Genomic DNA, 57,671 nt, shown 5'->3' on the forward strand with positions numbered 1-57,671 from the left:
TTAGGCACGCCGCCAGCGTTCGTCCTGAGCCAGGATCAAACTCTCCATAAAAGTGGTAAGCCCGAAGGCTTGGCCATTTTTAAGAATTCGCTTGTTAGCTCATTCAAAAAAACTAGCTTTGCGAAACGTTAATTTCGCGTTTTATGACCATTTGACTGGTCGCTCATTGTTCAGTTTTCAAAGAACAAATACTTCTTATTTTGATCGCCCATGTCTCAGCGGCGACTTGATTAATATATCACATTCGTTCATTTAATTGCAAGCACTTTTTTTAATTTGTTTTTGCAACTCATGTTCCGTCGTGTGACGCGAGAACTAATTTAACACATACGCGAGGCCCCGGTCAAGTGTTCTTCAAAATTTAGTACATACTAATGTTATCCACTTAAAACAAGGTCATTTGCAGACCTAGTATTAACGCGATACCCGGAATACCGAGCAGCACCGTAGTGCCGATCGTTACTGGATTCAGCGGCACTTCCATCCCCGAGATCAATCCCGAATAATTCAGAAGGTACAAGGTCAAAGCTGCAGCAATGAGGTGCAAAGCAAATCGCCTTACCCACTGCAGCGGCAAACGATGCCTCAGCATAACAGCAATTAAGAGTAAGGAAGATACAATTAGACTAACCAGCCAAATGATTTTCATCCACTCACACCTCCCTTTAAGCTTGACCATTCCACAGGCAACCGTTTCGCTTTCCTAATCAGCATTTCGTATCGCTTCTCCGCCGCACCTATTGCAAATATGGCGTAGTCGATTTGATCTTTACCGAGCGCATTGTCAAAGTACCGATACGCATTATCCCATTCTTGTTTCGCTGTCTTAATCTCTGTATAAAGCTCCACTTGCTCATCCTGCTCACTCTTCTTTTGCTTCAATGCGGCAGCTTGTTTCTTCGTACGCAGCCATTTAGCCCACATCGCATTCACTCCTCACTCGATCCTGTTTCCCTTACAGCTCGCAGACGACACGGCATATAGTTGAAATGTATGAGAGAGAAAGAGAATTAGAACAAGCTTCCCGCGTTTCAGAAAGCAGCTAAAAACAAAAAGCTCCGTGAGAGCGATCTCTCACGGAGCTTGTCTGACAAAACGATTATCCTAATTCTCTGCGACCTTCAAGCGCCTTGGACAAGGTAACCTCATCCGCATATTCCAGATCGCCCCCGACAGGGAGACCATGCGCAATACGGGTTACTTTGATGCCAAACGGTTTGACGAGCCGCGATAAGTACATAGCTGTCGCTTCACCTTCAATATTGGGATTCGTGGCGAGAATCATCTCTTGCACACGTTCATCGCTCAGCCTTCTCAATAATTCAGCAATACGAATCTCGTCAGGGCCAATCCCCTCCATCGGCGAAATCGCTCCCTGGAGGACATGATACTGTCCCTGAAACTCCTTCGTGCGCTCCATCGCAACCAAATCCCGCGACTCCTGAACGACGCAGATAATGGAATTGTCTCTGCTCTTATCCTGGCAAATCCGGCAAGGATCGGTATCGGTAATGTTGCAGCATACGGAGCAATAATGCAGGTTACGCTTGACGCTGACCAGCGCCTTCGCGAAATCTATAACGTCGTCTTCCTTCATTTTCAAAATATGAAAAGCCAGCCTGGCCGCGGTCTTCGGACCGATGCCCGGCAATCGGCTGAAGGCATCAATAAGTTTGGCTATCGGTTCGGGATAATACAAGGCGCAGCTCCTCTACTTGTTTGGAACGGTCTAGAATAGGCCCGGGATCTTCATGCCGCCCGTAAATTTGCCCATATCTTTGTTTGCCAGCTCATCTGCTTTAGTCAGTGCATCGTTAACCGCCGTCAAGATAAGGTCTTGAAGCATTTCGATGTCGTCTGGATCTACAGCCTCTGGCTTGATGATGATGCTTTGTACATTCTTATGGCCGTTCACTTGTACTGTAACGACACCGCCGCCTGCAGAACCTTCGATAAGCTTAGTTCCCAGTTCTTCTTGTGCTTTAAGCATTTGCTCCTGCATTTTCTTAACTTGCTTCATCATCTGGTTCATGTTGTTCATCGTAAAAGTCACTCCTCAATTATAGTAGGGTTCATACACTCATTGCGTAGCCTTACATCAGTTGTCTTCAATAACGACAAGGTCTTCGCCAAACAGCTTAACAGCCTCTTCAACCCACTCCGGTTCCGGCGGCGCCCCACCTACTTCGTCTTGCTGAAGCATGAGCAGCTCCCCTGCAGGTGCAGGTCCGTTCTCGGTCGCCGTCTGCCATTCTTTCAGCATGACGGTGGCTAGACGAATCGGTCGGTTAAACGCCTCCTGAAGAGCCTTCTCAATGACCTCGCGGTTGGCAGGCTTCTCTGTTGTTTCTCGGTGGATGGAGTTCTTGAACGCAACAAGGATCGTATTGTCAGCGGCCGAGACCGGATCGCCATTCACAAACCAAGCATGTGTCGAAATATTATTCCCTTTCACACGCTGCAAAATGTCGCTCCATCTCATGCGCACCTGCCCAGTCGCCTGACTCTCCGCCGCGGCAAGGAATGGATCCAGCTTGACGCGGGCTATCGAGCTAGAGGCCCCTCCGGCTGCGCCGCCCTTGGCTCCGAAATTCGAAGAACCTCGCGCACTGCGCTGCGTCGCTCCAGCTTGATCGCCGCTTGGCACCGCGCCAGCATCCGTGCGCACGCCACTGGCGACAAGTTGTTCAATCTTGCGTTCCAATGCATCGATGCGCTGCTGCAGACGCTGTACCTCTCCGGAAGAAGCGCTGCCTGCTGCGGAGTCACCTGTGGCAGCAGACGCCGAAGCGGCAGCCTGTGCACCGCCGGCCTCTTGCATGGTGCAGATTTTCATAAGTGCGATCTCGAAAATCGTTTGCGGCAGCGCAGCATGCTTAATCTCCAGCTGATAGCCGTTAAGTACATCTATCATACGGAACAGCAGCTCGGCGCTAAACGCTTCGGCCACCTCACGGTACTTAGCCTGATCAACGATCCGCTCTGTCGCGGCTTTTCCTTGTGGAGCAAGCTTCAACACAAGAAGGTCCCTGAAATAGTATATTAAGTTCTCCAGACACTTATCTGCGCTTTTGCCGGCTTGCATCAGCCCTTCCACCAAAGGCATTACAGCCCCGGCATCACGAGCTCTGATCGCATCCGCCAACTGTTCGAATTGCTCCGCAGCTAGTCCACCCGTTACGTCGACGGCATCGTTCAGCGTAATTCGTTCACCGCTGTAAGCCGACACCTGCTCGAGCAAGCTGATCGCATCCCGCATCCCGCCATCTGACAGCCTTGCAATATACGCAAGTGCATCATCTTCCGCTTGAATGCCTTCTTCGGTACAAATCTGACGGAGACGCTCTGTCTGCTCCGGCAAAGAGACTTGACGGAAATCAAACCGCTGACAGCGTGAAATAATCGTAGCCGGCAGCTTATGAGGTTCCGTCGTCGCCAAGATGAAGATGACATGAGCCGGCGGCTCTTCGAGCGTCTTCAACAGGGCGTTGAATGCTTCGGTCGTCAGCATGTGCACTTCATCGATAATATACACTTTATAGCGTACTTCAGAAGGCGCATAGCGAACCTTGTCCCGAATATCCCTTATTTCGTCTATACCGCGGTTAGATGCCGCATCGATCTCCACAACATCCATAATCGTTCCGGCTGTAATTCCCCGGCATGCGTCACAGACGTTGCAGGGCTCAGTTGTCGGTCCGCGTTCACAGTTGATTGCTTTGGCCAGTACTTTAGCCGCGGTTGTTTTTCCCGTTCCTCTTGGACCGTTAAATAAATAGGCATGGGATACACGATCTTCGCGTATCGCATTTTGCAAAGTTTGAATGATATGCTGCTGGCCGACCATATCCTGGAACGTCTGCGGACGCCAGGCACGATATAAGGCGATATGTGACATACGTTCCGTTCCTTTCGGCTGCTTTTGTTCGCGGGGCTGAAATGCCCGGTCCTTCTATTATACACGATGCCGCCAGCCAAAAAAACCGTTCTCCTGCACGTTTCTTCCTTACCTTTAGTAGAAGACGTTCAAAATGAGGTTTAGCAAGGGAGCACGACCTGCAGAAGTGCCCCTGTCTGTCTGGCCACCGCTGTGACACTGCCGCCAAAGTCATGCAAAATTCGCTGACAAACAGAAAGACCAAGTCCGGTTCCATTCTGCTTCGTCGTAACGAACGGGTCAAATATTTTGTCAATGAGATCCGCCGGTATACCCGGACCCGTATCTTCGATTTCAATAAGCAGCTGCGATTTCTTGCCCGCTCTTATAACGGAGCCCCGTACGGTGAGCGTACCGCCCACAGACATCGCTTCAATGCCGTTCTTGCATAAATTCAGAAACACCTGCTTCAGCATTTCAGCGTCAGCCAGTACCCTTGGCAGCTCCAGCGCCTCATCCCAAACTACATTTACGTTATGAAGAAGCGCCTCACTCGCAACAACAGGCATAATGTCACGCAGCACGGACCCGACTTGAATCGAGCTTGTCATGACTTCCTTCGGCTTACTTAACAGGAGAAATTCGCCGACAAGATGATTGATTCGATCCAATTCGCCTAGCATAATGTCTGTGTATTCCTTTTCTTTGTTCATCTCGCGATCGATCATGGTTTTGCGGAACATTTGCAAGAAGCCCCGAATCGCCGTCAGCGGATTGCGGATCTCGTGCGCCGCCCCCGCCGCGATTTGGCCGATCATGGCGAGTCGATCACTTCGCTGCACTTGCGTCTCAAGCGAGCGCAAATTGGAAACATCCTTAAATATGATGTAGGCACCTTCTCGGCCTTCTCCACTACTGCGCAGCAAGCCAACATCCATGAGGAGTTCGCTTCGCTTCTCGTCATGAATCCATGTGATCGGATAGTTCCGAACCGGCTCCCCACTCTCCAGCGCCTGACAAATAAGTACATATTCCTTCTCCGCGCTCGCGAAAAATGACGACAGTTGTTCATTAACGAGAGCTGACTTTGCAACGCCAAGCAACTGACACGCAAGAGGACTGATGTCGAAAATTTGCAGCGTCTCCGGATGAAGCAATATTACGCCGATATGCTCATCTTGCAGCATGGATTCCCCGAAACGCTCAATGAGACTGCCGCCTTGCCGGGCTTCTTGATTATATAAAAAGAGCAGACAGCGAATTCCCTGCTCCGTTTGTGCGATAATGGGCGCGGTTGTGGTGTGCATAACAACACCGCCGGCTTTTCGAATATGTATCGAAATGGATTCTCGAGAAGGAAGAAGCAGATGTTTCGCGATTGCTTCTATAGATTGTTCAGGCTCAGCACGAAAGAGCTTGCTCTCCGCAATGCCGAAGAAAGTGGTATGAAGTAAATCCGATTCCGTATAGCCCGTTTCCTTCAGAAACTGCATATTTACATGGACCATGCGAGCGGACTCGTCCAACACTACAATCATCGTACCCGCGAACTGAGCACAATAATTTTCAAGCGCCTGAAGACTTAAGTGAACCAAGGAAGCAGAAGGTATTTCGTACATGCGTTATCCCCTTTACGTAGATCCAATCCGTCTCTATTCCTTTCGTCCACAAAAGTAGATAATCCTGCCAGAAAATAAAAAAACACCCTCATTCGACTCTAAAGAGTCTATTAAGGATGTCGTTTGTTGTTGTTAGTACCGTGCACCTAACTTTGATAGATGTGACATGGGCGGCACTTCCACTCCCAGCTCTGGTCAAGCACTCCTCCGGCACATGAGCGTACCTGCTTATGGCTGCTTCCTTCCGGACCTGACCCGTTCACAAGCGCCCATTGCGGAGGACCCAACCGTCAACACTGTTCATGAACACCAGCCCCACATCAACATAACCTCAGAAAAGGGATTCAACCTCGCTACAGCGGATTGCGAGCTACAGGGCACCGCTACCTCCCCGTCTAGCACGGCAAAAATAAGTATAGCTTGTTCTATCTCAAAGTGCAACCGCCTATTGGCTGGAAGTTGTCACTGGGTTGTTATGAGGTCATACGATTGCTACCCCGACATTCTGACATGTACCTTATACCGCGGGAAGTTATCCCGCAAAACGGCAAGTGCTTTTACCCGCAGTTTCTCTTTGTCTACACCAGGTTTGGCTTTGACGTTTACGTACATCTCGGGTCCTTGAAACATAATATTGGTCTTTTCAATTCCACTGACCTTTTTCAGCTGCCGTTGCGCGAAATCTCCGTCTGAATCATAATTAAGGAATGAACCATTGCGGTTGGGCAAATGTGGATTGCTGTTGGAGAGCCCCATATAGCCGTCATGACCATACGAGTTCGAATTATAATTATTGGTGGCGTCTTTATTGCCTCCGCATGCGGATAACGAAATCGCAGTCATGAGTGTCAGTACGCTAAGCAGAACATGTTTCTTTCGCATAAAAAAACCTCCCTTTAACCAATAGGATGGCTGAGGGAGGTTCTTGTATTCTGCTAATTTCTGGAAATCCCGGCCAATAAGGCTTAGATACCGTATTTCTTTTTGAATTTGTCGACGCGACCGCCGGCATCCAGGAACTTCTGCTTACCCGTGAAGAATGGGTGACAAGCGGAGCAAATCTCTACGCGCAGGTTCTGTTTGATCGAACCAGACTCGAAGCTGTTACCGCAAGCGCAAGTTACCGTCGTGACGTGGTATGTCGGATGAATACCTTGTTTCATCTCGTTCACCTCTTTCTGCCCTGAATCAACATGCGGATCCAGAGTTTGATGCATACATAAGTAGAGTATAGCATGGACGACCTAACGAAAGCAATGCTTTTGTAGGCGGCCAAATGCTTACCGAGGAAGCTCTATATTGGCTGCTTCACTGGCGCCGGAGGCACGTGGGTGTAGGATCCGACCACAACATCGGGCAGTTCATCCGCGAAGATTTCCAACATTTGTTTCATGCCGTAGATCTCTCCTTGCGGCTTCGGAATAAGCTCCAGATAGCTCTCCGGATCAATATTCAAATTCCGCATTTGGATGAGCTTCAAGCCTGTACGCTTGACGAAACCGAGCATTGCTTCGATTTCTTCCTCACGATCCGTAACGCCAGGGAAAATGAGATAATTGATGGAGGTGTACACACCTTTATCCGTTGCGTAGCGAAGCGATTTCTCGACATTCGCCAGATTGTAGCCACGCGGCTTGTAGTACGCATTATAGTGATCATCGAGCGCACTAATCGTACTGACACGCATCAGATTAAGGCCGGCATCGACGATGCCGCGGATGTGATCCGTCAGCCCTGCATTGGTGTTGATATTGATATAGCCCATCGAGGTCCGTTGGCGGACCTCGCGCATAGCATCAATGATGATTCTGGCTTGCGTCGAAGGCTCGCCTTCACAGCCTTGTCCGAAGCTGATGATGGACTCCGGTGTAATCAGATGCTCCATCATAACATCAACGATTTCTTCTACTGTCGGCTTAAAGTTCATGCGTGTTTGCGGTGCCACGAAGCCGCTGTCGTCGGGTTGCTCCGATATGCAGCCATAACAGCCGGCATTGCAGGAGAAGGAAACAGGTACTGCACCTTCCCAGCGTTGCAGAAACGTATTGGATGCGGTTAAGCATTCATACCCGAGCGCGCAATTCGACAGATGCTTATAGAGACGGTTTTCCGGATATTTGGCAAGCAATCGCTCGACACCGACGTTCAGTTCATTCGTGTCGCAATTGAGCGGATTCCAGCGTTCCGGATCGTCGCATTTCTGCGCCGTCACATAGAAGCCGTCTTCCTTCCAAACGACAGCTGAATAGCCAAAGAGCGGCAGCTTCTGCGTCTTGTCGCTTTTCATATAACCCGGGATGCAAAGACGAGTATAACCTTGCGGCAAAAGGGCTCCAACTGCCTGCACGTTGCCTGGCAGCGGACGCATCTCACCGGACGCATTATGAATGCCGATCGGCCGCGTATGCGGCAGACCGACCATCGTTGCGCCTTCAGGAAGAGGAATGAGCTCATCTTCCATCAATTCGACGATCATATCGCCGCTGCGGCCAAGCCCCGTCCAATCGGGATGATCGAACAAATTACCGTGTTCGTCTGCATAAACGAGATTCATGATGTACCTCCTAAAAGTTTTGCTGCATGCGCGCGAAATGCTGCGTGAGCAAAACGACTTCCGATCTATGTTACAGGTGTCGTACGTGTTGATGGTCTTCTCGAAGCGCTGGTGGCGCTGCTGCTCGAGCCGGAGCCCGGTCTACTGCTGCCCCCGCTTGTGCTCGGTCTGTTTCTCGGCGCCGGTGGCGGCGTTACAGCAGACGTGTCCAGCGAGGCCAAGAACTCCTCGTTGTCCTTCGTATCCGCGAGCTTCTTCAAGAAGCCATCCACAAACTCCATGGAATCGTTCATGTTCTTACGAATCGCCCATACTTTATCCAGCTGCTCTTTGGTTAAGAGCATCTCTTCGCGGCGCGTTCCCGAGCGGCGAATATCCAGTGCAGGGAAAATACGGCGTTCCGCAAGTTTGCGGTCCAAGTGAAGCTCCATATTGCCCGTACCTTTAAACTCTTCATAAATAATATCATCCATACGCGAGCCGGTCTCGATTAGCGCAGTTGCCAGAATTGTCAAACTGCCGCCTTCCTCCACATTACGCGCCGATCCAAAAAACCGCTTCGGACGGTGAAAAGCTGCCGGGTCAATACCGCCGCTTAGCGTACGCCCTGACGCTGGTACAACCAAGTTGTACGCACGAGCAAGACGCGTGATGCTATCGAGCAAAATAACGACATCTTTCTTATGCTCCACAAGTCGCAAAGCACGCTCCAGCACTAGTTCTGCTACTTTAATATGATTTTCCGGCAATTCATCGAACGTGGAAGCGACAACCTCGCCTTTTACCGAACGAGACATATCCGTCACTTCCTCCGGACGCTCGTCAATGAGCAGTACAAACAATTCGATTTCCGGATTATTCGTGGAAATGCTGTTGGCAATTTCTTTAAGCAGCAATGTTTTCCCCGCTTTAGGCGGTGCTACGATAAGTCCGCGTTGGCCTAGGCCGACTGGTGCAAGTAAATCCATAATCCGAGTAGATAATTTAGGCTGGGCGGTTTCGAGAACTAATTTCTTTTCGGGATAGAGAGGAGTAAGGGCTGGAAAATGAAGGCGTTCAGCAGCATGTTCGGGGCTTTCTCCATTAACGGCATTTACTTGAAGTAATCCAAAAAAGCGTTCGTTTTCTTTGGGAGCTCGGCATTTGCCTGAAACTAAATCGCCTGTGCGAAGGTCAAACTTGCGGATTTGCGAGGCTGAGATGTAGATGTCCTCTGTACTTGGCAAGTAGTTGATCGGTCGTAGAAATCCGAAACCTTCCGATAAAATTTCGAGTACACCCTGCATAAACATAAGTCCGCTCTGCTCCGCTTGCGCGCGCAGTATAGCAAAAATCAATTCTCTCTTCTTCAGCTGGCCATAGCCCTGAATTTGATGCTGTTTGGCCAGTTTATAAAGCTCTGTGAGCTTCATCACTTCAAGATCCGCGATCTGAAGTTCAGACATAGTATCACCACTTTTATCAAGGTTCAAGGTGAAACGGTAATCGCCGACCTTATAGCGGCGCAGCGCGTTTCACTCCGGTGAAATATAAGCTTAGTATAAGGTGAAACTTATACTGTCTTATATTTCATGAAGAAACAGCCTCCCAAGGCCGTCTAATCCAAATAATTCCAAGCCTCATCCATCATTGCCGGAATCGGCCCACTCTATTCCAGAGGCCGATTCCTCTAGCGAAATAGCTGCTTGCTATCCGCCTCTTCCAGCTACTCGCGCCAAACGTCTGCGCCGAGCATCCGTAAATTCTCGACCAAATTGTCATAACCTCGGTCAATATATTCCACACCGGTTATCTCCGTAACGCCTTCACTCACGGTCAATGCAGCCACCACAAGCGCCGCGCCTGCTCGCAAGTCAGCCGCACGTACTTTCGCGGCATTCAGCGCACCGCCTTCGACAATAGCCGAACGGCCTTCTACCCGAATGTTAGCGCCCATGCGCGTTAATTCCGGAACATGCTTGAATCGATTGCTATAAACATAGTCGCTTAGGATGCTTACTCCTGACGTCTGTGTCAGCAGGCTGGTCATGGGGGATTGCAAATCTGTGGCGAAGCCGGGGTACACAAGGGCTTTCACATCAATTGCCTCATACTTCGGTTGTCCTACAATGCGAATAGACTCGTCCATTTCATACACATGAACGCCCATCTCTTGCAGCTTAGCCGTTACTGCTTCCATATGCTTCGGAATGACATTATCAATTAATACGTCACCGCGCGTTGCCGCTGCGGCAATCATGTACGTACCTGCTTGAATTCGGTCAGGTATGATGGAGTGTCTGCAACCATGCAGCCGCTCAACACCTTCGATACGAATCGTTTCTGTTCCGGCACCTTTAATCTTGGCGCCCATTGCGCTTAGAAGCGTAGCTACATCTATGATTTCAGGCTCTTTTGCCGCGTTTTCGATAATGGTAGAGCCTTTGGCCCGGGAGGCCGCAAGCATAATATTAATCGTCGCCCCGACACTTACGACATCGAGGTAAATCTTCGCGCCGCGCAGTTCCTTCGCCACAATCCGTACGGAGCCGTGGTCGTTGGTAACTTGTGCGCCAAGCGCTTCAAACCCTTTAATATGTTGATCGATTGGGCGAGGCTCAAAATTACAGCCGCCCGGCAAACCGATTGTTGCTTCGCCAAATCGGCCAAGCAGCGCACCCATCAAGTAATACGATGCACGAAGCAGTTTTACTTTTCCGTTGGGCATCGGAATGGATTGCATGGCTGATGGATCAATGACGATGGAGTCCCCGCTCCAATGGACATGTCCGCCAAGCTCTTCTAATATTTCACTGTATACGGCCACATCGCTAAGGTGAGGCAAATTATCAAGCGTGACCGTTGATTCTGCCAATATTGCCGCAGGAAGTAATGCAACTGCACTGTTCTTCGCGCCGCTGATTTGAACGGTGCCGCGCAGCGGACGTCCGCCGCGGATCATTAATTTATCCATCAGTTCTTATTATCCTCCCATCCGGAAGAGAGCAACGAAACGAGCAGCCGCAGTCCAGAGCAGCATAACATAAACCCTATATGCCACAAAGCAAGCGCTCCTTCTATCAAGAGATTTCTTGACGGATGGGAGCGCCTGCTTCTAATTCGCGCTAAACGCGGCTGTTCGATTCTATAGCCTTCGGAAGTTAAGCCTGGTTGCTGCTGCCGAACAACCGGATTTTCTCTTGAACGACTGCTTTCATTGCGGAACGAGCTGGTACCAAGTATTTACGTGGATCGTAAACCGATGCACTTGCGCCAAGCACTTCGCGGATCGCGTTCGTGCAAGCCACTTGGTTCTCTGTATTTACGTTGATTTTGCCTACGCCTGCTGCGATGGACAAACGAATTGCTTCGTCTGGCACGCCGGAACCGCCATGCAATACAACGGGTACCGGAATAGCATCCGATACTTTTTGAATGATATCATAATGAATTTTTGGATCGCCTTTATACATACCGTGAGCTGTACCTACAGCAATCGCCAAGCAGTCAACGCCGGTTTCTTCGTAGAAACGGATTGCTTCAGCTGGCTTAGCAAGCGATGCATCTTCTTCGTCAACGCTGATATCATCCTCAACGCCGCCGATTGTGCCAAGCTCACCTTCAACGGATACGCCCATAGCGCGAGCCGCTTTAACAACTTGTTTCGTCAATTCGATATTTTCTTCTAGTCCGTAGTGGGAACCGTCAAACATAACGGAGGAGAATCCTGCACGGATACATTTCATCGCAACTTCAAAGCTGCTGCCGTGATCCAGGTGAAGTGCGATTGGCAAACCGGATTTCTTCGCTGCTGCTTCAGCAATAGCAACTGTGTACTCAATACCCATATATTTAAGGGCACCTTCAGATACACCAAAAATAAATGGCGAGTTTTCTTCCATCGCGGCTTCTGTGATCGCTTGCGCGAACTCCAGGTTGTTCATGTTGAACTGGCCTACCGCGAATTTGTTTGCTTTTGCCTTTGGCAGGAATTCATTCATCGAAACGAGTGGCATGGTTCTCTACTCCTCCTAGTGTTTTATGAAGCTTAGCGCTTCATAAATTTGTCTTTGATATGCGACGCTTCGCAAAACCGCCTCAGCACGGATGCTGACAACCGGCATTGAAGACATGCGCTTAAATAACGAAAACACGCTTCAAATATCGCACCAAATGATTATAACACAATCATGAATCGTTTGGTACAAGTCTTGGAAATCGAACCCTCGTGCACCTGTGATTCGACAAAAAAAAAGCAGCAGGACCCTTGTGCTTAGGATCCTACTGCATACCAGCCGCCGGCTTCTTCGCTGCGCAGCTGTAAGTTAACCGCCATTCGCATCTCGTCAATATCGAACGGTTTGGTGAAATGCATAAGCGCGCCGTGATCAGTCGCTTCTTTAATCATGTCAAGCTCGCCATAAGCCGTCATCATAATGACTTTAATGTCTTTGTTGATCGCTTTGACATGCTTCAATATTTCCAATCCGTCCATACCCGGAATCTTCATATCAAGCAAAACGAGATCTGGTGCTTCGTTTCTCACGATCTCCAGTGCCAGTTTGCCGTTCGGCGCTTGGAAAGTAGTATAGCCTTCACTGCTAAACACTTCCATAAGCAAAATACGAATGCCATTCTGATCATCGACAATTAAGACTTTCTTGTTTTCCAACTTGAAACCCTCCTATGAATGTACGACAATCATCGTCACGATTGGATTTGAATTCCATATTCGTTAATGATTTCGCGCCATGGCACTCATATTCCTGCTTTCGCTGGAAAAAAACTTCAAAGTGATTTATTTCTCCGCTTTCTCAAGCGCCGCTCTAACGAAACCGCGGAACAACGGCTGCGGTCTGTTCGGACGGGACGTGAACTCCGGATGGAATTGAACTGCAAGGAACCACGGGTGTCCAGGAAGCTCGACCATCTCAACAAGGCGGCCATCCGGGGATGTACCCGTAATGCGCAGACCTGCGGATTCGATCGTTTCACGGTACTCATTGTTAAACTCATAACGGTGACGGTGGCGCTCATATACAAGTTCATCATCGTACTCACGTGCGGACAGAGAGCCCGGCGTCAGCTTACAAGGATATAGTCCAAGGCGCATTGTGCCGCCCATATCTTCAATGTCCTTCTGCTCCGGCAGCAGGTCGATAACCGGATATTGCGTAAGCGGGTTGATTTCGGAGCTGTTTGCATCCTTCAATCCCGTAACATGACGTGCATATTCAATAACCGCTACTTGCATGCCCAAGCAAATACCGAAGAACGGTACTGCATTCTCACGCGCGTAACGAATCGCAATGATTTTACCTTCGATACCGCGATCGCCGAAGCCGCCCGGTACCAACACACCGTGCACACCGTGCAATTTATCTGCAACGTTCTGATCCGTTAATTCTTCTGCATTTACCCAGCGCACCTTCACATCCGCATCCGCGTCGAAGCCTGCGTGGCTTAGCGATTCCACGATACTCAAGTACGCATCGTGAAGCGCAACGTACTTACCGACAATCGCAATTTCAGTTGTGCGGCTAAGCTGCTGCACACGGCGAACTAGCGCTTCCCACTCCGTCATATCCGGAGGAGTAGTTGTCAGCTTCAAGTGATTGACAACGATATCGTCGAGGCCTTGCTCACGTAGATTCAGCGGCACTTCATAGAGTGTCGACGCATCGCGGCATTCCACAACGGCATTCGCATCAATATCACAGAACAGCGCAATTTTGCGTTTCAAATCATCAGCCAACTCATGCTCCGTACGACAAACGATCACATTAGGCTGAATCCCGATGCTTCTCAGTTCCTTCACGCTATGCTGTGTCGGTTTTGTCTTCACTTCGCCTGCCGCTTTAATGAACGGAATCAGTGTAACGTGAATGTACATCACGTTATCTCGGCCGATGTCGCTCTTAATTTGACGAATTGCTTCTAGGAACGGAAGGCTCTCGATATCGCCTACTGTACCGCCGATCTCCGTAATAACTACATCCGCACCTGTTTCTTTGCCTGCACGGAATACGCGATCCTTGATCTCGTTGGTGATGTGGGGAATAACTTGAACCGTTCCGCCCAAATATTCTCCGCGACGTTCTTTCGAAATAACGGTGGAATAGATTTTGCCCGTTGTCACGTTGCTGTTCTTCGACAAATTGATGTCAATGAAACGCTCGTAGTGACCCAAATCCAAATCCGTCTCGGCACCATCGTCCGTTACGAAAACTTCACCGTGCTGGTATGGACTCATCGTTCCCGGGTCCACGTTGATGTACGGGTCGAACTTCTGGATCGTCACTTTAAGACCGCGATTCTTGAGCAAACGCCCGAGCGATGCGGCTGTGATCCCTTTGCCCAGCGATGATACGACACCGCCTGTTACAAAAATGTACTTAGTCACTGATGATACCCTCCACGCCTGTATGTTAAGTATAGGTTCTCCAATTTCCGAAGAAAAATGGTCGATAAAAAAGAAAAAAGTGACACCCGTATAAACGGGGCACTTTCTGTTTTTGGCTTATTGCCTGCATGTCCGAACTTGAAGCCCATGCAATAGTTTACTCTGCGCAGATACCCCATGTCAAGAGACACTGGGTCCCGCAGAATCGAATCTATTTGTCTTCGTCTTCCTCATCGTCGAAGTCTTCATCAGCATCTTCTTCATCAGCCACGCCTTCGGCGCCTTCAGCGTCTTCAATGCCGTCTTCTTCAATTTCTTCGTCGTCGATGACAACTTCTTCGTCTACTTCGGCTTCTTCCTCAGCTTCGTCGAAGAGTTCTGTATCCTCGTCATAAGAATCGAAGTCATCCTCTTCAGCTGCGTAGGTTTCCTCTTCCTCGTCCGGATAGAGATCATCGTCGTCCTCTTCATCATTGATGATGCGTGAACGTTTCGCATTACCGACCGGATCCTCATTCTTCTCAACCGGATACCAGCGCTTCAATCCCCACATATTGCTGCCGACGCACGCGAATCGTCCGTCGATATTAATTTCTGTATATACTTGCGCAATCACTTGGTTGATTTGATCTTGGGAAAAGCCCCGAACTTTTGCAATTTCCATCATTAAATCGCGATAGTAGAACGGCGTATTGGCCGCTTTCAGCAATTCAAATGCCAAATCAACCATCGGCATTTCCTTTATACGTTCAGGATCGATTTTCAAGACAATCTCGCTGCTCATTTCGGACACTTCCTCTCATCTCAAACTGCTAGTACGCCGCAAGAACGACTTCTCTATCCTAAGCAGGTGAGATCGTTAAGTGCGTAAGCAATCCATTATCAAATTATAGTAAAACCTATTTCTTTGGAAAAAGCAAGCCGTCCACGCTTACGAGGGCAAAAAGAAAAAGCGAAGGAGGCGCCTTCGCTTTGACTGTATCCTTCCGGATGAGGCGTTGCCGCTGTTTCCGGTTATAAGAGCCCGTTAATGACTCTTGGTCTATACTATGTGCCCGTACGGCGAATGACACGGTTTGCAGCCTAATTATGTGAAAAAAGGCAAGTTGCTCATACAGCTTGTTGCGCTCGTTCATACAATACTGCAGCATGATTCGCCATGGAGGGGAAGCCAACTTGGACAGATCCGCAGTTCTCCGCCTGCTGCACAGCGCATTATCTCTTACCACATCAGCTGCCAAGCGACGAATTGTCCGCTTCCGGCAAAAGAGCGACTATGAGCGCTTCCTTCAAGAATGGTCGCATATCGACAAAACCGTGGCGACTGCAGCCGATGCCATCCGTCATTTGCCATTCATCCAAGGCTTCTCTTTGCGCGTACCGAATGATGTGCTTCGCTCTCTTACCCATGACGGAATTTGGATCGAGAATGATCCACTCCTTTCGGTTCATTCCTCCTCCATATATAAACCGGTGATCCGTGAGAAAGGTATCCCTTGGGGCGTGCAGGAAATTAAAGCGCCGCTTGCTTGGAGTACAACCACCGGCCACCGCGTGAAAGTCGGCGTCATTGATACCGGCGTTGACTTCAGCCATCCGGATTTGAAGCAATCACTTGGCCGGGGCATCAACCTGCTTAATCGCGGGTCGCTTCCACACGACGACAACGGACACGGCACCCATATTGCCGGCACCATCGCTGCTGCCAATCAGGTGCATGGCATGATCGGCGTCGCCCCTCGTGCGACGGTCTATCCCGTGAAAGCGTTCGATCAGAATGGAAGCGCCTTTGTCTCTGATATCGTACTCGGCATCGACTGGTGCGTGCGCAATAATATGGACATCGTGAATATGAGCTTCGGCATGAAAACACGGAGCAAGTCGCTGTTGACCGCAGTAACCAATGCTTACAACGCAGGCGTTATTATCGTCGCTTCATCCGGAAACGACGGCAAACGGAAGTCGATCGACTATCCGGCGCGGTATCCGCAAACCATTGCCGTCGGCGCAACGAACCGGCTGCGGCGAATCGCCCCGTTCAGCAACCGCGGCATGCATATCGACGTATACGCGCCGGGTGACAAGATACTTTCCTCTTGGCTGCGAGGCAAGTATAACGAAATGAGCGGCACCTCCATGGCCACCTCACATGTGAGCGGAGCCATCGCTTTGCTTCTTGCTCATCGACCCGGACTGTCTCCTACCGACATTAAGGCTGTCGTCAAACGTTCCATGCTGCCTTTAAGAGGCACAAAAGCTCCCCGGATCACCGGAGAGCTCGATGTAATGCGAATGCTGCAGGCCGGGGACCGATAAGGTTCGCGGCCTTGATTGTTGATAGGGCTACATGCGTTCCGGCGCGGAAACTCCGACGAGACGCAGCACATTAGCGATAGCTGTACGAGCCGCGCCAAGCAGCGCGAAGCGCGCTTGCGTTTGAGCCGCGTCTTCGGTAATGACGCGATCTGCGCGATAGTAGCTGTGGAACAACGCCGCCAGCTCGTAGACGTAACGAATCAGGCGATGCGGTGCATATTGCGATGCAGCTTCCGCGATTTCCTGCGGCAGCTCGCCGATTTTGCGAAGAAGATCAAATTCATGTTCAGTCGTCAGTTGGCTCAAATCCACTTCCGCGAGTGGCAAGATCGCGATGCCCTGCTCTTCAGCCTGACGGAAAATGCTGCAGATCCGCGCATGTGCGTATTGCACATAGAATACCGGGTTCTCGTTCGAAGTCGAGATCGCGAGATCCATATCAAAATCAAGATGAGAGTCCATAGAGCGCATCGTGAAGAAGTAACGAATGGCGTCGATGCCGACTTCTTCGCGCAGATCCTCCATCGTAACGGCTTTACCTGTCCGCTTGGACATCTTGACCTTCTCGCCATTCTGGAACAAGCTCACCATCTGTGCGATCAGAACGATCAGCTTCTGCGGATCGTTGCCCAGTGCTTCCATTGCTGCTTTTACACGCGGAATGTAGCCGTGGTGGTCAGCGCCCCAGATGTTAATCATTTTGTCGAATCCGCGGCCGAATTTGTCGCGGTGGTAAGCGATGTCCGGCGTCAAATAGGTGTATGAGCCGTCATTTTTCACAAGCACGCGATTCTTGTCGTCTCCGTATGCCATCGTGTTCAGCCACGTTGCGCCGCCCTCTTCGAATACTTGGCCGCGCTCGCGAAGCGCTGCCAGCGCCTGCTCAACTTGACCGGTTTGGTAGAGAGAAGTCTCGCTGAACCATTCGTCGAATTCCACGCGGAAGTCGCCGAGGTCGCGTTTGATCTTATTCAGTTCACGCTCCAAACCATAGTCGCGGAAGAAGGTGAAGCGTTCTTCGTCTGACAACGATAGCAACCGGTCGCCCTCAGATGCTGCCAGCTCCTTGGCGAAACCGATAATGTCTTCGCCGTGGTAGCCGTCTTCCGGCATTGCCGCATCTTGGCCAAGGGCTTGTTTGTAGCGTGCCTCAATCGAAAGCGCCAGGTTAGCAACCTGATTGCCTGCATCATTAATGTAATACTCTCTCGTTACCTTGTAACCTGCAAAATCAAGCACATTACATAGAGCATCACCAACTGCTGCTCCACGAGCATGACCCAAATGCAGACTGCCTGTCGGATTGGCACTGACGAACTCTACTTGTACGCTTGCTCCCGCTCCGGTATCAATACGGCCGTAGTCGGCACCTTGCTCGAGCACTTGACCAATCACCGGATACAAGTAGCTGCGGTCCATCCGGAAGTTAATAAAACCGGGACCGGCAATCTCTGCGCCTTGAATAGAAGCCTTCTTCCTATCAAGATTCGCAATGATCGCTTCCGCGATTTGACGCGGATTCTTCTTCGCAAGCTTCGTCAATTGCATAGCAGCGTTGGTTGCAAGATCACCGTGCGCCTTCTCCTTCGGTACTTCAAGTACAAATACCGGAAGTTCTTCACGGGCTGCAAGCCCTGCCGCTACGACCGCATCCGCGATCGCTTCCTTCACCTGCTCATGCAGTTGTACAATCACATTCGTTTTCATGTAATTCTTCAATCCCCCTGATTATCTTATCAATCTGTAAATGAAAGCATGGCCGTTCGTTATCGGTATTCCCTAGGTCAACTGCTCTTCCGCCTGCAGCCGAAGTTGGAACTCCCCAGTCGGTTCATCGTTAACAAGCAGTGTATAATGCCATTCCAACAGCATAGGCAGCTCTGGTTTCAATACGTCTTCGCTCGATCCCGACTTAGTCATATCGCCAAACTGTACCCAAAGCAGCTTCGTCTCAGTCTCCAAATGAAAGGCTGCATGCCCCGATTCATAATGACCGGTGCGCTTGGCGCCTGCCACAAACGTCTGCAGCGACTCCACATCGCCGCGGCGCGTCACACTAAGCTCGCCGTCGCGCCAGCGAATAATCGTCCGTACGACGCTGCCGTCTTCACCTTCACTGGTTTCCTCGTAACGGACAAATACAGATGAGCCTTTTCGAAACCACTCACCGCTAAACGTATTCTGTTCCACTTCCCCATCGATGTCGCTTCTCAGCGATATCGTTACATTCGCTCTGTCTGCCATGATCACGGTCTCCCGTCGCCTGAAATGCTTATGTCCTCACTATATACAGGAGCACCTCTAATTTCAATGCCTGCACATTTGGACGCTCTCCTAGATTTGTGCCGGTGTCCGCAGTCCAAGCAGTGCCAGCCCTGAACGCAGCACGCCGGCAACCGCCGCAGTCAGCAGCAGCTTCGCTTCGGTCTCCGCTGGATTCTCCGTCAGAATGCGTTCCTGATGATAGAAACGATTGAAGCGTTTGGCTGCATCCAGCAGGAAACGTGCCACAACCGCCGGTTCATTCTGACGCAGTGCGCCGGCAATCGCTTCGGGATAAGCAGCCAGCAGTTTCAAACACTCCCATGCCGCAACCCCCGAGAGATAGCTGCCCAGCTCCCTGCCGTTCACGGCACCGGATAAGCTGCGCGCTTCGGTTTCCGCCAGCGTCAGCTCCCCTTTGGCCAACAGCTTGAACGCTCTGGCAGCCGTGTACTGCACGTAGGGACCCGTCTCCCCCTCGAAGCGAAGCGCCTCATCCAGCGAGAAGTCCACCTCCAGCATACGATGATGAAGCAAATCGCCGAACACAATCGCACCAATCCCGACTGCCTCGGCGGTTTCCTGCGCATCCTCCAGATCAGGATTCTTCTCTGCAATAATGGCTGCAGCCTTGGCTACCGCCTCGTCCAGCACCTCATCCAAGAAGATGACCTGCCCTCTGCGCGTGGACATTTTGCGGCCTTCGAATTTCATTAGCCCGAAGGAAAGGTGACGGCACTGGTCTGCCACTTCTTCTCCCATACGCTTCAAGACCGCGAACACTTGTTGAAAATGCAGCTTCTGTTCCGCGCCTACCACATACAGCAGCAAATCCCCGCCCATCTCATTCTTTCGATAGAGCGCCGTAGCGAGATCGCGCGTAGGATAAATGGTCGTGCCGTCCGACTTCAGGATGAGGCATGGCGGCAATCCTTCCTCTTCCAAACGAACAACCTGCGCACCGTTACTTTCTTCAAGCAGGTTCAGCTCTTGCAGTCGCGAGACGACGGCAGACATTTTGTCATTATAGAAACTCTCGCCGAGCGTATAGTCGAACTGCACGCCAAGACGTGTATACACACGGTCAAATTCCTCCATGCTGAAGGATACAAAATAACGCCACAACTTGAGCGCTTCCTCGTCACCGTTCTCAAGCTTCCAGAACCAGTGACGCGCTTTGTCTTCCAAGGATGGGTCCTGCTCAGCTTCCTCATGGAACTGGACATACAGGCGCAAACTTTCGCGAATCGGTTCTTCCTTAAGCTTCGCTTCATCGCCCCAGCGCATATACGCTTCCATCAGTTTGCCGAATTGCGTGCCCCAGTCACCGATATGATTGACGGTTACAACCTCATAGCCGGAGCTGCGGTACATTTGAGCAAGCGCATTGCCGATCATCGTAGAACGCAGGTGACCGACGCCGAAAGGTTTGGCGATATTCGGAGAGGACATATCCAAGATGACGCGCTGTCCGGTACCGACCTGCGATTGCCCGAAATCAGCAAGCAGCAGCGGAGCGAGCAGCTTCGGTGCCCACTCTTCCCTTACGAGGAAGAGATTCAAGTACGGCCCCTTCGCTTCGGCGCGGATGATAGGTGTCCCTTCGGAGCCAATCTGCTCCGCGAGCTCTGCGGCGATTACCGCAGGCGCACGTTTCAGCTCACGCGCTAGTAGAAAGCAAGGAAATGCGACATCGCCAAGCTCCGGGTTTGGCGGGAGCTCCAGCAGCGCTACGATGTCTTCATACTTCATATTAGAGGGCACATGCGGTTGCAGCTGTGCGGCTGCCCACTGCAATAACAGATTCATCTCGTTCATCCTCCCCGAAATGTGGTTACAGTTTTCTGAAAACAAATAAAACCCCCGTCTCTAATAAAGAGACGGAGGTTGATTTCCGCGGTACCACTCTTCTGGTTGACATTATGGCTGCACAAACAACGAATTGCGGCCATGCCGAAAACCTCTCAAGCACGATAACGGGGTGACCGGATTCATCTACTTACAGAGGCCAACTTCATCAAGTCGCCGCACCGCATGTTCAATGGATCTACTCCCGGGTCCGCTTCCCTTACGCCGCTGCACCGGCTTACACCAAGGATGCTTGGTTAACGAGGCCAATTGGCCGCTACACCATTCATCCAACCCGGCTCGCTGCTAGCACCGATCTGCAAGGTACTGTCCCGTTCATCGTATGTAGCTGTTATAACTGACTGTATTTTCCCTATTATATGCAACCTCGTGAAAAAAGCAAGCCTCTTTATGAGGTTTGCCTAGGTCTGTTCCAGCGGAATTAAGTGAGGCAGCACAATGCGCCAAGCTTCAATCCGATCTGCAGTCGTCCGCATCGCCGCCGTTGGAATCGGACTGGTTGACGGCAGCTTGAGCAGCGTGATCCCGCTGAGTTCGGGTAAGCTCCTGAAATACTTCAGAAACGTGTCATGCGACTTGGCGCCGTTACACACAATGCAGCTAATAGCCGGATACTCCGCAAGCAAGCCGGGAATATCATTGGGCTGCTCCTCACGAATGTTCGCATCAAGACTGCCCTCGCGCTGACAAGAGGCGATTACATCCCAGAGCGCTATACCGCGAGCCTTGGCAAAAGCAAGCCGATCCTCATACTCCTCAGCCGGCGTCAGCCCGAACAAGCCATAGACAACCGGCCATAGATGATTCCTTGGATGTGCGTAATATTGATGCTTCACGAGCGAAGCCGTCCCCGGCATGCTGCCAAGGACAAGCACCTGCGCACCCGCGCCGATCTCCGGCGGAAATGAATGTACTCTCATCACACCATCCCTCCCCTCTTCTCCATAGGAAACCAGAAAGAGAAGGAATATTCAAGTCCATCTATAGCTGGGTGGATGCCGGCGGTGTTCCGGTCAGCCGTTCGATTTTGCGACATATATCGTGCTGCCACTCCGTATCGCCTGTCATCGAAGCCAGCAGCGAGAGATTGTACAAATTAGCAACTTGTCGGCAAATCATCGCATTCACCGCCAAGCAATGCTCAAAGTCTGCCAGCTCCTCTGCCGAGAGCTGCCTCTTGCTTCGAACCGTCCACAGCTCCGCGAGCCGCTCGTGAATTGGCAATAAGCTCATAACTTGCTCGCCCCCTCAATTGTTAGAATACTACTATTCATTATGACCAAAAAATGAAGCCCTAAGCGGCGGGCATACGGTAGTACTCTAACCAGAGCTGCTTTATTGTTATTTTATAGCTGATTCCGGCACTCTGAAACTTGACCGCCGAAAAAGAAGAAGCCTGATTTGGGAGGGCGAGTAGAGCGGATTGGGTGCAGAGATTGACGTGCGACCCAGCTGTGAGAAGACAACAAAAAAGGATGGGAGCGCCGCCCCATCCTTCGCTATTATTTAATAAAGCCAAGCAGCATTTCGCGGATCACTTTCGCCGCGACGATCTGTGTTTGTTCCGTAGGATCGTAAGCCGGTGCTACCTCAACGAGGTCACAACCGACAATGTTAACGCCGGATCGCGCAATCGCGTGAACCGCGTCGATCAATTCCTTCGACGTGATGCCGCCGGCTTCCGCCGTACCTGTTCCCGGTGCAGCCGATGGATCCAGCACGTCGATGTCGATCGTCAGATAGACAGGACGGCCTTCCAGCTCAGGCAATACTTTCTTCAAAGGCTCAAGCACTTCGAACGGGAAGAAATTGATGTTCTCGCGTGCAAATTGCCACTCTTCACGAGAGCCGGAACGAATACCGAACTGGTAGACGTTCTTACCGCCGATCAGGCCGGCTGCTTTGCGAAGCGGCGTGGAGTGCGACAGCGGTTCGCCTTCGTACGACTCGCGCAGATCTGCATGGGCATCAAAGTGAATGATCGCCATATCGGGGTACTTCTTGTACACCTCTTGGAAAATCGGCCATGATACGAGATGCTCGCCGCCGAGTCCTACAGGCATTTTGCCGTCGTCTAATACGCCGCGAACGAATTCACCGATGACTTCAAGCGAACGAGCCGCGTTGCCGAAAGGCAGCAGCAAATCGCCTGCGTCGAAATATTCGATATCCTCCAGGCTGCGATCCAGGTACGGGCTGTACTCTTCCAGACCGATCGACACTTCGCGAATACGCGGAGGGCCGAAACGGGAGCCTGGGCGGAACGATACGGTAAAGTCCATCGGCATGCCGTAAATGACTGCTTTGGACGTGTTATAGTCATCCGAGCTAAGGATAAATACATTGCCGGAATATTTTTGATCGAGTTTCATAGGTTGTGTAGGTCTCCTCTTACTTCACCAGATCTTCCACAAATTTCGGCAGAACGAAAGCCGCTTTGTGCAGACGCGGGGAGTAATATTTAGTGTCGATTTCTGGGATGCTGGACTCGTCCACTTCAAGCGGATCGTATTTCTTGCTGCCCATTGTGAATGTCCACAGGCCGCTCGGGTACGTTGGAACGTTAGCCCAGTATACGCGGACGATCGGGAACACTTCTTTCACATCGCGGTTTACGTTCGAGATCAGCTCCGGTGTAAACCAAGGGTTGTCCGTTTGTGCTACGAAAATACCGTCTTCCTTTAGTGCATCGTAGATGCCTTGGTAGAAGCCGCGTGTAAACAGGTTTACCGCAGGGCCAACCGGCTCCGTGGAGTCAACCATAACCACATCGTACTCGTTCTTGTGATCGTGGATGTGCATGAAGCCGTCGTTAACGATCACTTCTACACGAGGGTCGTCGAGACCGCAAGCGATTTGTGGAAGGTACTTCTTGGAGTATTCGATTACTTTACCATCGATGTCAACCAGAACAGCCTTCTCTACGCTCGGGTGTTTCAGGATTTCGCGGATTACGCCGCCGTCGCCGCCGCCAACAACAAGCACTTTGCGCGGATTCGGATGCGTGTATAGAACCGGGTGAGCAACCATTTCGTGATAAACCCACTCGTCTTTATCTGTTGTCATAACCATGCCGTCCAGAACAAGCATCGTACCGAACTCTTCCGTCTCGATCATATCGAGCTGCTGGAATTCAGTTTGTTCGCTGACATACGTTTCTTTTACTTTCATCGTAATCCCATAAGTCGGGGTCTGTTTCTCCGTGTACCACAATTCCATTGTTAAATCCCTACTTTCGTTTATGTAGTGGTGCTATTGATCATATGGTCCAATGTTTCAATCTGTATTATAAGTTAACGGGGGGAAAAAGCAACCTTTTGCCAGCGTCGCACAAAAATTTCATATTACGCAAACCCTCTTTCTGAATAGGGTGTCCCATTGTTTTCCATACTAGTTGGATAAAGCGGACTTTCTTTCGGTTAGGAGACTTGCACATGAAAAGATGGATGAAACATGTATACAGGCAGGGCGGCGTCATGAAGCGTCGACTGCCTGTTTCTATTCAATTGGAAAAATGGATGCCGCTGCTGAAGCATGTGAAACGGTGGCTCATTTATTCGGGAGCGGCGCTGCTGCTGCTGTTTATATGCGCCTTCGGCTTCCTCTATTATTTGCGGGAACAAGCACTTCCCGCTTCGGCGATCAGCCAAACTTCGCAAATGCTCGATGCGCAGGGTCATATCATCGACACGTTTCATGCCGGCGAGAACCGCCAGTCGGTGCCGCTGAAGCAAATTTCGCCCTATCTCGTCGAGGCGACGCTCGCTATTGAAGATCAGCGATTCTACGATCATCTCGGCTTTGATATGAAAGGGATGGCCCGTGCAGCGCTGGTTAACGTAGAGAATATGTCACGCAAGCAAGGGGCCAGCACGCTGACTCAGCAGCTCGCCCGCAACCTGTATTTGACGCATGAGCGGACCTGGTCGCGCAAGCTGAAGGAAGCGATGTATACGATTCAGCTGGAGATGCATTACTCCAAGGATGAGATTTTGGCGCTGTATTTGAACCAAATCTACTACGGTCACGGCGCTTATGGCGCAGAAGCTGCAGCTGAGTTGTATTATGGGAAACACGCGTCGGAACTCACTTTAGCCGAAAGCGCGATGCTAGCCGGTATTCCGAAAGGCCCCAAATACTACTCCCCCTATATGGATATGAAAAATGCGAAGGACCGGCAGCGCACGATCCTCCAGACGATGGTGGATCAAGGGATTCTGCTTCAAGCGGATGCTGAAGCGACCGGCGCCGAACTGCTTCGGTTCGTGCCGCTTGGAACAAGCAAGCAGGCAGGAACTGCGCCTTATTTCCGCGATTATGTGCGGTATATGGCGGTCGATAAGCTTGGCATCGATGAGCGAAGAATGAGCGAAGGCGGTATTCGCATCTATACGACGCTGGATCCCGATGCGCAGCGAGCGGCGGAAGAAGCTGTCGCGGCAGGAATCCCGGTGGATTCCGAGCAGCAGGCTGCGCTCGTCTCTGTCGATCCGCGAACCGGCTACATCAAAGCGATGGTCGGCGGCCGCGACTATAAGACCAATCAGTATAATCGCGTATTCGCCAAGACGCGGCAGCCGGGGTCGTCTTTTAAGCCGATCTTGTATCTAACTGCCTTGCAGGAAGGCGTGTTGACGCCTGTTTCGCAGTTCAAAAGTACGCCGACGATCTTCACCTACGATGAGGGCCGCAAGACGTATTCGCCGAGCAATTACAACAGCAAATACGTGGGCGATTTCATTAATATGCGTCAAGCCATCGCGAGCTCCGATAATATCTATGCGGTCAATTCCATCATGACCGTCGGAGCGGACAAGGTCATCGCCATGGCTCGAAAGCTTGGGATAGAGAGCCCAATGAAGCCGGTGCCTTCCTTAGCTCTCGGCACCTTCCCGATCAGCCCATTCGAGATGGCATCGGCATTCAGCGCATTCGCTAATGGCGGTGTGCGCATGGAACCTACGGCGATTTTGCGCATCGAGGACGCGAAAGGCGAGGTGCTGTACGAAGCACAGCCCGCTTCCTCCACCGTGGTAGATGCCGCGCACGCTTATGTGCTCACCAGTTTGATGGAGAGCGTGTTCGAAACCGGCGGAACCGGCAATCGCGTCTCGGCGATGATTAAGCGCCCCGTCGCCGGCAAGACCGGTACGACCGCGACGGACGCTTGGCTGGTCGGCTATACACCGGAGCTGGCTACGGCGGTATGGGTCGGCTACGACAAAGGCCGCAAGCTGACGCCTGTGGAAGCACGCCGCGCCGCGCCGATCTTCGCGTCGTATACGGAAGCGGCGCTGTCCGCCATTCCGCCGAAAATCTTCCCGCTGCCGGATGGCGTCGTATCCGTCTATATCGATCCGCAGAGCGGCAAGCTCGCCGGGAAGTCTTGCCCGGACCGCCGGCTCGAATCGTTCGTCAGCGGCACTGAGCCGGTAGAAGTGTGCGGCGTTCATGGCGAAGGCGATGCTTCGGCTTCGCAAAGCGACGGCGCGCAAACAGAGAAGACGCGTCACTGGTGGAAGCAGCTCAAGCGCTGGTGGTCGAATTAGCTTTTAGGGTAGCTGGCCGCGGGGTGGTGCCGCGCGGGGCTTCACGGGGGGCTGGGCTGCAGGTCGCAGATCGCGGTGACCAGCTTAGCAACGGCACATGGTTTAAATAGGGGTTGCCTCGTCATCCAGCTCTTGGATGATGTGAGGCAACCCTTTTTTGTGCGCTGGATGGAGAAGTAGCGCGCCTCGTGCACTACTTCTCGTAAAATGCCCATGTATCGCATACATGTAGATCTCCACGTGTGCTACTTTGGGTAAAAACCCTAAATTACCTCTTATGTGGATCTCCTCATGTGCTTCATTACACGAAAACTCTCATTTTACTCGCATGTAGCTCCCTACGTATGCTTCTTACATAACTAATCAATCTATGTACGGTAACCATTACCACTCATGAGCTAAATTTGGGGATTTCCACTGCATGAACGGTAACCAGTACCTCTCTTCGAGCTAAATATCTCTCTTGTCCAATGTACGGTAACTGTTACCTCACAGTGTGTTTGCAACCGCTAATGTGCGGCTCTGGGAGCTACTCTTGTGCTGTTTCGTCGCTTCCCCACCATTGTGTGGCTCCAGGAGCTACTCTTGCTCTATTTTCGTCGCTTTCCCACCATTGTGTAGTTCTGGAAGCTACTCTTGTGCTATTTTCGGCATTTTCCCTCCAATGTGTGGATCAGGGAGTTGCTCCTACACTATTCGCCAGCATGAAAAGTGATCGGTTGTGCCGATTGACACTCATTTTGCTGATTGGATAAGATAGCTGTGTAAGGTTGTGGAAAATTGTGTAAGAGTCTTGTGTCTAGCTTCCTACTATGGAGAGGATGTGTTCGCAGTTGTCAGGACTACTCGGCAATAAAGTCATTACGCAAATCGGCATACTCGTCAACGATATCGACAAAGTGAGTCAAGCTTATGCGGATTTCTTCGGGATCGAGAAACCGCAGGCCATCATTACCGATACACTGGATAAGGCGCAAACGGAATTTAACGGTGCTCCCACTTTCGCCCGGGCTAAGCTTGCTTTTATTGATATGGGCTCCTTGCAGCTTGAACTGATTGAACCGGACGAACATCCAAGCACGTGGCGAAATTATTTGGACGAGCATGGCGAAGGGCCTCATCATATCGCTTTTGAAATCGAGGGCATGAAAGAGAAGATTATGCTGCTGGAGAGCAAAGGTTTCCCGCTTCAGCAGAAGGGTGAATATACGGGCGGACGGTATGCATATATGGATACTATACCAGCGCTTAAAGTGCTCGTGGAGCTGCTCGAGAACGATAAATAGGAGAGGTCAGTGAGTATGAATATACTACTAACAGGCGCTAGCCGTGGACTTGGATTAGCGATTGCCGCCGAAGCACTCGAGCGCGGACACACCGTTATTGCCGGGGTTCGTGATGTAGGCGGCAACAAGCTTGCGGCGCTAAGCGAGGCGTATGGGGATCGACTTACGATCACCGAGCTCGATGTTGCTAGCGAAGAGAGTGTGGCTCAGCTCGCTTCCGCATTGAAGCGCGAAGGCCGAACACTTAGTGCGATCATCAACAATGCCGCCATTCTCAATGCGCGCAACACTCAAATCGAAGAACTCGATATGAACGATGTGGCGCAAGCATTCGAGATTAATTTGTACGGGCCTATGCGAGTGGTGAAGCATTTTTTGCCTCTGCTTACGGAGGAGAATGGCGCGCTTCTGAACATCTCATCCGAAGCAGGCAGCATTACGAATGCTTATCCCGGAGACTATCCCTACAGCATCTCGAAGACAGCGCTCAATATGTTCTCGCAGCAGCTTCACCGCTATGTGAAGGAACGCCGGATTCAGGTGCTCAGCATTCACCCCGGCTGGATGAAGACGGATATGGGCGGCGAGAACGCTCCGACCGATCCACGAGCCAGTGCCCGCGGCATCGTCGACCTGATGGAGCGCAGTATTGTCCCGGAGGAACTCCGGTTTCAATTCGTGGACTACACCGGCAAGGAAATGCCGATCTAACCGGAACCCACTCCGCTACTCAGCACAAAAAAAGCCTCTGCAACGACGGCAACATGCCGCCTGCAGAGGCTTTTCTTATGTTTTAGGCTGAAGCGCTACCCCTTCAGCGTCAGCAGGCAAGACTGCGTCAGCCGTACGTTCATCGCCGCTCCACAGCTCTTGGAAGGTCGCACTTGCGTGCAGCAGTTCCTCCACAGTCCCTTCCGCTTCGATGCGGCCATCCTTCATGACGATAATATGATCGGCATGAGTCAGTGCCGCTCTGCGGTGCGAAACGACCAAGCAGGTCGCGTCGCCTCTGCTTTGGAACAGCCGCTCCCACAGCTTCTGCTCGGTCTCGACGTCGAGCGCACTCGATACGTCGTCGAACACATAAAGCTGTGCATCGCGTACGAGCATGCGCGCGGCTGCCGTTCGCTGCATTTGACCGCCGGAGAGCTTCACGCCGCGCGGGCCAATCAGCGTCTCCAGTCCGTTCTGCAAGTGGTCGAGGTCATACTCCATCACTGCAGTATGAATCGCCTGCCGCAAGTCATCCCCCTGTTCCTGCTGACCGAGCAAAATATTGTTGCGCAGCGTATCGCTGTACATACGAGGAATTTGCGCCGAGTACGCACTGTTCGCCGGAGTGAAGAAAGTGCCCGGATCATGGACGGGTTTCCCATTCCACTTAATCGTCCCTTCATCTTTAGGCAGCAGCCCAAGCAGCGTGCGGACAAGCGTGGTCTTCCCAGAGCCGATCGCGCCGGTCACCACGGTGAACGAGCCGCCTTTCAGCTGCAGCCGAACATCCTCGATTCCTCTGCCCGTTTCTGGAAACCGATAGGTCAATCCCTCGACGTCTAAGGCATGCAGTTTTTCCTCCACAACAGCCACTGTGTTCTGCTTCAAGGTGCTGCCTTTGCGGAGCATAAGCCCTTCTTTCAGCGTTAGCACATGGGCAGGTGCGCCTTGTAGCAGCCCTTTCAGCCGATCCAGTGCCACGCCCATCTGCTTGAAGTAGGTGATGAACTTGCCCACATTCGTAATAATCGAAGTAACGAAAGTCAGATAGTAGACAAACAAAGAGAAATCACCGACGGTGAATGTGCCGCCTCGCAGCTTCGTACCAGCCAACAGGAGGATCAGTCCGATGCCAAGGTTCACGGAATTCGTAAAGATGGAATCCAGCACCTCGCCCATCAACTTATCCTTCAGCATCGTTTGGCGTCTCGTATCATTAAATTTCCGGAACCGCTCAATGACACGTTCCTCGGCGCCTGCAATCTGAATGGCCTGCACGTTACCGAACATTTCGCTGATCGCACCGGTCACACGAGAGGTTGCTTCACGGCTCGCCGCGCGATACTTCTGCAGCCTTGAGGTAGCAAGCTGCGCAACCGCCACTACGATGACGAGCGGCACGAAAACAAGCAAGGTCATTTGCGCGTCGATCCCGATCAGAATATAGCTGGAAACCAGTGCAAAGCAGGTCATCCCAAAGACATCGACAGACCAGCTGGCCGCTTCCTCGGACTGCTCCACGTCATCACGGAAATAGCTGATCGCTTCTCCTGGCGAGCATGGAATAGCGCGTGCCCCAGGCTGCTTCAGTACATGCTTCAGCATGTTACGGCGCAGCATCATCCCCATGCGGAAGCGAAAATGAACATCGGTTATAAACCCGACAATGATCAAGACGACGCGAGCGATCGCCGCTGCCAGCAGCAGTGCGATGATGCTCCAAGTGCCCATCTTCAGTGAAGTGTCGCCTGTTAGTGAGTCGAAAAATTCTTTCGTAATGAGCCCCGGTATAATTGGCACCATGTAAATGACCGTCCAAGCAGTCGCATTGACGACATAACGCCATGTCCGGTAAGTAATGAGCCCCATTAGAAATCGAAAGGTCGTCATACGAGCACCTCCTCAAGACCGGTCGCCAGCATGGCGCTGAAACGCGATGCCGGATCTGCTGCAAGTTCCGTTCTGCGGCCCGCTTCGATAACACGACCGTTTTCGAGAATCACGATAGCGTCCGCGCGCTGCACGGTAGCTAATCGGTGTGCAATGATGATACAAGAACGGTTCGTGAGCAGCGTGCTGATGGCCTGCTCAATGCGCTGCTCCGTCATCGGATCAAGCCTTGACGATGCTTCATCCATAATGACAAGGCCCGGATTCGTCAGAAACACGCGGGCAAAAGCAAGCAGCTGCGCTTCCCCGGCAGAGAGGCTTCCCCCACCCGACGCGAGCCTGGTATCCAACCCCTCCGGCATCGCCTCATACCAATTTGTTAACCCAAGCTGATGTAAGACGGCAATAATTTGTTCATCCGGTATTGCGTCATCATAGAAGGTCAGATTGTCCCTTATCGTACCCTCCATGATTTCGATCGTCTGCGTAACCATAGCTACGCGATTGCGAAGCTGACTCAGCTTCAGCTCCCGGATATCGGTGCCGCCTAAGCTAATCGCCCCTTGCTGCGGATCATAGAACCGGAGCAGCAGCCGGGCAAGCGTCGACTTGCCGCTCCCCGTCCGACCGAGCAGGCCGAGCACCTCTCCGGGCTTCAAATCCAACGCTAATCCATCAAGGGTAGGCTCGCCTGTGCCATCCTCATAACGGAAGGTGACTTCATCAAACCTGACACCCAGCGCACCAGAAGGAAGCGTCGCGCCGGGTCCGTCCGCAATGGCAGAGCGTGTCTCGAACAGCGCCCGAATACGCGATATACTGGCGTCCGCTTTCTGCAAATCCTCCATCTGTGTGCGGATCTTCTCAATCGGCTTTGCGAGCAGTTCCGTATAATAGAAGATCAAATACACCGTACCAATCGAAATCGAGCCTTCTTTCCATAAATACGCGCTAATAGCGAAGGCCATCGCATTCCCCAACGCAAAAACAATAATCGTCGTGCTCCACATCGCGCCAAATCCAAGAAAAGCCTTCACACGAAGCGGCAGCATCCGCTGCAGCATGCTGTAGAAACGATTCATGACGAACCCGGACGCTCCATTCGCACGAATGTCCTCCGTTCCTTCCAGCTGCTCGCCGATGAATCCATACAAATCGGCATTCGCTTGCCGCCAATCCTTCCACAGAGGTGCAGCCAGCTTCCGTATACGCTGAATGACGAGAATCGCCACAACCACGAAAACCGTCATGCCTGTACCGATCAACCAACTCTCCCGAAACAGCAGGAACAAAATGCCTACCATCAGCAAGAAATTGCCGACCAGATTAATGATCATGCTGGAGAAGAAATTCGCCAGCGCATTCACATCCCCGTCGACCCGTTCAATAATAGCACCTGACGTATGCGACTTGTGGAAAGGCATATCAAGCGACAGGCAGTGCGCCGCCAAGTCGCCGCGCAGCACATTCGTTGTTTTCCAACCCACGTTCTCACTGAAATAGGTAGCCGCTACCGACACCGCCCCTTGCACAAGGGAGAAGCCAATAAAGAGGCAAGCTGCGATAAGAAGCGGCTTCATGCTGCCTTCCGATTGTGCGGTATCAATAAAGAAGCGAATGATTTGCGGGTTGATCAGCTGTAAGCCAATCGAGAGGAAAAGCAGTACGGCAAGGCCAATTAATGTCCGCTTCTGCGGGAGCAGATAGCGTCGGAGCAGCTCCGAATAATGATTGCGCGATTCACGCGGCAAAGCCCGTTTCATTCCATTTCCCCCTAATTTTAGAACAAATGTTCTGTCATTCGACTATACCATAACTAGGATGCACTTCGAAACAGAGAAAAATAAAAAGCCGCTTCGCCTTTCTCCACTTAAGAGAAACGGCAAAACGGCTTTATCGGCAGCAAAAGTGCATGTTCTACGTTATACGTTCAGTGCTTCCTTCAACTTATCAGGCGAGCGGTCCCACCACTCCTGATTGTTGGTTACGAGGAGTTTCTTGAGCGCAGCTTTCTCTTCCGTTCCAAGCTCATCGAGCACGAAACGGCGTTTGATCGCGTAATCCAAGTTGTTGACATGCTGAGCTAGAATTTTCCAGCCTCTGCGCGCTTCTGTGTCCACCAGCATCGGGCAAGCGGTTGCCCCTGCGTAGAACGAACCTTCTTCATTACGGTCAACGGCTACCCAGACAATCCAGCACAGACGGCCGTTAGGCACATCTTCCTTGTTCGTGCTGAATTTGATCCCCTTCTCGATCTTGCTCTTCGCATGCATCGCGCCTACATCAATGTAAGCCTCGCCGTTATCGATCATGACGCAGGATACGCTGCTCAGGTCAATCGTCCCTGCACCAAAGCCTTTATGTTCCTTATTGCTCACCACGTTCAAAGAGAGAGACTTCTTCTCTTTCTTCTCTACGGGCTGTTGATCTTTCTCTTGTTCACTCATCTTACGTTCCAACTCCCATCTAAAAACGCTGCGATTCCACGTCCGGCGCGGTTTCCGCGCCTGTCCGCACATTAATTCCATTTTAGCTAATAATCTCGGAAAAGCAAACATATACATGCTTTAGAAGCTTGTCAACGGGAGGGAATCTTTCAATGAATCCACGTCACGCCAAACGTTTTCTACTCTTTGCCCTCGTCGCCGTGATTCTGGGTGCAACGGCAAGGCAAGGGTTCGGAGATGCCTGGGTTTCGCAATATACATACGCCTCCGCTCCTGCCAAGAAAGACACGGCGCCCAAGCCTGCCGCTCCGTCCACCGCGCCGGAGCCCGATATTGTGATGCAGCCAAAGCCGGTCTCACTCAGCAAACGGGTCACGGAGTACCACATCGATGTGAAACTTCAGGAGGATACGCACATGCTGATCGGGGAGCAGTCTGTCACTTGGACAAACCCCGGCAGGCAGCAAGTGTCCGAGATGTATTTTCATCTGTATCCGAACGCCTTCCGCTCCAAAGACACAACTTTCATGAAAGAGTCCGGCGGTCAGCTCCGAAATGATAAAGCGACTTCGGACAGCATCGGCTATATGAACCTGCTTTCACTCGAGACGACGGAAGGCTACAGCCTTCTCCCGCGCCTGCATTATGTGCAGCCCGATGACAGCAATCCAAACGATTTAACGCTGGCCAAGCTGCGTCTGCCCCATGCTGTCGCCCCTGGCAAGAGCGTCACGCTCCGCATGAAATTTGAGGTCAAGCTTCCGGAAGTGTTTGCGCGGATGGGTTACTCCGGCAACTTCATTATGGCTGGCCAATGGTTTCCGAAGCTGTGCGTTTACGAGACGGCAGGCACACGCGGCCGAGCAGCAGAAGGTTGGAACATTCATCAGTATCACGGCAACTCGGAGTTTTACAGCGATTTTGGCATCTACAGCGTGAAAATCAACGTCCCGGACAGCTATAAAGTAGCGGCAACCGGTTTCCAAACTAAACCTTCCATCGTAGCCAACGGACGCAAAACCTACCAATACTACGCCGATGACGTGCATGATTTTGGCTGGTCTGCCTCACCGGATTTCGTCTACGCAGAGGAGCCTTTCTCCACAGACGGCGTTCCGGGCGTTCGAATCAAGCTCTACTTGGATCCGCTGCACGCCAAATTCAAGGACCGCTACATGCACGCAGCCAAATCCGCGCTCGCCAAATATGCACAATGGTACGGCGCTTACCCATACACCACCCTCTCTGTCGTAGTTCCCCCTAAGGGAGGCAACGGTGCTGGCGGGATGGAATATCCGACACTCATTACCGCATTTGCCGCGGAGAACGAGAACCCCGGCTACGATCTGGAGCGAACGGTCGTCCACGAGATCGGCCATCAATATTGGTACGGCATGGTCGCCTCCAATGAATTCGAAGAGGCATGGCTCGACGAAGGCTTCACCTCCTATGCCGAGGACAAAGTGATGGAAAGCGAATACGGCGTGGAGCCGAATTTGCCGGTGGAAGCAAGCTACATGACGAACCCGGCTCCGCTGAAGCAGCTGTCTTGGTCGTATCACAGCAACAATCACTATGCGGAAAATGTGTACATGCGCGCGAAGCTTGTGCTCTTCGGCATCGAGAAGCAGGTCGGAGCCCAGACGATGCGTAAGATTATGCGGACCTATTTTCAAAAATATAAATTCAAACATCCTTCCACCGCCGACTTCCAGCGCGTCGTAGAATCCGTAACGAAGAACAAGTGGAACGACTACTTCAGCCATTTCGTGTACGGGGATGCCATGTCCGATTACTCGGTCGCTTCCATTCATGTACGCCCTGTGAAGCAAGGCAACGAGACGCAGTACGAATCGGTCGTACTCATTAAGAAGACAGGCGGCAGCTCTGGGCCGGTGTCGGTCGTGTTTCATTTTGCAGATGGTACGCTGATGCCTAAAGTCTGGGATGGCCAAGAAACCCACATACAATATAAAATCGTCCATTCTTCCAAACTGCTGTGGGCCGCCGTCGATCCACACAACGACAATGTGCTCGACAACAAACATATCAACAACTTTATGAAAGCCGAGCTCGCAGAGAAACAACGCACACGCTGGAGTGTCGGCGTCTCCAAGCTGATTGAGAGTATATTTGCTTCCATTGCATGGTGACGATACTGCCTCGCAAAAACTTTCTAGGAGGTGATGATAAATGAGAACGCACCTAAAGCAAGGCTGGCGACTGACCGTTAAGCACTTCTACATTATCATTATGCTGTTTCTATATGAGCTGATATGGGGCTTCTTCCTCTATCGAACCATTGAAGGCATTACCGTGCCGCTGCTAAAAAGGTTCCCGGACAGCATCGGCAGCGGCGGTACAGCCGTTCAGCTCTTCATGACGGAAGCGCAGTTCCAGCTCATCAAGACCGATCTGATCCGCCCCTATGTCTGGCTCTTCTGCGGGCTGCTTGCGGGACGCATCATCATTACCCCGTTCCTGAATGCCGGGCTGTTCCACTCCCTCCATCATGTCACGGACGACAATGGTACGAAATTTCTAAAAGGCATTCGAGCTGCTTGGAAACCCGTCGCGCTGCTCTACTTGGTGGAAACGACGCTCACGCTTCTACCGGCCATTTGGCTGCTGCCGCGGGCGTTAACGAAGCTGCTCGGGAGCAATTCACTGCTGGAGTTTGCGCAGCAGGCGGGGCCTTGGGCGGGCGCTTGGCTCGCCTGGGCGGTTCTGATCCACCTCCTCTTCCTCTCCATGCAGTTCGGAGCGGTCGCCGGAACCGGTGCCCTCAAGTCCTTGTGGGGCGGCATCGTGAATTTCCTGCCCTTCGCGGGTATTTCCATTCTCATGTGGGCGATCGGAGCCGTGCTCAGCATGACAATTGCCTCCGTATCGCTGCTTTGGGCAGGTTTGCTGGCGCTCATCCTGCATCAAGGCTACCAGTTGATCCGAACCATTATGAAGGTATGGACGGTAGCCGCCCAGTACGATGCCTGGCAGTCGAAACAAGTCTAATCCATGCGAGGAGGCCGCCCACCATGTCATGTTGATGACAGTGGGACGGTCTCCTTTTTAACTAATAACTGGCATATAAAAGACAAACCCCTCGGCAGAGCGGGTTTTTTTGACATGCGCTTAGATTCAAGATGAGACATGCTTTGCACGGTGGTCCCGGGTGCGAGCGAGCACTCAAAACAGCTCAAACTAGCGGCTGCTATACGAAAATGAGAGATAAAAGGTTGCATTCTAATAATTTTAATTTGTGAACAAGTTGTGAACTAGGAAGGAGAAGGAAGAAAATGATCGAATAATTATGCCTAGAAATGAAAATTTTGCCGAATTCCCATCACGGGAAACGGGGGAACCATCTTGGGTGAATTGATCCCGACATCCGCACAATGCCATTCGCGGAATGCCAGAGGTGATCATAGGGAGCCTTCAACCGAACCCCACAGCTAACCTCGTAGGCACTGGAAGGAGTTTCCCGTTTTGAAAAAGCTTTCTGCACTTTTGATCGGACTGGCGATGCTTCTACTTTTTCAAACAGGAAGCGTTTTCGCGCAATCCAAAATGGATGGGGTCATCACAGATCTGATCGGTACACCTTATGTGTACACCGGCACTACAACGAAAGGGTTTGACTGCTCCGGATTTACCATGTACGTGTTTAATAAACTCGGCGTGGATATCCCGCATGCTTCCCGTTCGCAAGCACACCTGGGCAAGAAAATCGCGAAAGCAGATTTGATCCCAGGCGACCTCGTATTCTTTAATACGACTGGCAAAGGAATCTCGCATGTTGGCATTTATGTTGGGGAAGGCAAGTTTGCACACTCCTCCAGCAGCAAAGGCGTAACCATCAGCGGCTTGAATGATTCCTACTATTCAAAACGGTACGTTACAGCGCGCCGCGTGATGAGTACGGAAACGTATGAGAAATACGCAGACGAGCCTTCTGACGAAGCGGTTGGCGGCGAAGACTCCGAGTAAGATTGACCTGCACCTTCCTCAGGTGCCTGTGAAAGCACAAAAGAAGCCGCAGCTGTTCGTCCTTCGGGACAAGCACCTGCGGCTTCTTTTGTTATATTCGAAGAAATCGGAAGGTATTACCGCCTTAAGTAGCGCACCCACCAGAAAGTCCGGCCAACTTGGACATCAAGCTTGCTGCCAAGCGGTGCAAACAGATCATGCAGCTCAATCGGCGTCGCACAGCCCTCGCTGCGGCGGTCGGCCATGACGACGATTGCGCCTGAGGCAAGCCGCTCATGCCAGGCTTCGAGGAAGTTTTGCCGCTCACCTGCCGGCAGCTCGCCGAGGCAGAAACAAGCAAGCCCCGCATCGAAAGTATCGGCAACCGCCGCAAGCTCCTCCTGGCGAACCGCCTTCGTCACCGGCGTCGTCAGGCGCGGCGTTCTCGGTCCTGTCACCCGCAGCACGCGCCGTCCCGCCAGCGTATCCGTTAAACCAACCTCAAGCTTTTTCCACTCTGCTCGCCGATTCTCTATGCTGTCCCGCCATCCTGCCATCCCGGATTCCTCCTGTATGGATTCTTTTTCTAAGTTTATGTTGTAAAACCTGACAAATGACCGATTTTTGCAAGTGGAACCTGCGGTAGACTGTCTAAAGAGGAATCGATTGACTCATGATGAATACTAGGATGATAGAGGTGGAGATGGGCATTGGCGCGACGGCTGGCTGGTGCCGAGAAGATGGAGAAAGGCGCTGGCGCGACAGCTGGTGCCGAGTGGTGGAGCTGCTGTTCGCCGGAATGTTGCCCCGGGCTGGGACAGCGACAGTGGTTGCACGCTAACGAATCGTGGAGGTCTTATTTTAGGGGAAATCGCTACATTTCGATTCTAACGAATCCTAGCGGTCTTATTTAGGTGAATTGGGATGGAAAAGGGCAATCTCCGGCCAAATAAGACCTGTAGGATTCGTTAGATTTTTCTATCGTGTTTGTTGGCCGAAATAAGGCTTGTGTGGTTCGTTAGAATTTCAAGTCGAGTTAGTTGGTCTGAAATAAGGGATTTCTGGAATGCGTAACAGTCAAAATCAGCGACTGTCGCCATCCTCAGGAGACGGAAGTTATACGTTCTGAGCATTTCAAAGAAAAGGAGCTTCCACTATGTCACTCTTATCCCCCGCGCTCGCGGGATTTCATAAGACGCTGGCCGGTTGGTTCAGGCATACGTTCGGTGAGCCTACCCCTGTCCAGCAGGAAGCATGGGCCGCCATTGTGGAAGGCCGTCATACACTGATAGCTGCGCCGACCGGCTCCGGCAAGACACTGGCTGCACTGCTGCCTTGCATTAATCGGCTGGCTCAGCGTAAGCTGGCTGCCGCTGCACGGGGTAAAGCACTTGTGCCCGGCGTACGCGTGCTGTACATTACGCCGCTTAAAGCACTCAACAATGATATTCAGCATCATCTGGTCGGGTTTATGGATGATATTGAGCGGTTCGAGAGCGAGGTCGCAGGTGCTGGCGGCGACGCGGCCGAAGCATGGCCGGGCATCCGCTCGGCGGTACGGACCGGGGATACGCCCTCTAGTGAACGGGCGCGTATGGCGCGGCGTCCTCCCGACGTGCTCGTAACGACGCCGGAGTCGCTCTACCTGCTGCTTACCTCAGACAAAGGTCGCAACATGCTCGGAACGGTGGAGACCGTCATCGTCGACGAGATCCACAGTCTTGCCGGCGACAAGCGAGGCGCGCATTTGTCACTCTCACTCGAGCGGCTGTCCGCGCTTGCAGCACAGCCCGTGCAGCGTATTGGCGTATCTGCGACGCAGAAGCCGCTGTCACGGGTCGCGCGGTTTCTTGGCGGCTGGGAGCCGCAGGCCGGTGCGGCGGCGCAGCATGCCGAGGCTAGCTCGGGCGATGGATCGACGGCGACGCAGCATGCCGGGGTTAGCTCGGGCGTTGAAGTGAGCGATGGCGGCGGGGGATTGGCCGCCTTCATCTCGGGGCAGCAGCCTGGGGAAACCGAGACGGTTCATCCGCTCGGCTATGCGCAGCGCCCGGTGGTCATCGTCGAGAGTACGATGACCAAATCAATCGAGGTCCGGGTAACGATGCCGGACCTCAGCCGCCCTGCCCGCACGCGCGACGGCGTCTGGCAGCCCATCATCGAACGGATGATGGCGCTGATGGAAGGCACGCGCTCCGTGCTGCTGTTCGTGAACAGCCGCCGCATGTGCGAGCGGCTTGTGCTGCGGCTCAACGAGCACGCGGGATACGAGCTGGCGCGCGCCCATCACGGCAGCCTCTCGCGCGAGCGGCGGCTTGAGGTCGAGCGCATGCTTAAGGCCGGAGAGCTGCGCTGCCTCGTCGCCACCTCCTCGCTCGAGCTCGGCATTGACGTGGGCCATGTCGACCTCGTGATTCAGGTCGACTCGCCCAAAGCTGCAGCCGCGGGCATCCAGCGGATCGGCCGCGCCGGCCATGGCGTCGGCGATGTCAGCCGCGGCTTCATCGTGGCGCGTTCGCGCAGCGAGCTGCCGGAGGCGGCAGTGCTCTGCCGCAACATTGGACGGCGCGACATCGAAGCGATCACCCTGCCTAGAGAGCCGCTCGATGTCTTGTCGCAGCACATGACATCCATCGTGGTAGCGGAAGACATATCCATAGGCGCACTCCACAGTCTCATCGTACAAAGCGAATGTTTCCGCAGCTTCCCGCGAGAGCGGTTGGAAGCGGCGCTCAAGGTGCTGTCGGGATTTTATCCGTTCGCACGGCCTTTAATGGAATGGGATCGCAGCACAGACACGCTCCGCAAACGGGCTAATACATCGATGGCTGCTATCACCGGCGCGGGCACCATTCCGCAAAGCTCCGCCTATCCCGTACATCATGCAGACAGCCGCACTCACTTAGGCGAGCTGGATGAAACCTATATAGCAGAAAGCCGTGTTGGTGACGTATTTCAGCTTGGAACGAGCTCTTGGATGATCAGCAGCATTGAGAACGACCGCGTCTATGTGCAAGAAGCACCTAACCGCTTCAGCGAGATCCCCTTCTGGCAAGCAGAGAATGCCAGCCGAAGCGTGGAGGTCGGTATCCAGCTCGGCAGTTTTCTGGAGCAGCTATCCGCAAGGCTGGCGCTGGGCAACCCTTCAGATGCAAGCGACAGCTCCGCACTCGCACGTAAACGCGAAGATGTCACCATCGCTTGGCTAGACGCGGAATATGGACTCGATCATTATGCAGCTTCTGAGTTGATCGGACTCGTTCAATCCCAGCATCATGCGCTTGGGCTGCCGACCGAGCGGCGGATCATCATCGAGCATTATCGTGATCTGATGAATCAAACCCGCATCATTATCCATAATCCGTTCGGCAGACGAGTCAACCGAACGTGGCTGCTCGCCATCGAGCGGCAATTCCAGCGGCTCCTGCCCTACTCGATGTACGGCAATGCCAAAGACAACGGGATCGAACTCGTGGTACCCGATTGGGACGCCTCCTGGCTGCAAACGCTGTGGCAAATTACGGCCGACAGCGTGGAGTCCCTCCTCACCGAGGCAATTACAGGCTCGCCGTTTCTCGGATTATCTTTCCGTCGTATCGCAGAGACGTCGCTTCTCCTCTCCCGCAGCTTCACGCGTACGCCGATGTGGCAGAAGCGCCTGCGCTGCGAAGAGCTGCTAAAGCAGTCGCTCCCTTATGCCGAGCAGTTCCCTTATCTTGAAGAGGCCATGCGGGAATGTCTGCATGACTACCTGGATACGAACGGACTGAAGCAGCTGCTCGAAGCTATTACCGCAGGTCAGATCGAGGTGCTCGTTAAGGAATCGCAAGCACCTTCACCGTTTGCTGTTCAGTTTCTCGCCGACTACGCCAATATGATGCTTTATGAAGGCGATGGTTTGAGTGAAGCGACGCAGCTCCAACTGCTCAGCGTGAGCAAATCGCTTGCAGGCCAGCTCTTCGGCGAAGAAGCCATTCAACGAGCTGTCGACCCCGGCATTGCACAGCAAGAGCAGGAGCGGCTGGAAACCGGAGGCCGGCAAGTCCCATCAAACGCCGAAGAGCTGTACATGCTGCTTAAACAGCGCGGTGATCTGTCGACCGAGGAGCTGACTGCCATTGCCGGGGAAGCCGTCAAGGGATGGCTGCAAGCTCTTCACGATGCAGGACGAATTGCGGAGCAACCGATCGGCCATGGGCGGCGCCGCTGGATATGTGCGGAGGAACAGGACATGTACGCCGCATTTCCCAAGAGCGACAGCGCCATCGCCTTTATTGCCGGCCGCTTCGCAGACCACCGGCTTTCTTTCACCGAGGAGGAGCTAAGTGAGCGCTATCCGGAACTGTCACCAGCTGAGACAGCGCATATTCCTGAGGTGCTGCTGCAGTTGGATCGGATCGAGCCCGCTCCTTTCGCCGAAGGCGATCAAGAGCGGATATGGACGAGCCGCCAAGTGGCCAAACGTCTGATTCGTCTAACGATGGAGCAAGCAAGGAAGAAAGCCGAGCCCATCGACCCCATTCGCTGGTGCGCCCATATGTCCATGCTACAGCATGCGCTGTCGGGCTCACAACTAAGCGGAATCGACGGCCTGCGCACGGTCATCGAACGGCTGCAGGGCTTCTTCCTGCCTGCGTCACACTGGGAGTCCGTCGTGTTCCCCTCCCGGGTCATCGGCTATCGCAAGGATGATCTGGATTTACTCTGCGCCTCCGGGGAGATCATCTGGATCGGCCGGAAGGAAGAGCATGAGAAGGAAGGCAAGATCGCCTTCTTCCTCTCCGAATCCAAACCGCTCTATGCGCCCGTTATTGCACGGGCTGTCCAAGCCGCCGCCCACACCAAACATCCTCGGCTGCTGGCGCTGCTGCAGGAGGGCGGGGCCAGCTTCCTGACTAAGCTAAGCCGCGATTATGGCAAAGTACCGTCCGAGCTGCTGACAGACCTGCTTGATCTGATTTGGGAGGGCATCGTCTCGAACGATCAGTTCGCGCCGCTCCGTTTGCAGCTTCAGACCAAGGGCAAACTGCTCGCCCGCACCGGCTCCGGCCTTGGTCGCTGGTACTGGACAGGCCCGCTCAGCGAGCAGCCTGCCCAGCCAGCATTGCCCGTTCAGTCCGTTCTGCCCGCTCAACCCGGCCAGCTCGCCCAACCGCCCGCCGATCCCGAGCAGCACGCCCACGCAACCGGCGCCTTAGTCGCTCCTATTGATGCCGCCCGGCTGCGCTCCGTATCTTCCGAGCTGTCGGAGTCGGCGCTCCACTGGACGCAGCATCTGCTGGACAGCTACGGGATTGTATCGAAGGAGCTCGTCGCCCAGCTCTCGCCATTCAGCTGGGAGGAGCTGCTTCCCATGCTGAAGCAGCTGGAGCAATGGGGCGCTGTGACCCGCGGCCTGCTGGTGCAGGGCGTGCAAACCTTGCAGTTCGCACGCCGCGAAGGGATCGCCTCGGTCCGCCAACCGCTGCCCGGGCAGGACAATGCCGCCATCACCGTCCTCGCTGCGACTGACCCGGCCAACCCATTCGGGCTTGCCGCCGATTGGCCGAACATGCGCGGCACCGGATTCGCTCGCAAGAGCGGCAATTACCTCGTGCTGCAGCACGGACAATGGCGCTTCTGGCTGGAGAATAACGGCCGCAACATTGTCGATCTGTCGACTTTATCTACTACGTCTGACACATCATCGCCAAGCAGTGGCAGCGTCGGCACAGCCGAGCTCAAAGAAATCTTCCGCATGCTGCTCCGCCAGCACGGACTCAGCAAAATCAAGATTGACCGTTGGAACGGTGAGCCGATTACCGAATCGGCCGCCGCCCAAGAAATACTGCGGGCCATCGGCGCCGAGCGCGACAACCGTTCATTGGTGCTGTGGCCGAGCAATCTCCGCTAACACTAGCAGCTTCTCTTTCTGCAGCCGAGCAACCTCCGCTAACACTAGCGGCTCCTCTTTCTGCAGCCGAGCAACCTCCGCTAACACTAGCAGCTTCTCTCTCTGCCGCCGAGCAACCTCCGCTAACGCAAACAGCCTCTCTTTCTGCAGACTATCGCTGCAGGCAGTGAGGTTGTTTTGTTATGGGAATCCGCAATATTTTCATATCGTTCCTCCCTCCCATATATGTTATGGTGGAAATAATCTATCACGTGAGGAGCACTGGGATGTCTCGGTTAGTCTATTTGGGTTGTTTCGCTTATCTGGTTGTCGGGCTTGGCCAATTGGTCATCGGCGCTGTCATGGAACCGATGGTGCACGCTTACGGCGTGCAGTACGGCGACGGCGGTCAGCTCGTCATGCATCAATTTCTCGGGGGTATGGTGGGTATTCTGTGTGCACCATGGCTCATCGGCAAGGTTGGAAAAAAAGCGGTGCTGCTGACAGCCATCGGCTTCATGACCGTGGCTGAATTTCTATACACTCTGCTGCCGCCATGGTGGGTGATGCTCACGATCGCGCCTTTCGCCGGGGTAGGGCTTGGCATGACTGAAGCGGTTGTAGGGTCCTTTATCATTGGGGCGTCCGGGGAAAAAGCCAACACGGCGATGAGCCGCGTAGAAACCTTCTTCGGCGTCGGCGCGCTGCTCATTCCGTTTGCAGGAGCGGCGCTGATCGAAGCAGGTTACTGGAAGCTGTCCTTCGGAATTGTCGGCGTACTCTCTGTCGTCACCTTCTTGCTGTGGTCGATCTGGTGGCCTTCCGTTCTGGACCAGCCGGCTTCTGCAGCAGGGGTTTCGGGTCATGGCGGGCAAGCAGCCCCAATGGGAGCAGCACCGAAGCTCACATCACGCTCCTTAGTTATTCTCGCAGCATGCGCCGTGTTCTTCATCGTTTATGTAGGTCTTGAGATGAGCTACATCCACTACCTGCCTTCCCTGCTCGTTCAAACGAACGGCATCGTGGAGTCGTCAGCTACATTGGCGCTTAGTCTCTTCTGGGGTGCAATGGTCATTGGCCGCTTGGTTGCCGGGCAAATCGCCGATCGTGTAGGCGGCTCGGTCTATTTGATCGGTACATGTATCATCACTGCTGTTCTATTCATTCTCATGACTTTATTCACCGGCGCATTGCCGGCATTCGTACTCGCTTTCGCCGTCGGTCTGACGATGTCAGGCATGTTTGCAATCGCGCTTGTTTTCGCCAATCGGGCAACGCCCGGCATGACGGAGCGGACGACCAGTCTGCTCATGGCTTGCGGCGGCGTCGGCGGCGCACTGCTGCCCAAAGGAACCGGCTGGTTCCTCGACCAGCATGGCCCGGAAGCGGTTCGCTGGCTGTTCGCAGGGACAGCGCTGCTGATGCTGCTTGTTATTCTGTGGGCTTCGCTTTCATCCCGTCGATCTGCTACTAGCACTGCTTCTGTATTAATGACGATGCACAAATAATACACGATTTCCTTTTTGGAGGCGTTATATGATGAACGACGCAATCTCTCGCCGCAAACGCGAGCTAATGAACTGTTCAGCTGAGCTGACGATCGATCCGGAGCAGCTTACTGCCTTCTGGGACAAGGTTTTGCACAAATATAACGACATTCCGCTTGCGATCAAGCGCGAGCCGGCCGACTCTCCATTCCCAGGCGTGACCGTCGATAAAATCACGTACAAGGGCTATGACGATACGCCGATTCACGGCTGGTTTATCGTCCCGCAGTCAGCGGCAGGCGCGCAAATGCCCTGTATCGTCACGTTCCCCGGCTATACCGATGATCGCGGCTATCCGGAACGCTACGCAAGCTGGCTGCTTCTCGGCTACGCCGTATTCGCTGTCGACGTGAGAGGCCAAGGCGGAGAAACCGGCAATTACATGCCGGAGACAGCCGGCTCCGTGAAAGGCTGGGTTTCCAGCAATCTTCCCGAGCCGGAAGGCTCGTACTATCATGCCCTTACGCTCGATGTCGTTCGTTCCATTGATGCGGCTGCAGCTCAGCCGGAAGTTGATCCGGCAAGGCTCGCCTCGGTCGGCGGCAGTCAAGGCGGCGGTCTGGCTTTAATCTCGGCCGCGCTGAACCCTAAAGTAACGGCGATCATCGCCGACATTCCGAATATGTGCAACATGGATCACGGGGTACTCCATTCAAGCAGTTCCTTATCGGAAGTTGCCCAGCATCTCAAACGTTACCCGGATCAACTGGAACCCGTGCTGCATACGCTTGCCCACTATGACATGTTAAATCTCGCATCTCGTATCAAGGTACCCGTATTGATGTCCGTCGGCTGGAAAGACGGCGTTTGTCTGCCGGAGACGATCTATGCGGTCTATAACCGGATCACATCAGAGAAAGCCATTTTCGATTATCCGTTTAGCGGCCATGAAATCGGGGAGTATCACAACCGGGAACGGATTCTTTTTCTGCAGAAGCAATTTCGCTAAATTTCGCCAAAAATAGCGATGGACGCCAAGCCTCAATCCGCTATAATTTAGGTAAGTCTGACTACGGTTACCTAAAAGGAGTGAGCAGAATGATCCGATCCACCTCGCCTCTCGTTCGTATCGTCGCAATCGTGGCGCGTCATGCTGCTTTGCCTCTCTTGACCGGTGGTCTGGCTGTGCCGCAGCCATGCTCGAATACGCCATAATGCCCGGGTTCATCCGGGCTGCCCGGAAGAACCTCTGTCACCCGCTGCGCCTTTCACAGCGAGCTGCCGAGGTTCTTTTTGTTCATAGGCGGTTCCTTCTCCGGCAAAATACCCCTTCAACCGCTGCGCAATCTCCTGCTGATTGAACAAGTCCGGCGCATTATGACCAAGTCCCTCCATGACGGACAGCGATGCGTTCGGAATGACGGACGCCGCCGCGCGGGCGCCTTTTAGCAGAAATGAAGGGCTCTTGCTTCCAGCCAGAATGAGGGTTTCTGACCTAATGGCACTGTAGCTTTGAACGGTAGAGTCAAGACGGAACACCTCGTCCATCTCCTTAATCAGCGTCGGCAGCTTCTCGCGCAGCTTGCGCCCTTCCTGAAACAACAAGGATGGAAGCAGCATCAGCTTGATGAGCCATCGCGGCAGCTTGACCATTTGCTCCGCCGTTCCGATTCCTTTGAGAAAGGTAATGAAGGCATCGAGGTCTTTGCCACGCTCCATCTGCTGCTTATAGGCGGGCATCCAATCCGAAGGAAACTCCTCGTCGACAGAGACAGCAGGTTCATACACGGCTAGTTTAGCAATTGCGGTTTGGTAGGTTCGCGCGAGCTCGAAGGCGATCAACCCGCCAAAGCTGTGGCCAAAAACATAAGGAGCCCCCGTTGCTTGAAGAACGGCCAAGGCATCCTCGCACTCCTTCTCTATGCTGTACTGCATCCCCTGCGGTCCGCTGTATAGGCGACCACGCCGATCGACGACATAGACGGTAAATGTGTCAGAGAGCTCCTGCGCCAGTTTCTCGTATTCATGCCCGGACACGAAGGCACCATGAATGATGACAAGACCAGGTCCACGGCCCGACTGTCTGTAGCCGATGACAGTTCCATCCTTGGAAACTGCACGGTGAAGGGTATACCTCTTCTTTTTCTTCATCCGGTACCCTCCTCTCTATGTTCATCTTGATGGAAGTTCGTTGTCCGTCGTACGGCCGATTTGCAGAAAAGTGGGATTCATTTTGCCGAAGCTTGTTTATGCAGCGGACGCAGTTTATCTATTAGAGGAGGCGGAATGTCCATGAAACAATCCATCGTCAAATGTCCCGGGTGCGGTCTGATGCTGCCCAATCAGTATTTTGCAGAGCCCTCGCGCTTTCATGCTTCTGGTGAATGTATGGAGTTGTTCAATCAGCTTTCCTACTACACGACTTCGCATGGACAGCCCGAATTCATTCATCAATTAGCGCTGGATTCCTACGGTGCTCAGCACTCTGGCGGAGCCACTCGCCCGATCACGACGGCCTTCTCGCTAATTGGTCTCTATCTGGTTGTGGAGCATGGCTATACGGGTAAGCAGGTGCAGCAGGTGCATATGGAATTAGGCCGCCAAAAGATTTCATGGCCCGAGCTTGCTCCACCGCAATCGAGTGCAGCTATCACGGTTCAAGAAGTGCTGCAAGCAGAAGCCGGTGATCCGCGAGATGCAATGATCCGCAATTGGGTTCACGAAGTTTGGAACAGTTGGGCACATGCCCATGCTTGGGTAAAGGAGGCGGCTCAGCCGGTCCTTCACGCTTAATCGAATAGTAAAAGGGTCTCTAACAAGCAGCACTGCTTGGAGGGGGCCCTTTTTTTGTGTTTCCGTCAACATGCCGTTACCCTGCCCACAATTGTTCTATTTTTCCTGCAGCACGGCTCAAATATACAGCCATTTATGAGCGTGCTGCCCAAAATCAAACACAATTTAAACATTTATTGTCAAACTTCTCAAACACCTTCCCTCTATAATGGGCTGACAAGCTGCCAAAGCTGACTTGCACCAAGACTAAAGGGGTTGTCCGGATGCTGAATAACATTTCGTTAAAGAAGAAGTTGAGTGGCCTGCTTGCCATTCCGTTGCTGCTCTTTGTTGTCGTTTGCCTGTACTTGATTCAGAGAAATAATGCCGATTTGAGTCACATGAAAACAATGATGTACGACGTCAGTGCGCAAACCACTTCGCTGATTCTTAATGCTGACCGCGACATGTACCAGGCCTTGGTCGCTTATCAAACCATCGAAAATGGTCGTTTGACCGATGACGAGCTGCAGCAGCAAAAACAGGATCTCAGCGACAATATCGGACAAATCGTGGAACGGGTCGACAATGCCGGGACCATCCTGACCGAGAATGAACTTTTGGCAGAAGCGCATGAGCAGTCCAAATTAACCGTTCAGCAAAATCTCGATCGGTTTCACACCCATTTCACCGCATGGTCCGACAAGTCCGCTGCGGGCACAAGCGATATCACTGATTTCGACACGGCTAGAGAGAGTTTGAATGAGCTTGGTGAGTTTCTCGATGCTACCGCTGTTACACAAGCTGAACTGATTCAGAAAAACAATGTGAGCATGCATTTGTTCATCTATATCATCCTCGCTTTATGTGTGCTGGTTATTGGAATCACCGGTTTTGGCATCATTCGGCGAATCACGAAGTCCGTTGATCATATTTTGCATCGCGTGAAACAAGTTACTGAAGGCAATCTTCATACCGATAGTTCCCGGCTGCACTATAAGGACGAGCTTGGTACCATCACACAATCCATTGACGCCATGGCAAACGGACTTCGGGAGCTGATCGGTCAAGTGCTGATTTCGGCCGAAGCTGTATCCGTAGCCGCCGCGGAAATATCCGCCACCACGGATGAAGTGGCTAGAGGCAACATGTATCAAGCCGAGTCGGCACAAACCGCTTCGGAGGTCGTTACGAGGCTTTCTGAAGGCGTGCGCACCGTTTCGCAGCGTGCTAAGGAAGCGACTCATCTCACCATTAACACCAACAAAGAAGCAATTGCTTGCGGCAATACCGTGCAAGAATCACTCAGCAGTATGAATCTGCTATCGCAGCGTATGAATGAACTGGAGAAGGATTCGAATCAGATCGGCAACATTATCGGTGTGATCGACGACATCGCCGAGCAAACGAATTTGCTGGCACTGAATGCCGCAATCGAAGCGGCGCGGGCCGGCGACCAAGGACGCGGCTTTGCGGTAGTGGCAGACGAAGTGCGTAAACTGGCGGAGCGCAGTGGCGAAGCCACGAAGCGGATTGCCGATATCATAAAGGGAATGCAGCATAGTACGCATGAGAGCGTGAAGGCGATGTCGACTACCGAGACACTCTACAGGCAGGCCGGCGATGCGCTCGGCAGCATTGTGCTTCGAGTCGGCGAGGTGGCGGAACAGACCAAAGAAATCGCATCTTCGAGCGTCAGCCAAGCTTCCCAGTCACAGGAAGTCATGAAGCAGATTGAATCGATTGCTTCCATCAGCGAAGAGGCAGCTGCGGCAGCACAGCAGACAGCAAGCTCCTCCCAATCCCTCGGCTCGCTCGCCCATCAGCTCAACACGATGGTGAAACGGTTCCGCATCTAATAGAGAAGCAGCGACAAGGGCTGTCTCAAAAGTGAGCAATTCGACTTTTGAGACAGCCCTTTATTTTGCTACTATGACGAACAGTGCTGCGGCACGTGCCGGCAAACAAAGTGAATGTTGCTTAGGCCTCATACTCAATCCCGCTCTAAAGCAAAGAACCTCAGGCCGCGTTATTCGCACCTGAGGTTCTTCTCCTTTATTCAAGCTTGAAGGTCGATACGGACTGCTCCAGCTTGGCGGCGATGTCGCTCATTTTGCGCATCAACGATACCGCTTCCTGACTGCCTGCCGCGGACTGCTGGCTGCCGGCCGCAATCGTCTGCACCGCGTCCAAAATATTGCTCGACTGCGCGCTTTGTTCCTCTGTTGCGGCTGCGATCTCGATTACCTTGGCCGATACGTTGCCGATTTGCTTCACGATCGCATCGAACGTTTCGCCGCTCTCGATGGCAACGGCCGCGCTTTCCTTTGCCGCCTCCACGCTAAGTCCCATGTTGTTCTGCATCGATTTGATGATGACGGAAATATCCTTGGTCGCCGCTCCGCTTCGTTCGGCCAGCTTCCGCACTTCTTCCGCTACGACCGCGAAACCTCTGCCTTGGTCGCCGGCTCGCGCAGCCTCAATGGCTGCATTCAGCGCAAGTAAATTCGTTTGCTCCGCAATATCGTCGATGACTTCGATAATCTGATTAATTTTGATGGAATCGTTAACCAAGGTGGATACCTGCTCATTAAGCCGGTTCATGCCTTCCAGCGAATTCGCAATAATGACGTTTCCGTTGTTCGCGAGGCTTGTTGCGGCTTCCGTAAGATCAGCTGCGCTCTCGGCATTGTACGCCACCGATTCCATCGCATCGGTAAGCTCCTGCATCAGCATGCTGATATCTTGCGAAGCATTGGCTTGGCTCTCGCTTCCGGCAGCAATTTCTTCGGATGTTTTCGTTGTATGTCGGGCGACTTCTGCCATATTAATCGAGGAAAGCAGCAAACCGCTGACGAATTGACGATAGTTCTCCAACATGAGGTTGAACGACGAGGCAAGCTGCCCGATTTCATCCTTGCTGCCTTCCGGCAATCGTGCGGTCAAATCCCCTTTGTTATCGGCCAGCTCATGCAGCTTGGATACGATTAACTTGAGCGGGCGGATCTTGCGAATCAGGATGAACACCGATCCCAGCATAGTAAGTGAAACAAAGATGATGCTGGCCGTGACAAGATAGATATAGGTGTACATTTTGCTTTCGGCGGCGGCGCTTTCGTTCTCCGCGCGTGAATTCATCATGTCTTGGAATTGCTTAATGGGATCCATAATGACATTTTGATTGGCTTCGTACTTATCGTCGAACATCAAGCGCCTGGCCGCATCGAAATCGCCTGCTTCAACCGCCTTCATCGCTGCCTCTTCTGTCGCGATAAGCGCATCGGAGTTATCTTTCGCTTTCTGAATGAGATCCAGCTCGCTCTGCGGGGCACCCATCTCCTTCAGCCTAGCGACGACGCGGTCTCCTGTTTTGGTTTCGTTAACTTCCCGCCAGTAGTTGTCATAGTGCGCACGATCGCCGAACTGAACGTATTGACGCGCTTCATTGGTTAGCAGATCCGAGGAGTTGGCCAAATCAAAGCCTAATTGTTTGAACTCCGCTTGGCGGTGGGTCGTTTCTTTTACATTCTCGTAGTTCTTGCTTAACAAAATAACGGATATGACGAGAAATACGGAGAGTAAGGTAAACAAAATGCCGATAAACTTGAGCATCTTTGCGATTTGCACGCTAATTTCACCCCTAATGTCGTTGTTTGCCCAATCATAACAAACAGCCATTAAAGGATTATGGGGTCATTCATTTAATTAAAGTTAGCATTAGCGTTGATTGCAGCGAATTGTTTGCCAATTATTTGTTTAACCGCCAAACAAACTACTTGCGCAGCAGCTCTGCGCCTAGTGCCAGAGCGGAGCGAAAGCGCGACACGCGGCCATGCTGCTGGATGAATGGGTAGTCCGTCAGCGTGACGCCTGCGTCCCTCAATGCAGCATGCAAATCGTCATCGAGCATAAGACGGTATTCCCACACCCGCTTCTCCCAGTGGGGGATCGCTGCCAGCATCGCAGCATCCGGGGCAGCAGGATGGATGTACGTCTCACTGATGCCCTCGGGTAGACGATACATTTTGGCGATGATGGATTGCTTGAAGGACTCGTACGTTTCCCCTTCTTCAACCTCGAATGGGTGCGACAGCAGGTAGTCCGGTATCGCAACGCCAAGCGTACCCGCAAGCGCTGAAGCCTTGCCTACGGCACGCTCCACGCCGGGAACGGCGGCCATCATATCCTCTGGATGAACGCGTCGGAACAATCGAAACGGCACTTTCCATTTGGCGCATTTCATCAAGACTTGCGGAATGTGGCTGCGGCCTGTCGCAATGCCGTACAGACTACCCATATGGTTGTCTGCATGCGTAATGGTAATGCCCGCTTGGCGCACCCGCTCATACTGAGCATCCAGCTCCTGCACGACCGCCGCTGTATTCGCACCTCGCTCGAACTCCATCACCGTCTGGTACATATGCCCGCTCGCGTCATGCAGCGATGGATGACCTGTCAAACTCCCCCAGCGCAGCGCATCGAATTCGCTGGTCAGCGTCAGGTGCAGCCCAATATTGGACTGCCCGCGTTTCTTGCACCAAGCCGCTGCTTCTTCGAAGCCGGGCGCCGGCGCCATGATCGTCGCCGAAGAAACTCGCCGCTCCTCCAGCAAATGCATAATGGCCGCATTCATTGGCGCGCTTTGGCCAAAATCATCGCAATTGATGACGAGATATTTCCCTTTCATCACGCTCTCTCCCCTCCTAGGGCTACCCCCGCCACCAAGCGGCAGTTGGATATTGCGCACTGCCTGCCGTGACGGTTTCCCCGATCTGCGGTGTTGCAATTGCGACTCCCTGTGCATGAGCCGCTTTCACGGCACGTTCAACCGGATCGGTCCAATCGTGATAGGCCAGCGTAAAAGCACCCCAATGAACCGGAATCAACAGATCTCCCCGTACATCGATATGCGCTTGCACCGTTTCCTCCGGCATCATATGAATCGCCGACCAACGCTCGTCATATTGACCGCACTCCATCAGCGTCAGATCAAACGGTCCGTACTTCGTCCCGATTTCTTTGAAATGCGGCCCGTAGCCGCTGTCCCCGCTGTAGAACACCCGATTGTTCTTCCCTGCTATAACCCACGAGCTCCAGAGTGTACTGTTCCGATCAAACAGCCCTCTGCCCGAGAAATGCCTAGCCGGCATACACGCGAGCGTAAGCCCCGCCAATTGCAGCTCATCGCCCCAATCATGCTCGGAGATCTTCGCAGGATCTACGCCCCACTTGCGAAGCCGTTTTCCTACGCCAAGGGGCACGACGAAACGCGCCGCTTTATCCTTCATCTTGCGGATCGTGCCTTCGTGCAGATGATCGAAATGATCATGCGACTGAATAACGGCATCGATTGCCGGAAAATCGTCCGCCGCCAGCGGAAGGCCGCCGCTGTAGCGCTTGCCTCCGAAAAACGCCACCGGAGAAGGCGAATCCGCGAACATCGGATCAAACAGCAGCCGTTTCCCTTCAATTTCAAGCAAGAATGCGGAATGTCCGAACCAGGTCACCTGAACGCCTTCTGCCGGAGGCCGAGCCGGCAGCGAAAGCTTCTTATACGGAATCGCCTGTGCCGGCTGACGGTTCGGACTGCCTTTGATCTGATCCCGAAGCATGCTGACGATTGACTTGAAGTTGATCCCCATACTGGTCGGTATGGCATTGACGAATTTATTATTTTGCCGCGTGGAAGCCATCTGTGTTCATGCCCCTTTATGGTCCAATTCATAATTGTTATTCCCATTATAGTGCAATTCGGTACCCCGGAACTACCTGACGTAGATGAGCCAATCGCCATGAACGCGGCCAACTGTGCTAAACTGTTAGTATTCATTCGATATACAGCAAGGAGAAGAACGAACCGATGAAATTGGTCTCATGGAATGTTAATGGGCTGCGTGCCTGCGTGAACAAAGGGTTTATGGATTATTTTACGGAAATGAATGCAGATATCTTCTGCTTGCAGGAGACGAAACTTCAGGCGGGTCAAATTGAGATGGCGCTCGGTGACGACTATGAGAGCTATTGGAATTATGCGGAGAAGAAGGGTTACTCCGGTACGGCTGTTTTCACGAAAATCAAACCGCTATCTGTGCGTTACGGCATGGAAGAAGACTATGAGCCTGAGGGCCGCCTTATTACGCTGGAATTTGATGACTTCTATCTTGTCACGGTATATACGCCGAATGCCAAGCGGGACTTAGCACGGCTCGATTACAGGATGGAATGGGAAGATCGGTTCCGGAATTACCTGCTGGAGCTTGATGCCAAGAAACCGGTCATCGTCTGCGGTGACCTGAATGTCGCCCATGAAGAGATTGACTTGAAGCATCCGAAACCTAATATGGGCAATTCCGGCTTCACGCTCGAAGAACGCGGCAAAATGACCGACTTGCTTACTTCCGGCTTCACCGATTCCTTCCGTTACTTCTATCCGGACCTTGCCGATGTTTATTCATGGTGGTCCTATATGCCGAAGGTCAGAGAGCGGAACGTTGGTTGGCGGATTGACTACTTCCTAGTTTCCTCCAGACTTGCGCCAGCACTGGTCGATGCGCAAATCGACTGCCACATCATGGGCAGCGACCATTGCCCGGTTGTGTTGACGACAGGCGAATTAACTTCAATTGCAGCTGCAAAATAAAACGAAAAGCCGGGCATTCTCCAACATGGAGAACGTCCGGCTTTCTTATTTGTCCAGCGACTCGCTAGTTCCCATCCCATTCCTGCATGAACCGTTCCACATATTCCGCCATGTACCGATGACGTTCTTCGGCAATTTCTTTGGCCGAGTCCGTGTTGATTCGGTCCTTCAGCTTCAGCAGCTTCTCGTGAAAATGATTGATCGCCGTGCTTTTCCCTTTGCGGTATTCGCCGGGACTCATCTCATCGCGAGGCTTCAGCTGCGGGTCATAGATGGGATCTCCCTTCCAGCCTGCGTAGAGGAAGGCACGTGCAATCGCGATCGCGCCGATGGCATCGAGCCTGTCCGCATCCTGCACCACCATGCCTTCCAGCGTCCGCATCGGTGGATTCGCGCCGCCATTAAACGACATCGTTGCGATGATGTCCATCACGTGCGCCTGTTCCGTCTCCGTCAGCGGCTGGCTCGCCAGCCAGCTGCTCACTTTACTCAGGCCGCTCTCCTTGGACTCGTTCAGCTTCTCGTCTGCTACATCATGCAGCAGCGCGGCAATGATGCAGATCTCAGCATCAGCGCCTTCGCTCAGTGCGAGGCGTTCTGCCATCTGCACGACGCGGTGCACATGCCACCAATCATGGCCAGTGGCATCATGTTCCAGCTCGGCCCGGGCGAACCGCTCGGCTTCTTCAATAACGTGCTGTTTCTCCCCATGTTGGCGCTGCATGTTCCCAACCACCTTTCTCACGACTTTATATTAGTTGCCGCGTTCCTGCAGCTCGCGCCAAACCTTCTTATTGCTGTACTGCTTCTCTGTGCTGATATCCTTGCCGAACCACGCCGGAGGCTCGAACGTCACAGCTGCCTCTTCGGAATCAAATTCAACCTCAAGCACCATCAATTGAATTTGATCATAAATATCAATCTCCACGACTCGATCGCCCCACTTCGCGGTAATGCGATTCTTCGTCAGCGGAACAGCGCCGAAAGCTTGGATAACCTGTTCGTAAATTCCCTGTGAAATTTCATATTCCACTTCTTCACGCGCCAGGCCATGACCTGATTTGAAGGTATGCGTATAACTCACTTCATCCGTAGCGAGATCGACAATTCTGCGGACTCTCAGCTCCTGCGGGCCATCAAGCGCCAGGTAAGTCTGCTCGATTCTGTGCTCTGACATTCTAACTACTTCACCGGCACCAATGAGCACCTCCGGGAATTCGGCTAATAAAAACTTACGTTCAATTTCTAAAGTCATGAACGACATCTCCTTACTGGTTAGACTGCTTTGAACCCAATACGACTAGTATAGCTGTCCGAGTGGAACGGTGTTAAATTTTCTGCAAAATGGCAACGATGAGGGGGAGGAGTGATTACGATGCCAACTATTCAGGTCCAAGAAAGAGGTACCTTCCAAGCAGAAGAGGGAAAGAAACTTGTGCTCGTGCTCGAAGATAACGGGATTGATATTCTGCATCGCTGCGGCGGTAATGCGAAATGCACAACCTGCAGCGTAGAAGTACTAGCCGGAGATGCCGGTGAAATGGGCGAAGCCGAGGCAGCCGTTCGTCAGGCCAAAGGGATCACCGATCCGAATATTCGCCTCTCCTGCCAAATTCGAGTGCATGGAGATCTCTCCGTAAATGTGCTCAAAACCGCAGCTTCAACGGGTTTGGAGCCAGGTACGCGTCCGCAGGAATAATCAGATACTACGATGCCAACAATGGCGGTGACGGAATTCCGGCGCCGCCATTGTTCATTTAACCGTTATTTCCGTTAAACCTTGCTCAGCCAAAAGCCTTCCGAAGCGTCCTCCCAATCCTCGAACGGATCGTTCTCTACCGCAGAACGCGCAGCACTTACGCCTGCCCGGAATGCCTCCTCGGATTCCCAAATCGCCAGACCAATCAACTTGCCTGTACGGCTGTCCTGAAGCGTGTGCACTTCTCTTAACCCAGCCGCCCCTTCAAGCGCACTCCCGAAACGGTGCATCGAGGCAATCAGGTCCTCACTCTTACCTGGCTTCGGATGATGGATCGACATATGAACGAACATAAACATCATGGCTCCTTGTACGCTTATTTTGTCTATATTGTAGTGGAGTTGTCTGATGTTGTCACTTCGACTAACGGCTATGTAATGGACATGTTATATTGTTCGTGTAAAATGTACCGGATTGAGATTGTTGTGTAATATTTATTGACATGTAATTCTTCCCTGCGATACAATTCAAACTAACAACTACATAGAAACAGCTTTCTAGGGTTCCGCCAATCCGTTCGTTTAGGTTATCTTGTCACATAACCTTACGTGATGATTGAGGCAGGTCCGAGAGAAAGCGGCTGATGCTGCATCAGCTACACGGAGGGATAAAAGCCCGGGAGAGTAGATACCATCTATTCTCCCGGGTTTATTTATTTTAGAGGAGGGTTCGAGATGAGATCGAAACAACTGCTTCTGCTGCTCATCATCATGCTGACGTCTGCCTTAACGCTTTCCGCTTGCAGCAAATCGACATCGGGTTCGGAGAAAGATGATATTACGCTGCGAGTCGCTTACAACCTCTGGGTCGGAAGCGCGGGACTGTTTGTCGCCGAAAGCAAAGGTTTCTTCGAGGAAGCCGGCGTGAAGGTGGATCTTATCCAATTTCCAAGCCCTACCGAAGCGACGCAGGCCCTAATCAGCGGCAATGTGGATGTTGCCCTCACGACGCTCGATACAGCCGTCATGGTGAAAACCAATGAACTGAAGGGCCAAGATTTGAAGGTATTCAGCTTTACCGATTTGTCCATGGGCGCGGACGGCATCGTCGCTTCGAAGGATATTAAGACGATCGCCGACCTTAAAGGAAAGACCGTGGCAGCTACGATTGGGAGTGTGAATCATTTTCTTCTCAATCATGCGCTTCAGTTGGCGGGGTTAAGCGAGAAGGACGTGAAGCTGTCCAATGTCTCGCCTGAGCAAACCGGACCCTTGTTTATCGCAGGCCAAGTTGACGCAGCTGTAACCTGGGAGCCTTATCTCTCTGAAGCCTTATCAGGAGGCGGCAATTTACTCTACTCCACTAAGGATGCGCCGGATCTCATTATTGATGGTGTCATGACCCCTCAAGCGATGATTGATGATCATGAAGAAGCGCTCCGCAAGCTGGTCGAAGCCATCGATAAAGGCACTGCTTTCTACTACTCCAATACCGATGAAGCGGCTGAAATTGCGGCGAAGAAGCTGGAAACGACCAAAGATGAAGTCATCGCTATGATGGGCGGCGTCAAGTTAATGAATCAAAATGAGGTCAAAGCGATGATGACAGGCAAGGACAGCACTCTGGCTCAGCGAACCGAAGAGTATTCCTCTTTCTTCTTCGAACGGAAACTGATCGACAAAGAAGTGAAATCAGGCGATATTCTGGATTCCTTTTTATTCAAATAATGATAGGGAGTGATTGCTCATGAAGAAGAAAATCGATACCATCGTTGGTAAAGCGGCGCTATTAATTATTGATGTGACCAAAGGTTCCTTGCTTCCACCTGAGAAAACACCGATTCCGATCTTCGATGCGCAGACAGCCGTCGATAATATCGGTAAAGTGCTGGAAACCGCGCGGCAGGCAGAAATCCCGGTTATTTTCTTCCAAGAGCTGCATCGCGTCGATCTGGTTGACTTCGGTAGAGAGCTCGAAGGCGTTGAGGATATTCACTGTTTAGAAGGATCCGAGGATGTCGAGTTTCTTGATTATTTGAAGCCTGCCAAAGGAGAATACACCATAGGCAAACGCCGCTACAGCTGCTTCTTCTCCACCGATCTCAATATCCTGCTGAAGGGGCTGAAAGTTGAGACGCTGCTTGTCACTGGCTTCCTAACCGATGTGTGCGTGCATTACACCTGCGCGGACGCGCATCAGCATGATTATTATGTTCGCGTGCTCCATGACTGCGTCAGAGGGTCCAGTCCCGAGGCGCATCAAGCTTCCCTTAACGCCATCGAGTACCTGCAGACGGCGTCGAAGACCAATTCCTCCGAAATTATCTCTCTGCTCGAGCAGCGGGTGAATCAGACGGTATAATAAAAGAGAAGCCTGCCTCGCACTTAAACCAACAAGATCGCCAACTACCTGCCTGCTTGGACAGGTGGTTGGCGATCTTGTTTGTGTTCTGGCAGATACCCGCAATCAT

General features: G+C 52.6%; 50 protein-coding genes, 1 other RNA gene and 2 riboswitches. Of the genes, 17 read left to right on the top strand and 34 right to left on the bottom strand.

All coding sequences use genetic code 11. The features are described 5' to 3' along the window. Positions 1–385 precede the first annotated feature (385 nt). From AC506A_RS24140 to rpoE, 16 genes are all read right to left on the bottom strand, one after another. Positions 386–649: a pro-sigmaK processing inhibitor BofA family protein gene (locus tag AC506A_RS24140; protein WP_495463556.1), complete on the bottom strand. Its 264-nt coding sequence runs from the start codon at positions 647–649 to the stop codon at positions 386–388. Further along, entirely contained in the window at positions 646–924 is a 279-nt protein-coding gene (locus AC506A_RS24145; RefSeq protein WP_495463557.1) for a YaaL family protein, read from the bottom strand. Before AC506A_RS24145 ends, AC506A_RS24140 begins: the two co-directional genes overlap by 4 nt. 175 nt (positions 925–1,099) lie before the next feature. After that, positions 1,100–1,699: a recombination mediator RecR gene (gene recR, locus AC506A_RS24150; RefSeq protein WP_495463558.1), complete on the bottom strand. Its 600-nt coding sequence runs from the start codon at positions 1,697–1,699 to the stop codon at positions 1,100–1,102. 30 nt (positions 1,700–1,729) lie between these two features. Next, positions 1,730–2,041, bottom strand: coding sequence for a YbaB/EbfC family nucleoid-associated protein (locus tag AC506A_RS24155; protein ID WP_495463559.1), 312 nt, complete (start codon positions 2,039–2,041; stop codon positions 1,730–1,732). Positions 2,042–2,098: 57 nt separating this feature from the next. Then, positions 2,099–3,898 (bottom strand): DNA polymerase III subunit gamma/tau, encoded by a 1,800-nt coding sequence (dnaX, locus tag AC506A_RS24160; protein ID WP_495463560.1) that lies wholly within the window; start codon positions 3,896–3,898, stop codon positions 2,099–2,101. A 140-nt stretch (positions 3,899–4,038) separates the two neighbouring features. Then, positions 4,039–5,496, bottom strand: a complete 1,458-nt coding sequence (locus AC506A_RS24165) for an ATP-binding protein (RefSeq protein ID WP_495463561.1) — start codon at positions 5,494–5,496, stop codon at positions 4,039–4,041. A 138-nt stretch (positions 5,497–5,634) separates the two neighbouring features. Then, positions 5,635–5,900: signal recognition particle sRNA large type (ffs, locus tag AC506A_RS24170), an RNA gene on the bottom strand. 88 nt (positions 5,901–5,988) lie between these two features. Beyond that, positions 5,989–6,378, bottom strand: a complete 390-nt coding sequence (locus AC506A_RS24175; protein ID WP_495463562.1) for a hypothetical protein — start codon at positions 6,376–6,378, stop codon at positions 5,989–5,991. An 83-nt stretch (positions 6,379–6,461) separates the two neighbouring features. Next, positions 6,462–6,659, bottom strand: coding sequence for a 50S ribosomal protein L31 (rpmE, locus tag AC506A_RS24180; protein WP_091225099.1), 198 nt, complete (start codon positions 6,657–6,659; stop codon positions 6,462–6,464). A gap of 131 nt (positions 6,660–6,790) precedes the next feature. Beyond that, positions 6,791–8,050, bottom strand: coding sequence for a radical SAM family protein (locus tag AC506A_RS24185; protein ID WP_495463563.1), 1,260 nt, complete (start codon positions 8,048–8,050; stop codon positions 6,791–6,793). A gap of 65 nt (positions 8,051–8,115) precedes the next feature. Then, positions 8,116–9,495: a transcription termination factor Rho gene (gene rho / locus AC506A_RS24190; RefSeq protein ID WP_495463564.1), complete on the bottom strand. Its 1,380-nt coding sequence runs from the start codon at positions 9,493–9,495 to the stop codon at positions 8,116–8,118. A 260-nt stretch (positions 9,496–9,755) separates the two neighbouring features. Beyond that, complete coding sequence (gene murA / locus AC506A_RS24195) at positions 9,756–11,003, bottom strand: UDP-N-acetylglucosamine 1-carboxyvinyltransferase (RefSeq protein WP_090985981.1); 1,248 nt, start codon at positions 11,001–11,003, stop codon at positions 9,756–9,758. Positions 11,004–11,190: 187 nt separating this feature from the next. Then, entirely contained in the window at positions 11,191–12,045 is an 855-nt protein-coding gene (gene fba / locus AC506A_RS24200; protein ID WP_475783833.1) for a class II fructose-1,6-bisphosphate aldolase, read from the bottom strand. 257 nt (positions 12,046–12,302) lie between these two features. Further along, on the bottom strand, positions 12,303–12,701 hold the full coding sequence (locus AC506A_RS24205; RefSeq protein WP_091225104.1) for a response regulator: 399 nt from the start codon (positions 12,699–12,701) through the stop codon (positions 12,303–12,305). Between the two features lie 126 nt (positions 12,702–12,827). Continuing rightward, positions 12,828–14,432: a CTP synthase gene (gene pyrG / locus AC506A_RS24210; protein ID WP_495463565.1), complete on the bottom strand. Its 1,605-nt coding sequence runs from the start codon at positions 14,430–14,432 to the stop codon at positions 12,828–12,830. A gap of 211 nt (positions 14,433–14,643) precedes the next feature. Next, on the bottom strand, positions 14,644–15,216 hold the full coding sequence (gene rpoE, locus AC506A_RS24215; RefSeq protein WP_495463566.1) for a DNA-directed RNA polymerase subunit delta: 573 nt from the start codon (positions 15,214–15,216) through the stop codon (positions 14,644–14,646). A 392-nt stretch (positions 15,217–15,608) separates the two neighbouring features. Here rpoE and AC506A_RS24220 point away from each other — a divergent pair, with 392 nt between their 5' ends. Next, the gene (locus AC506A_RS24220; RefSeq protein ID WP_495463567.1) at positions 15,609–16,748 is read left to right on the top strand and encodes a S8 family peptidase; all 1,140 of its coding nucleotides are present in this window, start codon (positions 15,609–15,611) and stop codon (positions 16,746–16,748) included. Between the two features lie 27 nt (positions 16,749–16,775). On the opposite strand, the gene argS (AC506A_RS24225) is transcribed toward AC506A_RS24220, so the two are convergent. The 7 genes from argS (AC506A_RS24225) to speE form a co-directional block, all read right to left on the bottom strand. Further along, entirely contained in the window at positions 16,776–18,455 is a 1,680-nt protein-coding gene (argS, locus tag AC506A_RS24225; RefSeq protein ID WP_495463568.1) for an arginine--tRNA ligase, read from the bottom strand. A 72-nt stretch (positions 18,456–18,527) separates the two neighbouring features. Continuing rightward, complete coding sequence (locus AC506A_RS24230) at positions 18,528–18,992, bottom strand: YwiB family protein (RefSeq protein WP_495463569.1); 465 nt, start codon at positions 18,990–18,992, stop codon at positions 18,528–18,530. A 90-nt stretch (positions 18,993–19,082) separates the two neighbouring features. After that, positions 19,083–20,813 carry an arginine--tRNA ligase gene (gene argS / locus AC506A_RS24235; RefSeq protein WP_495463770.1) on the bottom strand — a complete coding sequence of 577 codons (1,731 nt, stop codon included), beginning with the start codon at positions 20,811–20,813 and terminating at the stop codon, positions 19,083–19,085. 467 nt (positions 20,814–21,280) lie between these two features. Continuing rightward, complete coding sequence (locus AC506A_RS24240; protein ID WP_495463570.1) at positions 21,281–21,799, bottom strand: DNA-deoxyinosine glycosylase; 519 nt, start codon at positions 21,797–21,799, stop codon at positions 21,281–21,283. A 61-nt stretch (positions 21,800–21,860) separates the two neighbouring features. After that, positions 21,861–22,112, bottom strand: coding sequence for a DUF7667 family protein (locus tag AC506A_RS24245; RefSeq protein WP_495463571.1), 252 nt, complete (start codon positions 22,110–22,112; stop codon positions 21,861–21,863). Positions 22,113–22,381: 269 nt separating this feature from the next. After that, a complete protein-coding gene (gene speB, locus AC506A_RS24250) occupies positions 22,382–23,251 on the bottom strand; it encodes an agmatinase (RefSeq protein WP_494821692.1) in 870 nt (289 codons plus the stop codon). Positions 23,252–23,270: 19 nt separating this feature from the next. Further along, positions 23,271–24,098 carry a polyamine aminopropyltransferase gene (gene speE, locus AC506A_RS24255; protein WP_475783825.1) on the bottom strand — a complete coding sequence of 276 codons (828 nt, stop codon included), beginning with the start codon at positions 24,096–24,098 and terminating at the stop codon, positions 23,271–23,273. 299 nt (positions 24,099–24,397) lie between these two features. On the opposite strand from speE, the gene AC506A_RS24260 reads away from it, so the two are divergent. From AC506A_RS24260 to AC506A_RS24270, 3 genes are all read left to right on the top strand, one after another. Further along, entirely contained in the window at positions 24,398–26,428 is a 2,031-nt protein-coding gene (locus tag AC506A_RS24260; protein WP_495463771.1) for a transglycosylase domain-containing protein, read from the top strand. An 821-nt stretch (positions 26,429–27,249) separates the two neighbouring features. Then, a complete protein-coding gene (locus AC506A_RS24265; RefSeq protein WP_495463572.1) occupies positions 27,250–27,714 on the top strand; it encodes a VOC family protein in 465 nt (154 codons plus the stop codon). 15 nt (positions 27,715–27,729) lie between these two features. Next, on the top strand, positions 27,730–28,425 hold the full coding sequence (locus AC506A_RS24270; protein WP_495463573.1) for an SDR family oxidoreductase: 696 nt from the start codon (positions 27,730–27,732) through the stop codon (positions 28,423–28,425). Between the two features lie 75 nt (positions 28,426–28,500). On the opposite strand, the gene AC506A_RS24275 is transcribed toward AC506A_RS24270, so the two are convergent. The 3 genes from AC506A_RS24275 to AC506A_RS24285 all read right to left on the bottom strand — a co-directional run bounded on the left by AC506A_RS24275 (position 28,501) and on the right by AC506A_RS24285 (position 32,765). After that, positions 28,501–30,318 (bottom strand): ABC transporter ATP-binding protein, encoded by a 1,818-nt coding sequence (locus AC506A_RS24275; RefSeq protein ID WP_495463574.1) that lies wholly within the window; start codon positions 30,316–30,318, stop codon positions 28,501–28,503. Next, positions 30,315–32,081 (bottom strand): ABC transporter ATP-binding protein, encoded by a 1,767-nt coding sequence (locus AC506A_RS24280; protein ID WP_495463575.1) that lies wholly within the window; start codon positions 32,079–32,081, stop codon positions 30,315–30,317. The genes AC506A_RS24275 and AC506A_RS24280 overlap by 4 nt, the downstream gene beginning before the upstream one ends. 159 nt (positions 32,082–32,240) lie before the next feature. Beyond that, on the bottom strand, positions 32,241–32,765 hold the full coding sequence (locus tag AC506A_RS24285; protein WP_495463576.1) for a YwhD family protein: 525 nt from the start codon (positions 32,763–32,765) through the stop codon (positions 32,241–32,243). Positions 32,766–32,917: 152 nt separating this feature from the next. Between AC506A_RS24285 and AC506A_RS24290 the strand changes: the two genes are divergently transcribed. From AC506A_RS24290 to AC506A_RS24300, 3 genes are all read left to right on the top strand, one after another. Beyond that, positions 32,918–34,918 (top strand): M1 family aminopeptidase, encoded by a 2,001-nt coding sequence (locus tag AC506A_RS24290; protein WP_495463577.1) that lies wholly within the window; start codon positions 32,918–32,920, stop codon positions 34,916–34,918. Between the two features lie 40 nt (positions 34,919–34,958). Next, complete coding sequence (locus AC506A_RS24295) at positions 34,959–35,777, top strand: hypothetical protein (RefSeq protein WP_495463578.1); 819 nt, start codon at positions 34,959–34,961, stop codon at positions 35,775–35,777. 308 nt (positions 35,778–36,085) lie between these two features. After that, a riboswitch (cyclic di-AMP (ydaO/yuaA leader) is annotated at positions 36,086–36,247 on the top strand. Between the two features lie 4 nt (positions 36,248–36,251). Further along, on the top strand, positions 36,252–36,752 hold the full coding sequence (locus AC506A_RS24300; RefSeq protein ID WP_495463579.1) for a C40 family peptidase: 501 nt from the start codon (positions 36,252–36,254) through the stop codon (positions 36,750–36,752). Positions 36,753–36,868: 116 nt separating this feature from the next. Here the strand turns inward: AC506A_RS24300 and AC506A_RS24305 are convergent, their stop codons facing one another. After that, positions 36,869–37,288 carry a hypothetical protein gene (locus AC506A_RS24305; protein WP_495463580.1) on the bottom strand — a complete coding sequence of 140 codons (420 nt, stop codon included), beginning with the start codon at positions 37,286–37,288 and terminating at the stop codon, positions 36,869–36,871. A 116-nt stretch (positions 37,289–37,404) separates the two neighbouring features. On the opposite strand from AC506A_RS24305, the gene AC506A_RS24310 reads away from it, so the two are divergent. The 4 genes from AC506A_RS24310 to AC506A_RS24325 all read left to right on the top strand — a co-directional run bounded on the left by AC506A_RS24310 (position 37,405) and on the right by AC506A_RS24325 (position 45,099). Next, the gene (locus AC506A_RS24310) at positions 37,405–37,572 is read left to right on the top strand and encodes a hypothetical protein (RefSeq protein WP_495463581.1); all 168 of its coding nucleotides are present in this window, start codon (positions 37,405–37,407) and stop codon (positions 37,570–37,572) included. Between the two features lie 315 nt (positions 37,573–37,887). Beyond that, the gene (locus tag AC506A_RS24315) at positions 37,888–42,624 is read left to right on the top strand and encodes a DEAD/DEAH box helicase (RefSeq protein ID WP_495463582.1); all 4,737 of its coding nucleotides are present in this window, start codon (positions 37,888–37,890) and stop codon (positions 42,622–42,624) included. 266 nt (positions 42,625–42,890) lie between these two features. Continuing rightward, positions 42,891–44,111 carry an MFS transporter gene (locus AC506A_RS24320; protein ID WP_495463583.1) on the top strand — a complete coding sequence of 407 codons (1,221 nt, stop codon included), beginning with the start codon at positions 42,891–42,893 and terminating at the stop codon, positions 44,109–44,111. Positions 44,112–44,139: 28 nt separating this feature from the next. After that, entirely contained in the window at positions 44,140–45,099 is a 960-nt protein-coding gene (locus AC506A_RS24325) for an acetylxylan esterase (protein ID WP_495463584.1), read from the top strand. Positions 45,100–45,314: 215 nt separating this feature from the next. On the opposite strand, the gene AC506A_RS24330 is transcribed toward AC506A_RS24325, so the two are convergent. After that, positions 45,315–46,241: an alpha/beta fold hydrolase gene (locus AC506A_RS24330; RefSeq protein ID WP_495463585.1), complete on the bottom strand. Its 927-nt coding sequence runs from the start codon at positions 46,239–46,241 to the stop codon at positions 45,315–45,317. 141 nt (positions 46,242–46,382) lie between these two features. On the opposite strand from AC506A_RS24330, the gene AC506A_RS24335 reads away from it, so the two are divergent. Together AC506A_RS24335 and AC506A_RS24340 are read left to right on the top strand one after the other, a co-directional pair. After that, entirely contained in the window at positions 46,383–46,883 is a 501-nt protein-coding gene (locus tag AC506A_RS24335) for a DUF5946 family protein (protein WP_495463586.1), read from the top strand. Between the two features lie 263 nt (positions 46,884–47,146). Beyond that, complete coding sequence (locus tag AC506A_RS24340; RefSeq protein WP_495463587.1) at positions 47,147–48,721, top strand: methyl-accepting chemotaxis protein; 1,575 nt, start codon at positions 47,147–47,149, stop codon at positions 48,719–48,721. A gap of 196 nt (positions 48,722–48,917) precedes the next feature. On the opposite strand, the gene AC506A_RS24345 is transcribed toward AC506A_RS24340, so the two are convergent. The 3 genes from AC506A_RS24345 to AC506A_RS24355 form a co-directional block, all read right to left on the bottom strand. Beyond that, complete coding sequence (locus AC506A_RS24345) at positions 48,918–50,489, bottom strand: methyl-accepting chemotaxis protein (protein ID WP_495463588.1); 1,572 nt, start codon at positions 50,487–50,489, stop codon at positions 48,918–48,920. A gap of 145 nt (positions 50,490–50,634) precedes the next feature. Then, positions 50,635–51,549 (bottom strand): polysaccharide deacetylase family protein, encoded by a 915-nt coding sequence (locus tag AC506A_RS24350; protein WP_495463772.1) that lies wholly within the window; start codon positions 51,547–51,549, stop codon positions 50,635–50,637. A 22-nt stretch (positions 51,550–51,571) separates the two neighbouring features. Continuing rightward, on the bottom strand, positions 51,572–52,555 hold the full coding sequence (locus tag AC506A_RS24355; protein WP_495463589.1) for an MBL fold metallo-hydrolase: 984 nt from the start codon (positions 52,553–52,555) through the stop codon (positions 51,572–51,574). A gap of 167 nt (positions 52,556–52,722) precedes the next feature. Here AC506A_RS24355 and AC506A_RS24360 point away from each other — a divergent pair, with 167 nt between their 5' ends. Then, the gene (locus AC506A_RS24360) at positions 52,723–53,502 is read left to right on the top strand and encodes an exodeoxyribonuclease III (RefSeq protein WP_495463590.1); all 780 of its coding nucleotides are present in this window, start codon (positions 52,723–52,725) and stop codon (positions 53,500–53,502) included. A 64-nt stretch (positions 53,503–53,566) separates the two neighbouring features. Here the strand turns inward: AC506A_RS24360 and AC506A_RS24365 are convergent, their stop codons facing one another. Then, positions 53,567–54,226, bottom strand: coding sequence for an HD domain-containing protein (locus tag AC506A_RS24365; protein WP_495463591.1), 660 nt, complete (start codon positions 54,224–54,226; stop codon positions 53,567–53,569). Between the two features lie 30 nt (positions 54,227–54,256). After that, positions 54,257–54,757 (bottom strand): CYTH domain-containing protein, encoded by a 501-nt coding sequence (locus tag AC506A_RS24370; protein ID WP_495463592.1) that lies wholly within the window; start codon positions 54,755–54,757, stop codon positions 54,257–54,259. 120 nt (positions 54,758–54,877) lie between these two features. Between AC506A_RS24370 and AC506A_RS24375 the strand changes: the two genes are divergently transcribed. Then, positions 54,878–55,201 (top strand): 2Fe-2S iron-sulfur cluster-binding protein, encoded by a 324-nt coding sequence (locus tag AC506A_RS24375; protein WP_495463593.1) that lies wholly within the window; start codon positions 54,878–54,880, stop codon positions 55,199–55,201. A 74-nt stretch (positions 55,202–55,275) separates the two neighbouring features. Here AC506A_RS24375 and AC506A_RS24380 read toward each other — a convergent pair whose 3' ends face one another. Beyond that, positions 55,276–55,554, bottom strand: coding sequence for an antibiotic biosynthesis monooxygenase family protein (locus tag AC506A_RS24380; protein ID WP_495463594.1), 279 nt, complete (start codon positions 55,552–55,554; stop codon positions 55,276–55,278). A 193-nt stretch (positions 55,555–55,747) separates the two neighbouring features. Further along, a riboswitch (guanidine-I (ykkC/yxkD leader) is annotated at positions 55,748–55,885 on the top strand. Positions 55,886–55,935: 50 nt separating this feature from the next. Between AC506A_RS24380 and AC506A_RS24385 the strand changes: the two genes are divergently transcribed. Both AC506A_RS24385 and AC506A_RS24390 read left to right on the top strand, forming a co-directional pair. Next, positions 55,936–56,928 (top strand): ABC transporter substrate-binding protein, encoded by a 993-nt coding sequence (locus AC506A_RS24385; RefSeq protein WP_495463595.1) that lies wholly within the window; start codon positions 55,936–55,938, stop codon positions 56,926–56,928. Positions 56,929–56,947: 19 nt separating this feature from the next. Beyond that, positions 56,948–57,562 (top strand): cysteine hydrolase family protein, encoded by a 615-nt coding sequence (locus AC506A_RS24390; protein WP_495463596.1) that lies wholly within the window; start codon positions 56,948–56,950, stop codon positions 57,560–57,562. The last annotated feature ends 109 nt before the right edge of the window (positions 57,563–57,671 follow it).

Source organism: Paenibacillus sp. N22P23, from assembly GCF_059383735.1.

Excerpts from the sequence above, each read along its gene's own strand:
- AC506A_RS24340 (WP_495463587.1), top strand. The coding sequence starts at position 47,147 with ATGCTGAATAACATTTCGTTAAAGAAGAAGTTGAGTGGCCTGCTTGCC.
- AC506A_RS24325 (WP_495463584.1), top strand. The coding sequence starts at position 44,140 with ATGATGAACGACGCAATCTCTCGCCGCAAACGCGAGCTAATGAACTGT.
- argS (WP_495463568.1), bottom strand. The coding sequence starts at position 18,455 with ATGAAAACGAATGTGATTGTACAACTGCATGAGCAGGTGAAGGAAGCG.
- AC506A_RS24285 (WP_495463576.1), bottom strand. The coding sequence starts at position 32,765 with ATGAGTGAACAAGAGAAAGATCAACAGCCCGTAGAGAAGAAAGAGAAG.
- AC506A_RS24260 (WP_495463771.1), top strand. The coding sequence starts at position 24,398 with ATGCCGCTGCTGAAGCATGTGAAACGGTGGCTCATTTATTCGGGAGCG.
- AC506A_RS24165 (WP_495463561.1), bottom strand. The coding sequence starts at position 5,496 with ATGTACGAAATACCTTCTGCTTCCTTGGTTCACTTAAGTCTTCAGGCG.
- AC506A_RS24265 (WP_495463572.1), top strand. The coding sequence starts at position 27,250 with ATGTGTTCGCAGTTGTCAGGACTACTCGGCAATAAAGTCATTACGCAA.
- AC506A_RS24370 (WP_495463592.1), bottom strand. The coding sequence starts at position 54,757 with ATGACTTTAGAAATTGAACGTAAGTTTTTATTAGCCGAATTCCCGGAG.
- rpmE (WP_091225099.1), bottom strand. The coding sequence starts at position 6,659 with ATGAAACAAGGTATTCATCCGACATACCACGTCACGACGGTAACTTGC.
- AC506A_RS24390 (WP_495463596.1), top strand. The coding sequence starts at position 56,948 with ATGAAGAAGAAAATCGATACCATCGTTGGTAAAGCGGCGCTATTAATT.
- AC506A_RS24290 (WP_495463577.1), top strand. The coding sequence starts at position 32,918 with ATGAATCCACGTCACGCCAAACGTTTTCTACTCTTTGCCCTCGTCGCC.
- AC506A_RS24355 (WP_495463589.1), bottom strand. The coding sequence starts at position 52,555 with ATGGCTTCCACGCGGCAAAATAATAAATTCGTCAATGCCATACCGACC.
- fba (WP_475783833.1), bottom strand. The coding sequence starts at position 12,045 with ATGCCACTCGTTTCGATGAATGAATTCCTGCCAAAGGCAAAAGCAAAC.
- AC506A_RS24295 (WP_495463578.1), top strand. The coding sequence starts at position 34,959 with ATGAGAACGCACCTAAAGCAAGGCTGGCGACTGACCGTTAAGCACTTC.
- AC506A_RS24280 (WP_495463575.1), bottom strand. The coding sequence starts at position 32,081 with ATGAAACGGGCTTTGCCGCGTGAATCGCGCAATCATTATTCGGAGCTG.
- AC506A_RS24140 (WP_495463556.1), bottom strand. The coding sequence starts at position 649 with ATGAAAATCATTTGGCTGGTTAGTCTAATTGTATCTTCCTTACTCTTA.
- AC506A_RS24335 (WP_495463586.1), top strand. The coding sequence starts at position 46,383 with ATGAAACAATCCATCGTCAAATGTCCCGGGTGCGGTCTGATGCTGCCC.
- AC506A_RS24275 (WP_495463574.1), bottom strand. The coding sequence starts at position 30,318 with ATGACGACCTTTCGATTTCTAATGGGGCTCATTACTTACCGGACATGG.
- AC506A_RS24240 (WP_495463570.1), bottom strand. The coding sequence starts at position 21,799 with ATGAGAGTACATTCATTTCCGCCGGAGATCGGCGCGGGTGCGCAGGTG.
- speB (WP_494821692.1), bottom strand. The coding sequence starts at position 23,251 with ATGAAACTCGATCAAAAATATTCCGGCAATGTATTTATCCTTAGCTCG.
- AC506A_RS24145 (WP_495463557.1), bottom strand. The coding sequence starts at position 924 with ATGTGGGCTAAATGGCTGCGTACGAAGAAACAAGCTGCCGCATTGAAG.
- AC506A_RS24375 (WP_495463593.1), top strand. The coding sequence starts at position 54,878 with ATGCCAACTATTCAGGTCCAAGAAAGAGGTACCTTCCAAGCAGAAGAG.
- AC506A_RS24350 (WP_495463772.1), bottom strand. The coding sequence starts at position 51,549 with ATGAAAGGGAAATATCTCGTCATCAATTGCGATGATTTTGGCCAAAGC.
- speE (WP_475783825.1), bottom strand. The coding sequence starts at position 24,098 with ATGGAATTGTGGTACACGGAGAAACAGACCCCGACTTATGGGATTACG.
- AC506A_RS24315 (WP_495463582.1), top strand. The coding sequence starts at position 37,888 with ATGTCACTCTTATCCCCCGCGCTCGCGGGATTTCATAAGACGCTGGCC.
- AC506A_RS24385 (WP_495463595.1), top strand. The coding sequence starts at position 55,936 with ATGAGATCGAAACAACTGCTTCTGCTGCTCATCATCATGCTGACGTCT.
- AC506A_RS24380 (WP_495463594.1), bottom strand. The coding sequence starts at position 55,554 with ATGTTCGTTCATATGTCGATCCATCATCCGAAGCCAGGTAAGAGTGAG.
- AC506A_RS24305 (WP_495463580.1), bottom strand. The coding sequence starts at position 37,288 with ATGGCAGGATGGCGGGACAGCATAGAGAATCGGCGAGCAGAGTGGAAA.
- murA (WP_090985981.1), bottom strand. The coding sequence starts at position 11,003 with ATGGATAAATTAATGATCCGCGGCGGACGTCCGCTGCGCGGCACCGTT.
- AC506A_RS24310 (WP_495463581.1), top strand. The coding sequence starts at position 37,405 with ATGATGAATACTAGGATGATAGAGGTGGAGATGGGCATTGGCGCGACG.
- AC506A_RS24330 (WP_495463585.1), bottom strand. The coding sequence starts at position 46,241 with ATGAAGAAAAAGAAGAGGTATACCCTTCACCGTGCAGTTTCCAAGGAT.
- AC506A_RS24230 (WP_495463569.1), bottom strand. The coding sequence starts at position 18,992 with ATGGCAGACAGAGCGAATGTAACGATATCGCTGAGAAGCGACATCGAT.
- AC506A_RS24155 (WP_495463559.1), bottom strand. The coding sequence starts at position 2,041 with ATGAACAACATGAACCAGATGATGAAGCAAGTTAAGAAAATGCAGGAG.
- rpoE (WP_495463566.1), bottom strand. The coding sequence starts at position 15,216 with ATGAGCAGCGAGATTGTCTTGAAAATCGATCCTGAACGTATAAAGGAA.
- AC506A_RS24245 (WP_495463571.1), bottom strand. The coding sequence starts at position 22,112 with ATGAGCTTATTGCCAATTCACGAGCGGCTCGCGGAGCTGTGGACGGTT.
- AC506A_RS24360 (WP_495463590.1), top strand. The coding sequence starts at position 52,723 with ATGAAATTGGTCTCATGGAATGTTAATGGGCTGCGTGCCTGCGTGAAC.
- AC506A_RS24270 (WP_495463573.1), top strand. The coding sequence starts at position 27,730 with ATGAATATACTACTAACAGGCGCTAGCCGTGGACTTGGATTAGCGATT.
- rho (WP_495463564.1), bottom strand. The coding sequence starts at position 9,495 with ATGTCTGAACTTCAGATCGCGGATCTTGAAGTGATGAAGCTCACAGAG.
- AC506A_RS24175 (WP_495463562.1), bottom strand. The coding sequence starts at position 6,378 with ATGCGAAAGAAACATGTTCTGCTTAGCGTACTGACACTCATGACTGCG.
- AC506A_RS24365 (WP_495463591.1), bottom strand. The coding sequence starts at position 54,226 with ATGCAGCGCCAACATGGGGAGAAACAGCACGTTATTGAAGAAGCCGAG.
- dnaX (WP_495463560.1), bottom strand. The coding sequence starts at position 3,898 with ATGTCACATATCGCCTTATATCGTGCCTGGCGTCCGCAGACGTTCCAG.
- AC506A_RS24320 (WP_495463583.1), top strand. The coding sequence starts at position 42,891 with ATGTCTCGGTTAGTCTATTTGGGTTGTTTCGCTTATCTGGTTGTCGGG.
- AC506A_RS24185 (WP_495463563.1), bottom strand. The coding sequence starts at position 8,050 with ATGAATCTCGTTTATGCAGACGAACACGGTAATTTGTTCGATCATCCC.